The organism is Spiribacter salinus M19-40 (assembly GCF_000319575.2).
Taxonomy (GTDB): domain Bacteria; phylum Pseudomonadota; class Gammaproteobacteria; order Nitrococcales; family Nitrococcaceae; genus Spiribacter; species Spiribacter salinus.
This window is the reverse complement of the sequence record NC_021291.1, coordinates 171,026-226,451: the sequence shown is the minus strand read 5'-3', so window position 1 is coordinate 226,451 and position 55,426 is coordinate 171,026. Positions and strand designations below refer to the sequence as shown.

Here is a 55,426-nt window from a genome sequence, read left to right as displayed (position 1 = left end):
AGGGCGCTCACGCGATTCAACGTACACGAGGGCCTCAGGCGAGAGCCAATCCCCAAGCGCCAGGCGCTCCAGCACCGGCGCCAACAACGCCTGGTCGAAAGGCGGATCCAGAAACACCAGATCAAACGGCCGCGCCTGCCCTGCGAGATACTGCCGCGCGTCAGCCACGATGACCTCGGCCCGCTCGGTCGCGTCCAAATCACCCAGGCGCTCGCGTAAAGCCATGGCAGGCTGGCGAGCCCGCTCCACAAAGACCGCTTCAACGGCCCCACGGGACAGCGCTTCGATACCCAGTGCGCCCGTGCCAGCAAACAAATCCAGCACACGCGAGCCGGCGACCTGCCATTGCAGCCAGTTGAACAACGTCTCCCGGTTGCGGTCGGCGGTGGGGCGCAGCCCAGACGCCCCCTGAACCGCGAGACGCCGGCCACCCCAGACGCCGCCAATAATCCTGAGCTGCCCGGCCAAACGCTCAGTCCACGCCGTTGATGACGGCTTCCGGGCCAACCAGCACCGTGATCATGTGCTCAGGGTCGAGCTGGCTTTGCAAGGCCGCCTGCACGGTCTGCCGGTCCATGGCTTCAATGCGCTCCATGAACTGCTGGAGATAATCGTGGGGCAGATCATGAAACCCGATACTCGAGACATAACCCAGCAAATCGCGGTTGCTATCGAGCTGCAGAGGGAAGCTCCCCGTGATGTTGCGCCGCGAGGCCTCCATGCGCTCCTCGCTTGGCCCCTCATCCCGAAGCTCGGCGAAGCTGCCGCGCAAAACCTCCAGGGCCTCGCCAAGCGCTTCGTTGCGCACCTGCGTCGCCATTTGAAAACGGCCTCGCTGCGCCCCCGTGCTCAACCGCGAGGAGCTGCTATAAGACAACCCGCGGTCCTCGCGCATCCGCTCAGCCAGTATCGAGGTCAAACCGCTCCCACCGAGCATGTGGTTACCCATGTAAAGCGGGTAGTACGCTTCATCGCCGCGGCGAACGGACGGCTGACCCACCATGACGTGGGTCTGACCTGCCTCAAACGGCACCCGAACGGTCTGCGGGCCATCAGGCAGCTCGACTTCAGGCAATGGCGGTAACGCCTCACCGGCTGGCAATGCCTGGGATAACTGCTCAGCAATCGCCTCGGCACGCGCCCGCGTCAGATCCCCCACAACGGTCAGCACGGCGTTGTTCGCCGTGTAATGACGCGTGTGAAAGTCAACGATGGCCTGTCGATCCAGGACCTCAACCGACGCTGTGGTGCCACTGGGAGGCGAAGCATACGGGTGGTCCCCGTATATGGCGCGGGTAAACGCCCGCTCAGCCTGATCGGCCGCTGATGATTTTGCCTGCTGGAGGCCGAGCAACATTTGCCGGCGCACACGCTCGAGGGCGTCTGCCGGGAAACTGGCCCCCTGCATAACCGCTGCCAGCTCTTCAATCACCGGCTCCAGCCGCGCCGGGTCACTCAGACCCCGCAAACTGAACTCACCCGTGTCCCGTCCGCTGTTTGTGGACACCCGCGCCCCATAGCGTTCGAACGAGCGGGCTATTTCACCGGCATCCTGTGCCTCAGTTCCCTCGAGCAGCAGCTCGCTGGTCAGTCGTGCGAGACCCGGATGGTCGCCATCCCGCGCACTGCCGGCATCGAAGACCACCCGCAGATCGACAATCGGCAGCTCATGGCGCTCGACAAACAGCACCTTTGTGCCCGATTCGGTGTGCCACTGCTGTATGTCCGCTTCCATTGCGCCCCCTGCGCCGCTGATGAGTATCAGGCCTAACATGACGATCCAGCGCTTCATGATCAGGCTTCCTCGTCGTCGGGCAGCATGACGCCAACCGTCAGCTGCTCGGCACGCAGGAATCGTTGCGCGGCGGCCTGCACGTCTTCAGCCGTGAGTGACTGGATACGCGCCTCAAATTCACCCAGCTGTTGCCAGCCGGCGCCCGTCGTCTCGAGCATGCCCAGCTGCATCGCCTGATAGAACACCGAATCCAGTTCGAACAGATGGTCAGCAAGTAGCTGGCTGCGCGCCCGCTCAAGCTCTTCGGCTTGAACCGGCTCGTCCTTCAGGCGCTGGACCTGCTCACGCAGCGCCGCCTCGACCGCTTCGACATCGCCATCGCCGGGCACGCCGTACAACGTGAACTCCCCATCCAGACGCACCATCGGGTTGTAGCCCGCCCCGGCGGCCGCCGCAACGTCACTATCCCGCACGACCGACTGCGGTAAACGCGCCCCCTCACCGCCATCGAGCAGGTTGGCGAGCATCAGCAAAGCATACGGGTCATTCTCCGACTCCGCTGTCGCGAACGAGGGCACGTTATAGCCCAGCCGCAGCTGCGGGACCCGGGCCTGTGTATCCCGATAGACCAGCCGTCGCTCGCCAGGCGGGTCGAGCCGCTCAGCGTCGCTAACCGCCGGCACCGCACGTGCCGGAATCGATCCGAAATGCTCCCGGGCCAGGGCATGCACCGCCTCCGGATCAACGTCGCCCGCGACCACCAGTGTGGCGTTGGCCGGGTTATACCACTGCTCGTACCAGCCCTCGAGCTGGTCAACCTGCATTCCGCGAACATCATCGGCCCAGCCGATAATCGGATGGGCATAGCCGTTGGTGACATTGGCGACGGCGGCATAGCGCTCGCCAAAACGTCCCTCTGGGCGATCCTCGCTGCGCAACCGGCGCTCTTCCAGGACCACTTCGCGCTCGGTGGAAAGGGCGTCCTCAGTGATCTGGAGGTTGGCCATCCGATCGGCCTCCAGCTCGAGCGCGATGGGCAGTCGGTCAGCGGCCAGCACCTCGAAGTAGGCGGTAAAGTCCCGTCCCGTGAAGGCATTCTCGCGGCCACCCTCACGGGAAATGATCTCGGAGAACCGGCCTTCCGGGACCGCCTCAGTCCCCTTGAACATCATGTGCTCAAACAGATGGGAAATCCCGGTCTGACCCCGGCCCTCGTAGCTCGAGCCGACGCGGTACCAGACCTGCGAGACGACAACCGGCGCCCGATGATCCTCGCGCACCAGGACCTGCATGCCGTTATCGAGGGTAAACTCGCTCACCTCCGATTGTGTCTGGGCGGCCGCTGGCACAGCCATCAAAGCCGGGATCAAGGCGAAAAAAGCGTTTCGCGTGGTCATGCTCGGTTCTCTCCGATTGCGCGGTGATAGAATAACGATACTTTGTTCGGTGATAACCCAAGAGAGTTCCATGCTGCCATTTCGCCGTAAACGTGAAACCAGCGAAGCACCCCCTGCCGGCCTGCTGCAAAAGCTTCGCTCGGGGCTGAAACGCACCGGCAGCGGGCTTGGCACCCTCTTTCTGGGGCGCAAGCAGATTGATGACGCGCTCCTCGAAGAGCTGGAGACGATGCTGCTCATGGCCGACGTCGGGGTTGAGGCGACGACCCAGATCATTGAGGACCTCACAGCCCGGCTCAAGCGCAACGAACTCACGGATCTCGACGCCCTGCAAACGGCCTTGCGCGAGGACATGCTGGCCATCCTTCAGCCCGCTGAATCACCGCTCACCATCGTCGAGCAGGACGCGCCCGTGGTCATTCTGGTGGTGGGCGTCAACGGCGCCGGCAAAACCACCACCATCGGCAAGCTGGCGGCGCGGCTGCGCAGCGAGGGCCAACGGGTCATTCTGGCCGCTGGCGACACCTTCCGGGCGGCCGCTGTCGAGCAATTGCAAACCTGGGGCGAGCGCACCGAAACCCCCGTAATTAGCCAGCCAACCGGGGCAGACAGCGCGTCCGTTGTGTACGACGCCCACCAGGCAGCCACAGCGCGGGGCGCCGATGTGCTCATCGCCGACACGGCGGGGCGTCTGCACACCCAGGGCAACCTGATGGAGGAGCTGCGCAAAATCCACCGGGTGCTCGGCAAACAGGATGACACCTCACCGCACGAGGTCCTGCTGGTGCTCGATGCCGGTAACGGACAAAACGCACTCGCACAGGCCGAACAGTTTCAGCAGGCCGTGAACGTCACCGGCATCGCCCTCACCAAGCTCGACGGGACGGCCAAGGGCGGCGTGATCTTTGCGATGGCTCAGCGCTTCGGTATCCCCGTGCGCTTTATTGGCATCGGTGAGGGCGTGGAAGATTTGCGCCCGTTCGATGCCGAGGCCTTCGTGGACGCGCTGCTCAGCCAGGCGCAAACCGACGCCGATGAGACATGATCCGATTCGATGAGGTGAGCAAACGCTACCCGGGCGGCAACGAGGCACTGCGTGGCCTGGCCGTGCACATCGCCCAGGGGGAAATGGCATTTATTACCGGAGCCAGCGGCGCGGGCAAAAGCACCTTCCTGCGCATGATTCCCCTCCTTGAGCGACCGAGCCAGGGCAGCGTCGTCATCGATGGGGTTAACCTGGCGCGCCTTCCAAAACGGCGCGTGCCCTACCTGCGCCGCCGCATTGGCATCATCTTTCAGGACCATCGCCTGCTCCATGACCGCAGCGTATTCGACAACGTCGCGCTGCCGCTCGTGATCGCCGGACGAGCCCATCAGGATATTCGCCGCCGGGTTCGCGCGGCACTCGACAAAGTGGGTTTGCTGCACAAAGAGCGCGCAGAGCCAGTCACCTTGTCTGGCGGCGAGCAGCAGCGCGTGGGGATTGCCCGGGCCGTGGTGACCCGGCCGCCCGTGCTGCTAGCCGACGAACCCACCGGCAACCTCGACCCCACGCTCTCAGAGGAGATCATGCGGCTTTTTGAGCAGTTCAATCAAGTTGGCGTCACCACCGTTATCGCCAGCCATGATTTACCGCTCATCGAGCGTCTCGGCCACCGACGCATCCACCTGGTAGAGGGACGCGCGGCATGAAACTGCCCGCCGCACTTCGCAGCTGGGCCGAACAGCATGCCCGGGTCGCGATCGGATCACTCGGACAGATCCGGCGACGCCCGAGCGGCAGCCTGATGACGATGGCGGTCATTGGCGTCTCCCTGGCGCTACCCGCTGTATTCCTGCTGGCCATTAATAACCTGCAAAACGCCACGGCCGGCTGGGATGGCACGCCGCGGATATCGGTCTTCCTGGAGCAGGGCGCATCGGCTGAGGCCCAAACCCGACTGCGGGACCAGGCCGCGGGGCTTGAGGACGTGGCCGCCGTCGAACTGATTACTCCCGAGGCCGGGCTGCAGTCTTTCGAACAGCACTCGGACATGGGCGAAACGCTTGCACTGCTCGATGAAAACCCGCTCCCCGCGGCCCTGGAGATTCGCTTGGACGAGGGCACCCGTAGCGAAGATGCCGAACAACTCGTCACATCACTCGGCGGCCTTGAAGGCGTTACCGAAACCCGGCTTGATCGTGCCTGGCTTCAGCGCCTGGAGGCGATCATGGCACTCGCCGGGCGCGGGGTCGCTCTGATCGCACTGCTGTTGGCACTGACGGTCATCCTTGTGGTGGGCAATACCATTCGCCTGGACATTGGCAACCGGCGCTCGGAAATCGAAATCACCAAACTCATTGGGGGAACGGATGCGTTCGTTCGCCGACCCTTTTTGTATACCGGGCTTTGGTACGGCTTTGCCGGCGGGCTCATGGCGGCCCTGCTGCTCATTATCGCGGTACAAATCATTGGCGGACCCGCCGGACACCTTGCCGAGCTCTATGGCAGTGGCTTCCAGCCCGAGGGGCCAGGGCTGCTGGGAACACTGCGGCTAATCGTGATCGGCACCGCGCTCGGTCTGCTGGGGGCATGGATCGCCGTTGGCCGACATCTCTCGCAGATCGAGCCTGAAGGCTGAACTCCCGGGTGCCTTAACACTCTAAATGGGCGTGATAAACTTTTGCGGATGAATGAGCTGGAGCCGCCGATGCAATCCGACAATGCCCTCGTGAGTGCGGATTTCAACAAACTGCCGCTGCGTGCCGGCAGCGAGGAGCATTATATCCAGGCAGTGAATGCCATCCCCGCGCTGAGCGCAGAGGATGAGCACGAGCTGGCCGTGCGCTATCACCAGAGCAATGACCTTGAGGCAGCGCGCTGGCTGGTGTTGGCTCATCTGCGCTTTGTGGTGCACGTCGCGCGGGGTTACTCCGGATACGGGCTGCCGCTTGCCGATCTGATCCAGGAGGGCAATATCGGCTTGATGAAGGCGGTCAAGCGCTTCGACCCGGAAGTCGGCGTGCGCCTGGTGTCGTTCGCCGTTCACTGGATTCGCGCTGAAATCCATGAATACATTTTGCGCAACTGGCGCATCGTTAAAGTTGCCACGACAAAAGCGCAACGCAAGCTGTTCTTCAATCTCCGCGGCTCCAAAAAGCGGCTTGGCTGGCTCAACCGCCAGGAAGTCGAGGCGGTTGCGAGTGACCTTGGCGTCAAGCCCGAAACCGTCCTCGAGATGGAGTCACGGCTGTCTGGCCAGGACGTGGGCTTTGATCCCGGCCCGGAGGCCGACGACGAAGAGGCCACACCCCGAGCGCCCGCCGCCTATCTGGAAGACACGCGCCTTGACCCGGCTCAGACGCTGGAGAGCGAGGACTGGGAACAATGGCAAGAGAGCAGTCTGCATGCGGCGCTTGACGGCCTTGACCCCCGCAGCCGAGAGATTCTGACGCGGCGCTGGCTCACCGAGCCCAAGGCGACGCTGCATACTCTGGCAGACGAGTTCCAGATTTCCGCCGAGCGCATCCGTCAGCTAGAGAAAAATGCGCTGAAGCGCCTGCGCGAGAACCTGGCTGACTCCACGCTGGAAGCTACAACAGGCCTCGCTCCAGAAAACTAACCGGGCGCCCTTCACCAACCACGAAGTGGTCCATCACGGCGATATCCACCGTGCCCAGTGCCTCAGCCAGGCGCTCGGTCATCATCTCATCCGCCCGACTCGGCTCAGTGACGCCAGATGGATGATTGTGCGCCAGAATGACTGAGGCGGCATTCAGATCCAGAGCGCGACGCACAACCTCACGGGGATAGACACTCGCCGCATCCAGCGTGCCGCGAAACAGCTCTTCGAACGCAATCACGCGATGATGCTTATCAAGGAAGAGACAGGCGAACACCTCATGACGCAAATGACGAAGTCGCGCGGTGAGGTAGTGGCGTGTTGCCTCAGGGCCCGCCAGCGTGTCACCCGCCGACAAGCGCGCCTGAAGGTGGCGCCGGCTCATCTCCAGTACAGCCTGAAGCTGGACATATTTCGCCGGCCCCAACCCATGATGGGCCGAAAAGGCCTGTGCGCTGGCCTCGAGGATTGGGCGCAGCCCCCCGAAAGCCGCCAGCAGGTCGCGGGATAAATCGACTGCCGTGCGCCCACGTACGCCGGTCCGCAAAAAGATGGCCAGCAATTCGGCATCGGACAGCGCGGCACTGCCTTTTTCCAGCAACTTCTCCCGCGGTCGCTCGTTCACCGGCCAGTCGTTAATCCTCATATCCTGCCTCACGCTGTAGTTTTCACGGCCACCGCAACAGTGTAAGTTCCCGGCTTTGGGCCAACCTGCGAACCCGTTCGCCATGTCACTGTTTGCTAAGCGCATCGTCCTTGGAGTGAGCGGCGGCATTGCCGCCTACAAGGCACCTGATCTGGTGCGTCGCCTGCGCGATGCCAGCGCCGAAGTGCGCGTGGTGCTCACCCAGGGCGCCCAGGCCTTCATCACGCCGCTGACGTTCCAGGCGGTCTCGCACCAACCGGTTCACACCGACCTGCTCGACCCTGAGGCCGAGGCCGGTATGGGCCACCTCGAGCTGGCCCGCTGGGCAGACCAGATTGTGATCGCACCTGCCAGCGCGGACCTGCTTGCCAAACTGGCCCACGGCCACGCGAATGACCTGCTCACCACGTTATGCCTGGCGACCGAGGCACCGATCACCCTGTGCCCGGCCATGAATCACATCATGTGGCAGGCGCCAGCCACCGAGGCGAATATCCACACACTCGAGACGCGCGGTGTGCGCCTCCTCGGTCCCATCGAAGGGCCGCTTGCCGAGGGTGAGTCGGGCCCGGGCCGGTTAATGGAGCCGCTGGATATTGTGGCGGCGCTCAACGGCGCCGCCGGGGCAGTGCCATCAATCGCTGCGCTGAGTGACAAGCGGGTTCTTATCACGGCCGGGCCAACGCGCGAGCCAATCGATCCTGTCCGCTTTCTTGCCAATCGCAGCAGCGGCCGAATGGGTTTTGCCATCGCCGAGGCCGCAGCCCGAGCCGGCGCGCAGGTCACATTAGTGACGGGACCCAGCCAGCTCACCGCACCCCGCGGCGTCACCCGGGTGGATGTTGAAACCGCCGAGCAGATGCACCGCGAGGTGCTCGCCCGCGCGGCCCAAGCGGATCTTTTCATTGCCGCGGCAGCGGTGGCTGATTACCGGGTTGCCGCGCCCGCCGATCAAAAGGTCAAAAAGACCGAGACCGCCCAGCATCTTGAGCTGGTGCCCAACCCCGACATCCTGCGAGACGTGGCGGCATTAAGCGACGGGCCATTCACCGTTGGCTTTGCAGCCGAGACCCAAGCCATAGTGGATAACGCGCGACGCAAACTCACCGACAAGGGCCTGGATTTGATCGCGGCCAACGCGGTCGGCGAGCAGCAGGGCTTTGATGTCAGCGACAACACCCTTCAGGTTCTCTGGTCAGATGGACAAGCAACACTCGGGCCAGCGCCGAAAACCCAAATCGCCAGTGAGCTGATTGAACTGATCGGAGCCCGACTCGATGCAACAGGTTGAACTGCGCATTCTCGACCCACGCCTCGGCACGGAGTTTCCGATGCCGGACTACGCAACGGACGGCTCAGCGGGCGTCGATCTGCGGGCCTGTTTGAAAGCCCCGGAAATCCTGACCCCCGGGTCCACCACGCTGATCCCCTCGGGAATGGCTGTCCATATCGGCGACAGCGGCTATGCAGCCGTGGTCCTGCCTCGCTCGGGCCTCGGCCACAAACACGGCATTGTCCTGGGCAATCTGGTTGGTTTGATCGACTCGGACTACCAGGGAGAGATCTTCATCTCCTGCTGGAACCGCAGCGAGACGGCGTTTTCCATTGAACCCGGGGAGCGTATTGCCCAGCTGGTCTTTATGCCCGTGGCCCGGCCGGCCTTCGCCCGCGTCGAGGCTTTCGCTGAATCCGAGCGGGGCAGTGGCGGTTTTGGCCACACGGGAAAACACTAGCTTGGCAAGGAACGCGTGATGCGCCGGATCGATCCATCCATTCTTCGCACCTACGATATCCGCGGCCTGGTTGACCAGGAGCTCACCCCGGACACCGTGCGCGCCCTCGGCCAGGCCATTGGCAGTGTCGCTGCTGATGCCGACCAGGACACGGTGGTGGTCGGCTATGATGGCCGCGAATCCAGCCCCCGACTGGCGATGGCCCTGCGCGAAGGGCTCATGGCGGCTGGGCGTAACGTGATCGATATCGGCCAGGTGGCGACCCCCGTCATGTATTTCGCCACTCACTACTTGGGCACTGGCACGGGCATTGCCGTCACCGGCAGCCACAACCCGTCCGACTATAACGGCCTGAAGACCCTGATCGCGGGCCGCTCCCTCTGGGGCGAGGGCATCCAGGCGCTCGGAGAGCGCATCCACCATCATCAGCTGGTCCACGGGGAAGGCAGCGAGCGCCAGCAGGACGTCCTCGGCGCCTATCAATCGCGCATCACCGACGAAATCACGCTATCCCGCCGGCTGCGCGCGGTGGTGGACTGCGGTAACGGGGTGGCAGGCGCCGTCGCGCCCGGGGTGCTGACCGCCCTGGGCGCCGAGATTATTCCGCTTTACTGCGAGGTTGATGGACGCTTCCCCCATCATCACCCAGACCCGACGGTACCGGAGAACCTCGACGACCTGATTGCGGCCGTGGCCGAGCACCAGGCTGACATCGGGCTGGCCTTTGATGGCGATGGCGATCGGCTTGGCGTGGTAGATGACCAGGGACATGTCATCTGGGCCGACCGCCAGATGATGCTGTACGCCCGCGCCATCCTCGAAGAACGGCCAGACGCGCAGATCGTCTTTGATGTCAAATGCACCGGGCAGCTCGCGGAGTTTATCCGCGCAGCCGGTGGTGAGCCGATCATGTGGAAGACCGGTCATTCGCTGATCAAGGAAAAGCTCCGGGAGACGGGCGCGCCGCTCGCTGGCGAGATGAGCGGGCATCTTTTCTTTAATGACCGGTGGTATGGCTTCGATGATGCCATTTATGCCGCGGCTCGATTGCTCGAGATCCTCGCTGGTCAGACACAAACCGCCAGCGAGGTCTTCCAGGCTCTGCCTGAACCCGTCAGCACCCCGGAGATCCGTCTGGACCTGGCCGAAGGCGAACCCCATCGCCTGATCAATGCCCTGATGGCGGAGACAAGCGGTTTTGATGACGCGACCGTCACTACCCTTGATGGGCTGCGCGTGGACTTTAGTGACGGCTGGGGCCTGGTCCGTGCATCGAACACCCAACCGTGTCTGGTGATGCGTTTCGAAGGCCAGGACCAAGCGGCGCTTGAGCGCATTCAGGCCCGGTTCAACCGACTCATTCAGGCGGCTGGAGAGGTTTGTGGGGTCGTAATTTGACCCGGATCAAGGGTAGCTCGGGTTTCGCTACCCAGCGCTGAACCATCGCTCTAATCTCGATGACAACAACATCGTTTGAGGAGCCTGAGCCATGAAATCCGCCCGCCCAATCACTGCAGCCATCGCGCTCTCCCTTGGCAGCGGCGTTGCCCTTGCCGATGACGGCATGCTCGAGCGCGCCCAGATGCTGTTCGAGCCGATTCCGGAATCCGCCGCCGACCTCATCAGCGAGCGGAACCCGATCACCCCGGAAAAAGTGGAACTCGGCGAGATGCTGTTCTTCGACCCCCGGTTGTCGGCCAGTCAGACCATCAGCTGCAACACCTGCCACAACGTGGGCATGGGGGGCGATGACAACATCCCCAGCTCGGTGGGCCATGACTGGCAGCGCGGGCCGCGTAACTCGCCAACGATCTTCAACGCGGTCTTTAACGTCGCCCAGTTCTGGGATGGTCGCGCGGAAGACCTCACCGAGCAGGCAAAAGGCCCGATTCAGGCCGGCGTTGAGATGAACAACACGCCGTCCAACCTAGAGGCCACGCTGAACAGCATCGATGAGTACGTGCAGGCGTTCGAATCCGCCTTCCCGGACTCGGACAATGCCGTGAGCTTCGATAACACGGCGGCAGCGCTTGAGGTCTACCAGGCCACCCTTATCACGCCGGATGCCCCGTTTGATCAGTACCTGAAAGGGGATGAGACGGCGCTGACCGACCAGCAGATGGCCGGGCTGGATGCCTTCATGAACAAGGGCTGCGTCGCCTGTCATAACGGCGTCAACGTAGGTGGCCAGGGCTACTACCCGTTTGGCGTGGTCAATCGCCCTGGGGCTGACATCATGCCGGAGTCTGATCGGGGCCGGGCGCAGGTCACGGAAACGGCCCAGGATGAGTACGTCTTCCGGTCCCCGTCACTGCGCAACGTCGAATTGACCGCGCCTTACTTCCACTCCGGCAACGTCTGGAGCCTGAAAGAAGCGGTCGCCGTCATGAACGATGCCCAGCTCAACAGCCTGCTGACGGACGAGGACGTGGAAAACGTCACGGCATTCCTTCGCAGCCTCACGGGTAAGCAGCCCGAAGTGGTCTACCCGGAACTGCCGCTGCGCTCGGATTCCACGCCGCTGCCGGACATTCCGGACTACCCGCGCGGGAGCGGCGAGGGCTAACCCCGCCGCCACCAGGCTTGCGCCCTGCTCCCCGGGGCGCGACCATAAGACCGCACTCTCGGGTGCGGTCTTTTTATTTGAGAACAATGACAACGATGAGCACTGACGCTACACCACCTGACCAGGTCGCCCACGTCCTTACGGAGGCTCTGCCTTACATCCGCCGCTTCCATGGCCAGACCGTGGTGGTGAAGTACGGCGGCAATGCCATGGTGGATGACGAACTCAAGCGCGGTTTTGCGCGAGATGTGGTGCTCATGAAACTGGTGGGCATCAACCCGGTGATCGTCCACGGTGGTGGCCCGCAGATCGGCGAGCTACTCGAGCGGATTGGCAAGAAAAGCGAGTTCGTCCAGGGCATGCGCGTAACCGATGCCGAGACGATGGATGTCGTGGAAATGGTCCTCGGCGGCCTGGTGAATAAAGAAATCGTCAGCCTGATCAACACCCACGGCGGCCGGGCCGTGGGGCTGAGTGGCAAGGACGGCGGGCTCATACGCGCCCAGCGCCTGACCCTCACCCGTCCCGGGCCGGCCGAACAAGCCCCGGAGATCCTCGATATCGGCCATGTGGGGGAGGTGACTGGCATTGACCCCGCCCTGATGGCGCTGCTCGACGGGGCCGACTTCATCCCGGTCATCGCCCCGATAGGCGTGGACGAAGCCGGCGTGTCGTACAACATCAACGCCGATCTGGTGGCCGGTCATCTGGCCCGGACCCTGCAGGCCGAAAAGCTCATCCTGATGACCAACACCGCCGGCATCCTGGATGACGATGGCCAGCTGCTGACAGGCCTGGATGCCGAGCGCGTGCGTGACCTGATCGCGGATGGGACCATCCATGGCGGGATGCTCCCCAAAGTCGACTGCGCGCTCGACGCCGTCAGCCACGGCGTCGGCGCCACCACCATCATTGACGGCCGCGTCTCCCACGCCCTGCTGCTCGAGCTGTTCACCGACAGCGGTGTCGGGACCCTGATTCACGGCGCTGACGCCAGGGTCTCCTAAACGCCGTACTCGGCCCGGTAGTGCGCCATGGCCGCCAGCTGATCCTCACGGCCAGGGCGATCAGCCAGATAGCCCATGAGCGTGTCGAGGGTGAGAATGGCGGTCACCGGCACGCCATGCCGAGCCGCGACCTCCTCGGTGGCGGACTGCTCAGCCTGACCCCGCTCCTGACGGTCGAGAGCGACCAGCACCCCGGCAAGCGTCGCGCCTGCGGCCTCGATCAAGTCCACGCTTTCCGCCACGGACGTCCCGGCAGAGATCACGTCATCCACCACAAGCACGCGGCCCGACAAGGGGGCACCGACCACCGTCCCGCCCTCGCCGTGGTCCTTTTCTTCTTTGCGGTTAAAGGCCCAGGGGCAGTCCCGTTGATGCTCTCGGGCCAGTGCGGATGCGGTCGCTGCCACCAGCGGAATGCCCTTGTAGGCCGGGCCGAAGAGCATATCGAATGCCGGTGCAGCCTCTACGGCCCGGCGTGCGTACGCCGAGCCGAGGCGAGCGAGGGCCTCGCCTGTATTAAAAAGCCCGGTATTAAAGAAATAAGGGCTCTGACGGCCTGACTTCAGCTGAAAATCGCCGAATCGCAGCACATCGCGCTCCAGGGCGAAATCAATCAGGTCGCGCTGATAGTCCTGCATGGGCTTATCCCGTGTTGCGCATGCCGGCGGCAATGCCATTGATACAGATCATGAGCGCCTCGCGCAGATCCTCCTCATGACCGTGGCGCACACGATCCAGTAACTCAACCTGAATCAGGTTCAGTGGATCCACATAGGGATTGCGCACACCCACCGAGCGCTGGACGACCGGTGCCTCGTCCAGGGGGTTGTCATGACCACTCACCGTCAACACGGTTTGGCGCGTCTCGGCATGACGATCACGCAGACCGGCACCCAGCGGGCGCAGCGCCTCGGGGACCAGCCGGTTGTCGTACCAGGCTGCCACCGCCGGATCACTCTTGGCGAGCACCATTTCAATCATGTCGACGAACGCGCGAAAGAACGGCCAGTGCTGATACATCCGCTGGAGCTCGGCCTCGTGGCCATTTTCCAGCGCCACCCGTAGCGCCTCCCCAATCCCCAGCCAGGCCGGCAGCAACAGCCGGGTCTGCGTCCAGGCAAAAATCCAGGGGATCGCGCGCAAGCTCTCCACGCCCACAGTGGGTTTGCGCCGAGCGGGCCGACTCCCGATGGCCAGGTGACTGATCTCATGCTCTGGCGTGGCATGCCGGAAATAGTCAATGAATTCCGGCGTCTCCCGGACCAGTGTGCGGTAGACCTCGCAGGAGGTCTCAGCAAGCTGATCCATGAGCGCCCGCCAATTGGCTTCAGGCGGCTGGGGCGGCGCCAGCGTGGCCTCGGCAACCGCGGTGGTGTAGAGCTCAAGATTACGCTCAGCAATGCCGCGCAGGCCGAATTTCGCCTGAATCACCTCGCCCTGCTCAGTGACCCGCAAGCGCCCGTCTACCGACCCCGGTGGCTGGGAGAGAATAGCCGCATGCGTCGGGCCACCACCTCGACCAATAGAGCCACCGCGGCCGTGGAAGAGAATGAGCCGGATGCCCTGCTCACGCGCCGTGGCCACGAGCTGCTCCTGGGTCTGATACAGCGCCCAGGCCGCGGTCAGATGACTGGCGTCCTTCGCGGAGTCAGAATAGCCAATCATCACCTCCTGAAAGCCATCAATATGCTGGCGGTACCAAGGGATAGCCAGCAGCTGTTCCAGGCAGGTCTGAGCACCCTGCAGATCGGTAAGCGTCTCGAAAAGCGGGACTACCCGGAGCGGGGAGACCACACCGACTTCCTTTTGCAGCAGCTTCACCGCCAGGATGTCGGAGGGCTTCGAGGCCATGGAGATCACATAGGCACCCAACGAGTCAGCGCCCATTTCCGCGATCACACGCAGTGTTTCGAGGACCTCGGCGACCTCATCGCTCGGTTCAAAATCCCTGGGGATTAACGGCCGGCGGCTATCAATCTCCCGAATCAGGAACCGTTGGCGCTCCTCCTCACTCCAGGCCTCGTAGCTGCCGATGCCAAGCGCCTGGGTCAGCGCGTCGAGCACCTCGGTATGTCGAGTCGATTCCTGGCGAATATCCACCCGCATCAGCGTCAGCCCAAAAACGGACAAACGCCGTAGCAGATCTTTAAGGCGGCCTTCGGCCACGACGGCGGCCCCGCTCTCGTGCAACGAGCGATAACAAACCATCAACGGTTCACGAAGCTCATCAGCGCGCCAGTAGATCAGCCCCTCGGCCGGGCGGCGGCCAGCGAGCCGCGCCTCGATCCAGTGACGGGTGGCCAATAGCCGGTCACGTACGGCCTTGAGCGCAGTCCGATAGGGCTCCCAGGCGTCACCCACCCAATCGCGCAGCTCGTCGCTCGCGCACTGCAGCGAGAGCTCCTCGACCAGTTCACCCACCTCACGCTCATACAGCTCAACGGCCTTCCAGCGATTAAGCAGGCAGACCTCACGGGTTACCGCTGAGGTGACTCGCGGGTTCCCGTCGCGATCGCCGCCCATCCAGGAGCCAAAATGAATCGGCGCGGCATTCAGCGGCAATGACTTACCCGTCTGGCGCTGCAGCATCCGATCGAGTCGCCGCAAATAGTGCGGCACCACATCCCATAGCGTTTGCTCGATGACCGCCATGCCCCAGCGTGCCTCATCCTGGGGAGCTGGACGCCGGCGGCGGATTTCATCGGTCTCCCAGGCCGCCGTGATCTCCCGCTTGAGGGCCTGGTGCACCTCTTCGATCTCTTCTGGCGTTGGATCGACCCGGTCGCCCTCGTCGAGCAGTCCTGCAATGTGGTTGTACTTTTGCAGCATCGAGCGGCGCATCACCTCTGTCGGGTGCGCGGTCAGCACCAGCTCGATATCAAGGTGAGCGATGGTGTTGTACAAGTCGTCCGGCTCAGTGTCCGGCAGCATGCGCTTGAAGAATTCTTCGAGAGAACCCCGCAATGGCCCGGTGTCCGGATCACGCACCCAGGCCCGGCTGCGGCGCACCCGGTGGTGCTGCTCAGCAATATTGGCCAGGTTCAGAAATTGTGAGAACGCCCGCACCACCGGCACGATCATCTCATCGGGAAGCTCCCCCAGGCGCTTTTCCAGGGCTTCAGCGGCCGCGCCATCGCCCGCGCGCGCATCTTTCGCGAGCCCACGCACCTCCTCGATCGTCTCGTAGACGGTCTCGCCCGCCTGCTCATGGATGGTGCTACCCAGCAATCCACCGAGCTGCCGAATATCTTCGCGCAATGGGGCATCGCTGCGATTCTCGCTCATCCCCGTTCTCCCTTGGCCCGGGCTCCCCGAAACAGGGCATTCTGGCCAATGGGCGACAGGGGTTCAAGAAAGGCCAAACGACTTGCCGGCACGCAGCGCATCGACGACCATGCGGCGATGACTGAGCAACCCCCTGTTAAAAGCTGGCGTGACGCGCTCGCCGTCTACCGGCGGCCCAGCGTTGTGACCATGCTCTTTCTCGGTTTTTCGGCAGGCCTGCCCTTTATGCTCGTATTCGCCACGCTCAGCGCGTGGTTGCGGGAGATGGACGTCAGCCGCACTGCCATTGGCTTTTTCAGCTGGGTCGGCATCACCTACTCGATTAAGTTTGTCTGGTCGCCCGTGGTGGACCGGCTCCCGCTTCCAGGGCTTACGCGCTGGCTTGGCCGCCGGCGGGCCTGGATCTTGCTCGGGCAACTCGGTGTCGCCCTGGGACTGTTTGGGATGGCGCTGGTCGATCCGCGTGCCGCCCTGCTCCCCGTGGCGCTGCTTGCCTTGCTGGTGGCCTTTTCTTCCGCCACGCAGGATGTCGCTATTGATGCCTTTCGCATCGAATCGGATGTGGAGGCCTTCCAGGGCGCGCTCGCCGCGGCCTACCAGATGGGATACCGACTGGCGATCCTCGCCTCTTACACCGGCGCTTTGTACCTGGCCGAACTGGCCTCCTGGCGGACAGCTTACTTGGTCATGGCCGGCTTAATGGGCGTTGGCATGCTAACCGTCCTGTTGCGCCCCGAACCCGCGACGGGCATCGACCGCATCACCGCCGCGCGCGAGGAACGCGCTATTGCCTTTATTGAGCGCAACCCGCAACTGCCGCGGTGGCTTCAACAAACCGGCGCCTGGTTGATTGGTGCAGTGGTCTGCCCCCTGGTGGACTTCCTGGGGCGCTACGGCTGGTTTGCCATGGTGGTGCTGGGTGTAGTCGCAAGCTTCCGGATTTCCGATATCGCCATGGCCAGTATGGCCAACCCCCTGTACATCGATTTGGGTTACAGCAAAGCGGTAATTGCGAACATCAGTGGCGCCTACGGGCTGGCCATGACGATGCTCGGCGCCGTGCTGGGCGGTGCCCTGGCCGCACGCTACGGTTTGATGCGTCCACTGCTCGCGGGTGCCGTGTTAGCCGCCACAACGAACCTGTTATTTGCCTGGATGGCCGGACAGGGCGGCGCAACCTGGGCCCTCGTGCTTACGATCAGTGCCGACAACCTGTCCGGTGGTCTCGCCGGATCGGTCTTCATCGCCTGGCTCTCCAGCCTGACCAACACCGCCTACACGGCCACCCAGTATGCGCTGTTCAGCTCACTCATGACGCTGCCCGGCAAGTTCCTCAGTGGGTTTGGCGGCATCGTCGTCGATGCCCTTGGCTATCCGGTGTTCTTCACCCTTGCCGCGGCACTTGGCCTGCCCGCCGTTGTCCTGATTATGGTCATGATGAAACATAACCGTCATCCCCTACCGGTGGACGCTGCCACCAGTGCGGATAGACAATAGGGCGATACCGTTGAGGAGTTCGTTATGAGTGATGCCCGTCACTGTCGTTTATTGATCCTTGGCTCCGGACCGGCCGGCTACACCGCCGCGGTTTACGCCGCTCGCGCTAACCTTGAACCCGTTCTGGTCACTGGCCTCGAAATGGGCGGCCAGCTGACCACCACCACCGATGTGGATAACTGGCCCGGGGATGTGTCCGGCCTCCAGGGCCCAGAGCTCATGGAGCGGATGCGCCAGCATGCCGAGCGTTTTGGCACCGACATTGTCTTTGACCATATTCACACCGCTGAACTCACCGAGCGGCCGTTCCGGTTGGAAGGGGACAGTGGCGTTTACACCGCCGATTCGCTGATCATCTCCACCGGCGCTTCAGCGATGTATCTCGGGCTCGACTCTGAAACCCAGTTTGCCGGCAAGGGTGTTTCGGCCTGCGCCACCTGCGACGGATTCTTTTATCGCAATCAGGATGTAGCGGTCGTCGGCGGCGGCAACACGGCGCTTGAAGAGGCGCTTTATCTGTCAAATATCGCCCGCCACGTCACGGTAGTCCACCGGCGCGATGCCTTCCGGGGCGAGAAGATCCTGCAGGCGCAGGTGCTCCAGCGCGCCGAGAGCGGCAATATCAGCATTCGCTGGAATGCCACGCTGGACGAAGTCCTCGGTGATGAAACCGGCGTCACCGGCGCACGGCTGAAGAGCACCGTGGATGGCAGCACCGACGATATCGACCTGGCGGGGGTGTTCATCGCCATCGGTCACCGGCCCAATACGGAGCTGTTCAAGGGTCAGCTGGACATGGCGGGCGGCTACATCCGGGTCCATAGCGGCCTCGATGGCAATGCCACCGCGACCAGCGTGCCTGGCGTCTTCGCCGCGGGCGATGTCATGGATCATGTCTACCGCCAGGCCATCACCTCGGCTGGCACCGGCTGCATGGCCGCATTGGATGCCGAGAAATATCTCGATGCCCTGGCGGTTGAGTCCACACCAGTAGCCGAGCCTGCTGAAGCTTCCGGATAAAAGGTCAGAACGCATGAGCGAAACCGCACAGACACCCAGCCATCTCGCCCTCTACGAGCACGAGCTCTGCGGCTTCTGTCAGATGGTGCGCCGCTCAACGCAGGATCTTGGCGTGGAAGTCGAGTCGCGCAACATTCTGCGTGAGCCCGGCCGTCGGGAGGAGCTGATCGAAGGGGGCGGGAAGGGCATGGTGCCGTGCCTGCGGATCGAGTACCCGGACGGCCGCGTGGAGTGGCTCTACGAATCCAGCGACATCATCGATTATCTCAAGTCCATCGACGCATCGTAGTCGATGGTGAGCGGGGCGTGATCGGAGAACCGATCCGCTCGGTGAATGTGGGCATCCACGGCCCGCGCCGCAATGCCCGGCGTGGCCACCTGATAGTCAATGCGCCACCCCGTGTTGTTGACCCAGGCCTGGCCACGAAATGACCACCAGGTGTACTCATCCGGCGCGTCGTTCACCTCACGAAACACATCAACGAACCCCGCCTCGCCGAACAACCGATCCATCCACTCGCGCTCGTGGGGCAGGAAGCCCGAGTTCTTTTGATTAGAGCGCCAGTTCTTCAGATCCCGCCAGGTATGCGCAATATTCCAGTCGCCGCAGATGATGTATTCACGGCCGTCGTTGGCCATGGCCTTTAGCCGCTCGAGCAGAGGCTCCATAAAGGCATCCTTCACCCCCTGGCGGTGCTCGCCAGAGCTGCCCGACGGCATGTAGAAGGACACGACGCTCAGCTGGCCGAAGCGGGCCTCAAGCCAGCGGCCCTCGCGGTCGATCTCGGGCATGCCAAGGCCATACCCATAGTGATCCGGCGCCTGGCGACTGTAGACCGCCACGCCGCTATAGCCCTTTTTCTCGGCGTCAGCAAAGGCCGTGTGATAGCCCTCGGGAAAGTAGGGCCCGCCCTCAAGCTGCGCCTGCTGGGCCTTCGTCTCCTGGATGCATAAAACATCCGGTTGCTCGGCCTCCAGCCACTCGAAAAAGCCCTTGCGTTGGGCAGAGCGGATGCCGTTCAAGTTGGCGGTCATGATGCGGATTGTCATGGCGCGTAGGATATCGACAAAGTCTGCTACTCGTTAATCCACGAAACCTCAAACGCCGAGCACCCGCAGTGACTGATAGACCGGGCCGTGCTCAGTCTCGGCGAAATACGCCTCAATATGAAAAATCCGCGCCAGATGCTCGGCGGTGAGCACCTGCGCCGGTGTGCCATCCGCCACCACCCGCCGCTCACCCAGCAAGATCAGCCGTGAACAGTGTCGCGCGGCCAGGCCCAGATCGTGGATCGACAGCATCACCGATCGTCCCGCCGCAGCGAGCCCCGCGAAGGTCTCCATGGTGGTGATCTGATGAGCGGGATCGAGCCCGGCAATGGGCTCGTCCGCCATGACCAGCGGCGTGTCCTGCGCCAGGGCCCGGGCGATCAGGGCGCGTGTTCGCTCGCCGGCGGAGAGTTGCGTCGCCGGGCGCTGCTCGAAGCCCGCCAACCCCACCTGATCGATCGCCTCGGCCACCGCCGCCTGATCTGATGGATGGATGGGCGCCCGTGCGCCACGGTGGGGCAGGCGGCCGAGCATCACCAGGTCCTGGACCTGGATCGGCCAAGCCACGCCGCGCTCCTGGGGCATCCAGGCGACGGCCTGCGCGCGTTGCTGATCAGACAGCGCCCCCAGTGAGCTATAGCCCCCGGCATCGATCAGCCCGAGCGCCGCGCGCATCAGCGTCGTCTTGCCGGCACCATTGGGACCAATCAACCCGACCAGCTCGCCTTCGCCGATGGCAAACGACGCATCGGTGATCACCGAGCGATGCCCCAGATCGACAGATAAGTCCTTGAGTTCAAGCAGGCTCATGCGAGCTCTCGGCGTGTCTGATAAATCAGGTGCAAGAACAACGGCGCCCCGATCAGCGCCGTCACCACACCGAGCTTGAGATCCGCCTGCGGCAGGATGACGCGAACGAGGATATCGGCGAGGAGGACCATCGTTGCGCCACCCAACGCACTGGCCAATAGGAGCCGCCCCGGCATCGCGCCCACCAGGGGCCGCAGCAGATGCGGCACGACGAGCCCCACAAACCCGATCGTACCCGCAACGGCCGTGCTCGCCCCGACCACCAGCGCCGTGCCCAGAATGAGCTGCAGCCGCACACGGGCCAACCGCATCCCCAATGACTCCGCCGCGTCTTCGCCCAGCGTCATCGCATCCAGCGGCCGCCCGAGGGTAATCAGCATCAGCGCCCCCACCAACACAAACGGCAGCGCCAGCACGACGTGTTCCATGGAGCGATCGGCCAGCGAGCCCATCATCCAGAAGACGATCTCACTGGTGGCAAACGGGTTCGGAGAGAGGTTAAGCGCCAGCGACACCAACGCACTCGCCAACGCCGAGATGGCGATCCCCGCGAGAATGAGACTGAGCGATCCGCCCTTCGCGCCAGCCAGCAGCGTGATCAACACCACCCCAATGACCGCACCGGTGAGCGCTGCCAGGGGCAGGCCCAGCGGGAAGCTGGCCGCCAGCCCGGTTTGTATGGCGAGCACCGCACCCAGCGCGGCCGATCCGGAGACACCCAGCAACCCCGGCTCCGCCAGTGGGTTGCGCAGATACCCCTGCATCGCGGCGCCCGAGAGCCCCAGGCTGCCACCGACCAGCACAGCCAGAATGGCACGGGGCAGGCGGATTTCCTGCATGACCAGGCCCAGAGGCGTGTCCGGATTGCCAAAGAGGGCCTGCAAACTCGGCCCAACACCGATGGAAGCCGGTCCCACGGTCAGCGAGGCCAGGAAAAGCCCCACCACAAGCACCACCAGTCCGGCCATCAACCGTCTCATCGGGTTCCGATCAGCCGCCCGCGCAGCGAGCCGATGCGGTCAATCGCTGCCAGTACCCGCGGCGTCCCGCAGATCCAGTCACGGTTGGTGAGCCCGCGGTGCGTGCCGAATTGCGCGGCCTCATCCAGGGCCGGATGCTGAAGGATCGCCTCTGAGCGGCTATTCCCGCGATGTCGGCTGCCGGTAATGACAAGCTCTGGGCCAGCCAGCACGAGCTGCTCGAGGGGCAGGTGTGCACCCGCCTGAATCTCGAAGTCACTGGCAAGATTGGCAAAACCAGCCGCCTTGACGATGTCGCCAACTAACGTGTCCTCACCGCGGGTATATCCGTTCGGGAAATAAAGCGCGGCCGTTGGGGGATCAATAGGGGGTTCCGAGAGCATGGCCAGTTGGCCGTCAAACGCCTCCACGAGGGCTTCAGCCTGATCCGTACGCCCCAGCACCTCGCCCATGCGCCGGATATTGGCGCGCACGTCAGCGATTGATGTTGCCGGCTCAAATACCTCGACCGGAATATCGAGCCTCCGCAGCATCGAGACCATCTGCGTGGCGCTGAATCGACCGGCGATCACCAGATCCGGCTCGAGCAGATGGATCTCCTCGGCCCGACCGTGATTAACGGGATATTGCGCCGCCTCATCCGCCATCGCGGAACTCGACGAATCCTGCGATAGCGCGGAGACCGAAACCAGCTGATCCTCACCGGCCACCAGCATGGCGAGCTGATCCGTGCAGACATTCACGGAGACGACCCGCTGCGGCGCCTCGTCAGCCGTCTGCGCAAACGCGAGCGCCGGCCACAGAACCGCCGCCAGCGCCCACACCAGCCACCGCGCTACCACGAGGCACTCAACCCGACAAATCCGGCCCGACCACGGGTCGCGTAGCCCCACACCTCGCTATATTCCTCATCAAATGCATTGGTCATGCGCGCGGTGAGCTCCACGTTAGACGTGATCGGCTGCGTCGCTGCGAAATTCATGACCGTGAAGTCGGGGAGGCGCGCACCCGTCTTTCCATCCACCCAGAACTGATCATCGTAGAGGCCGCGGACATGGCGAAGATCGGCAGACAGTTGCGTTGACGATCCTTGTGGCTGCCACGTTGCGCCCAGCCCGAGCTCATTACGTGGCCGGCGGATCACCGTATCGCCATCTGAATCCTCGGCATCGAGGTAGGTGTAACTGCCCCGCAGTTTGAGGGACGCCGTGGGGGATGCCGATGCACTTAGCTCAATGCCGCGGCGATCACTGTCGCCCGCGCGGTTTTCGTAGTCATACGGCCCGGGGAATGGCGTATCTGAAAAAATCTCGTCGGTCAGGCGTTCTTGAAAATACGTGACGTCAATCACTCCATTGATTGCGGCCACCGGCATTTCTAGCCCAACGTCAAACCCCTGATTTTCCTCTGGCTGAAGGTCAGCATTCAGGGCTGTATCACCACCCCCCGTGAACTCAAAAAACGTCGGATTCACCACCGCTGCGCCAGCGGATGCATGAAGCCGCCAGCTGTTGTCCAGAAAATAGCTACTCGCAATATTCCAGCTCGTCGCATCGGAGAACACCTCGTTGTCATCGTAGCGAACCCCTGCCTGGACGCTGAGCGCCTCTGACAACCAGCCGTTGTACTCCAGGCCGATGCTATCGCTTTCCCGATCCTGAACCTCACCGGAGTCAGCGTCTTCCTTGCGCTCGACGAGTAAGCTGACGCGCTGTTCAGTACTGTCCACAGAACGCTGATCTGCCGCATATTGCAGCCGGTAGGACACGATCTTAGTCACACTGTCCGATACGGTGTCATTTTGATTTGTTGTCCGATCCACTCGTAAACGATGCGCTAACGTCTCATCCAAATTGCGGTATTCAAGGTGCGCGCTACCCGCCCTTTCCTTGGCCGCCGTTGATTTGCTCGCGTCATCCACGACATACCCAGCTTCCGTCTCGGCAGCAAAATCATTGTCATCGAAGCGGTAGTGCGCATCGGCAAAGCGAAAGCTAAACCCGGCGGTGACCTGATCAGAGATCTGGGTCTGCCCTTTCGTTGTCACTGACTGCCAGCGCGTGGTGTCCTTCTCACCCCCACTGCCACTGTAATCGAATCCGTCATCTTTGAGATTGGAAACACTGAGTGAGAACTCGCTGTGCTCGTCGCCGTAGGTGAGATAGGCATTTTCTCGATCACCGTCACCAAACTCGACCGATCCGCCATAGACAAGGCCCTCCCCTGCCTCAGTGGTGATGATATTGATCACGCCTGACGACGCGTCGGTACCAAATGGCACCGCCTGAGGCCCGCGCAGCACCTCGATGCGCTCGATGTACCCGGTATCCAGCCCGCGGAAGTAGTACTCGCTGTCGCCAGCAGCCGCGCGGACGCCGTTGATGAGCACCAGGGTGTGATTACCCTCACCTCCGCGGATGCGCACCTGCCGATTGCTCGGCGCATCGCCATTGATCGAAACCCCCGGCTGCGCCTCGAGCGCATCCTGGACCGTGGCGTAGCCACGATCCTCAATCTGCTCGCGGGTGATGATGGTGTTGGACCGTCCGAATTCATCGGCAGAGACCGGGGAGATGCCCCCCGAGACGATAATCGGATCGAGCTCAGTGGTGCTCTCGCTGGATTGGGCGTACAGGTTCGTGGAAACGCCGGCTGCGACTGCCAGCGCCGTCAGGGTGATTACCTTGTTCATTGTTCTAGAGGCCTTTCTCATGCAGCGGGGGTGTTCCCGCCGACAGACACACGGGGTCTGCGAAGGCCCTCATCAGACAGCCCACCGCAGACCGGCGACTGTCACCTCTGCGGTAGTGCCGCTTCCCTGGCGCGCCCCGCACCGGAAATGGGTGATCGCTTTGGCAGGTCTCCTGGCTTGCGGGTCAACGCTCGGCCCCACCTTCCCATCGCCGTCGCGACAGTGGCATATCGGGACTTCGCTCACCGCTTACAGTTGCGGGGGCAGCCGCAGCTCTACACTGCGTTCCCTTTTCATCCGATGCCGTGGCATCAGAACCAAAGTAATGAAAAGTCTGCATTGGATCGGACGCGGGTTCAAGGTGAAGTGACCCGTTCCAGAATCAGATCAAATACCGCGTGGCCCTTGCGCACACCCCGGCGCTCGAATCGGGTGCCAGGCCGGTCGCCGGCATCGGGGGCAAAGCCCCCGTGCGGGTTATGCAGGCGAGGCTCCGCCTCAGTGAGCTCAAGCATCCACTCGGCGTATTCCGCCCAGTCCGTCGCCATGTGCAGGAAACCGCCCGGCTGCAGTCGATCGGCCACGGTGGCCAGCCAGGGCGCCTGGACCATACGGCGCTTGTGGTGACGCTTTTTGGGCCAGGGGTCGGGAAAGAAGAGCTGCAACCCTGCCAATGAGGCGGTCGGGATGCCCTCCTTTAACAGCTCGCTCGCATCCGCGAGCAATACCTTTAGGTTGCCAATGCCCCCGGATTCGATTCGTCGCAGCAGCCGCCCAGTGCCCGCGCGGTACACCTCGACCCCCAGATAATGGCGCGCCGGATGCGCCGCGGCGATCTCGGCCAAAGCCTCACCGTCGCCGTAGCCGATGTCCAGAACCAACGGAGCCGACTGGGCAAAGAGCCCGTCGACATCCAGCGAACCGCCTGTCCATTCGACGCCAAACTGCGGGTAGAGCTCGTCGAGCGCCCGCTGCTGGCCGGCGGTCAGCCGGCCCTCGCGGCGAACAAAGCTGCGAATCGGGCGATCGGCTGCCGCACTCACGAGCCGGTTTGCCAGAAAGTGCCCTCCAGCGGAGAGCTCGCGGAAGCGAAGCGGCGCATGGGCATACGCCCAGCGAGGAACGCCTCACGCCCGGCCTCGATGCCCTTTCGCATAGCCTGCGCCATCAACACCGGTTTTTTCGCCGCGGCAATGGCTGTATTCATTAGCACGCCATCGCAACCCAGCTCCATGGCAACGGCAGCGTCCGAAGCAGTGCCAACGCCGGCATCCACAATGATCGGCACGGTGGCATTCTCGATGATAGTCATCAGGTTGTAGCGATTCTGCACGCCAAGACCCGACCCAATCGGCGAGGCCAGCGGCATGACCGCGACACACCCCATTTCTTCAAGGCGCTTCGCAGCGATGGGATCGTCGCTGGTATAGACCATGACCTCGAAGCCGTCATCGACCAGACGCTCGGCCGCCGCCAGCGTGGCCGGCACATCGGGGTAGAGTGTTTTTTCGTCGCCCAGCACCTCAAGCTTCACCAGGTTGTGCCCGTCCAGTAGCTCCCGGGCCAGGCGACAGACCCGCACCGCGTCGTCAGCGGTGTAGCAGCCGGCGGTATTGGGCAAAATCGTGAACTCGCTTGGCGGGATCACGTCCAGCAGATTCTCTTCATCCGCGCGCTGGCCGATGTTTGTGCGCCGAATGGCCACCGTAACGATCTCCGCGCCGCTGGCCCGAATCGCCTCACCGGTCTCAGCCATGTCTTGGTACTTGCCCGTCCCCACCAAGAGGCGTGAGTGAAACTCGCGACCGGCAATCGTCAGGGTGTCTTGCACGTTCATAAAGCCTCTGTTGGATCAGCCCCCGCCAATCGCGCGAATGACCTCGACCCGATCACCGGCCTGGAGGGGCGTGGTCGCGTATTCGCTTCGCGGGACCACCGCCTCGTTGACCTCAACCGCCAGGCGCTGATCGGCCATGCCCAACTCATCCAGCAGTGTTTTTACCGTGGCGGCTGCCGGTACCGGATGGACCTGGCCATTCACAACGAGGGTGTTGTTGCTCGCGTCTGTCGTCATACGCACAGTATATCGCAGACCAACGGGGCGGCGGGGTCATCGGGGCTTGCCCGTTGCGCACAAACCCGCATACTAAGGGTCGTCTGATGCGGCTGTAGCTCAATGGTAGAGCGTTGCCCTCCCAAGGCAATGATGCCGGTTCGATCCCGGTCAGCCGCTCCAACGATTCAGCTGTCGGGTTTCAGGATCACCTGATCGGACTCCGCACTGGCCAGCCGGTAAGGCACCGCACTGCAGGCAAAGCGCTGGATGATCCGCTGCGCCTCTTGTTTGGCCTCACGCGCTGGCCCGGTGATTACAATCTCGTTGCCCCGATATTCAACTCGACAGTTATGGCGCATGGTCGCTGCCATTCCCGGGCCCCCGATGACATTTTGGTGCACTGCGAAAGCGCGGATTGTGACGCTGAGATTACCGGGAGTAAACCCCCTGGTTCATCAGGACCTGAGGGCGGATCAAGGCATGCAGCCGGCGCCCAATTTCAAGGCGTAGCGCCGCGGAAGCCTGCGCGTGGACCTGCGCCCACAAGACCGCGCCGTTGCCCGCCTGGAGTTCAACGCGTGTCACACCGCTCCCCACGGGCACCAGCCCCCTGACCACCACCGGCAAGGTATTGACCAGACCGCAAGCCGTTGGTGGCTCATCCACCAGCACGACATCCCGGGCGGTGACGCGTAAACGCACCTCGGCGCCGCGGGGTAACGGCAAGGCCTCGACCCGCAAGCGACCCGCCTCAGTCGCCAAGGTGGTCAACCCCCAGTCATGATCCCGCGCTGCAACCCGGGCATCCCAAACCACCATCGGCGCAATATCCCCCAGCGCCGGCCAGTACGCCGGATCGGAAAAGAGCGTCCCGACCGGCCCCTGCGTCAACAATTGCCCGTCATCCATTAGCAGAACGCGATCTGCCAGCTCCATCACCTCGTAGCGCGCATGCGTGACGTACAGCACGGGAATATCAAAGCGCTCGGGGATCGCACGGATCAGGGGCATAATGCGACGCCGCCGAGCGTAGTCGAGCGCGGCGAGCGGTTCATCGAGCAACAGCAGACGAGGCCCAGCCAGCAGTGCGCGCCCCAGGGCCACGCGCTGCGCCTCACCCCCGGACAACCCCGCGGGCGCCCGATCAAGTAACGGCGCCAGAGCAAGCGCGTCCGTCACCTCCTCGTGCGATGGCCCCTCACCACGACGGCGGTGCAGACCATAATCCAGGTTTTCCGCCACGCTCAGATGCTGGAAAAGCCGCGTGTCCTGAAACACCAGGCCTGCCCCGCGACGATGAGCGGGCAGCATCAACCCCGGCTTCAGCCACGGCGTGTCCTCATAACGAACTTCACCCTGACACCCCGACTCAAGACCAGCAAGACAGCGCAGCAGCGTTGTCTTGCCGCAGCCGGAGTGGCCAAACAGCGCCGTGATGCCTGGATGGATCTCTCCAGTCGCCGCCAGGGTGAACCCCTGGCGCTTCAGGGTCAGCGAGAAATCGAGCAGCGGCGCCGTCATCCGATCAAACCTGGCCGGGCGCGGCGGTTGAGGGCGTAAACCAGCACCAGCACCACAAACGAGAAAATCAGCAACCCGGCCGAAAGCAGATGCGCAGCAGGGTAATTGAGCGTCTCGACATGCTCATAAATGGCGATGCCCACCACTCGCGTTTCCCCGGGAATACTGCCACCCACCATCAGCACCGCCCCGAATTCCCCCAGGGTATGCGCAAACCCCAGCACAATGGCCGTTAGAAATCCCCGCCCCGCGAGCGGACAGGCGATGGTGAGGAACGCATCCAGCGGCCGGGCACCGAGGGTCGCGGCCACCTCCATCGGCCCGGCCCCCACGGCCCGAAACGCATCCCGCAAGGGCTGAACAACGAAAGGCAGCGAATACAGCACTGAGGCAATCACCAACCCGGTGAAGCTGAACGTCAGCGTCTCACCAGTCACCTGCAGCCATGGCCCGCCAATGGGGCCGCGCGGCCCCAACAGAATAAGCAGATAAAAGCCCAGCACCGTGGGTGGCAACACCAGCGGCAACGCGACCAATGCATCAATCGGCACCCGCAGCCGATGCCGCGTGGTGGCAAGCCACCAGGCCAGCGGGGTCCCCAAGGCAAGCAGCACAACCACGGTCACGCTGGCCAGCTGGATACTGAGCCAGACCGGCGTGAGGTTCATGAGTCCGCCCGGGGCGATGTGTAACCGAAGCGCTTTAACACATCGGCCGCGTCCGAACTGCGCAGGAATGCCAGGAATGCCTGCCCGGCCTGGGGGTGACGGGCCTGCTCAAGCAAGACGGCGTCCTGGTCAATCGGGTCATGCAGGCGTGCCGGCACGCGCTGCCACTCGCCTTCAGGCTGCCCGCTCATGTGTGCGTATGACGCGGCCACCAGGGCATGAGAGGCATTACCGGTGGCGAGATACTGCAAAGCCTGGCCCACATTGGCACCTTCAATGATTTGCGGGCGCAGCGCCGACCACTGCCCGGTCGCCTCCAGCGCCTGCCGCGCAGCCAACCCGTAGGGCGCGAGCCGCGGGTTGGCAATGGCGAGGCGGTGAACGTCAGGCGCGGTCAGCCCACTCAGCCCTGACTCAGGCATAGCCTCGTCAGGCCCCGCCCACAGCACCAGCCCACCGCTGGCATAGGTAAAGCGCGACGCCGCCACCGCCAGGCCCTCGTCAATCAACCGGGCTGGCCGCGCTTGGTCGGCCGCCAGGAACACGTCAAATGGTGCACCATTGGCGATTTGCGCGTAATGATGACCTGTCGCCCCCGCACTGATGCGGGTTTCAATCTGCTCAGCGGCCTCAAAGCGCGCGGCCAGCACTTCAAGCGGCGCCAGAAAATTCGACGCCACCGCAATGCGCACTTCATCGGCCAGCCCGACTGTCGGCAACAGCCAGAAAACCAGCCCCAATGCCCAGCGCGGCATGAATCCCGCTCCCGCATACCCTTGTTGACCTGATGCTCCAATGCCTGACGGCAGGCGTCAAATCCGATCAGGCATCGCACTCGCAGCGCCGTGAGCAAACGATGCAGTCTGACCGCATTCATGTTTTCCTTGGGGCTTCGTTGCTGGAGGACAGACGCAATGCGGCGCTTGTTAATCGTACTGGGCCTTTTCTTCGGGCTGGTGATTGGCATCATTGTGCTTGGGCTAGCGCTGATCGACCCCAATGACTATCGCGACGACATCGCCGGTACGGTTGAACAGCAAACAGGCCGTGACTTTGAGTTAAGGGGCGACATTGGCTGGCGCCTGTTCCCGCGTTTGGCCCTGGATTTGGGGGCATTTCGGCTGGGCAGTGGTGATGGCTTTGATGACACCCCCCTGATCAAAGCGGACGGCCTGCAGTTAGGCATGGCCGTCCTGCCGTTGCTGCGCGGCGAGTTCGAACTGGATACCGCCAGGCTCCAGGCGCCTCAGGTCAACTTACTGCGCAATGCCGAAGGCACCGCCAACTGGCAGAACCTCACCGGGGCGGATACTAACGAGCAGACGAGTGATGGCAGCGGAAACGGGGCCGCAGGGGCACCCGGCTGGCTGGCTGGACTCAGCCTTGGTGGTATCGAGCTCACCGATGGCCAGCTGCGCTTTGACGATGCCGGGGCCGACCAGCACGTGGAGGCCGAGGCGATCTCGCTCTCCCTGGGGGCTTTGCGCCTCGGCGAGGCCACTTCGTTTGATGCCTTCGCGCAGGTCGATCACAACGGAAAGCAATGGGATACCGCGCTGGCGGGTGAGCTGACCGTGTCGGCTGACGGCCGCGTTGCGCTCCGCGGCACCGAGTTAACGGCCAATGATCTGGCGATCGAGGGCCTGGATGCCGACCTGGTGGCCAGCGAGTCCGGCTGGCGCCTTCACCCGCTAACCGCCGAGTTCAGCGAGGGGGCCTACCAGGGTGATGTGGAAATAGACACGGCAACCACCGCCCGCCCCGTGCGCTTTGATGAGTCACTCACCGGCGCGCAGATCGGGCCGGTGATCGCCGCCTTGTCCGGCATCCAGCGCCTGACCGGCGAGGCCAACCTGAGTGCCACCGGGCAGATGGCCCTTGGCGCTGATACATCGCCACTCACCACCCTTAATGCCGAGACCCAGTTCGCCATTCGAGACGGCGCGATTCGCGGGATCAACATCGCCCGGAGCATTCGCCGTGCCCTCGCGCGACTGGAAGGTGAATCGCCAGCGCCAGAAGCCGACACCCCTTCAACCGATTTCACCAGCCTCTCAGGCAGCGCCACCATCCGCGATGGCGTGGCGCGCACAGAGGATATTGCACTCGACTCGCCGCTATTGCGGGTGCGCGGCCGCGGCAGCAGCGACCTGGCCGCCCAGACGCTGGACCTGGCGCTGCGGGTGAGCATTGTCGACAGCCTGGAAGGCCAGGGCGGCGCGGAGCTTGATGCCCTCAAGGATGTCCCTATTCCATTGCGGATCACCGGCTCGTGGACTGCCCCCCGGATCTCCGTTGATCTGGCCAAGGCCGTTCAGGAAAGCCAGAGCGAACAGCTCCAGGAGCGGCTTAACGAAGAGGTGGACAAGCTACGAGATCGCGTGGAGGGCTTGTTCAACTGATGGCGACCGCCGGTCCGTCAGACTTTGCAGCAACGGTTCTTGGCTGGTTTGACCGCCATGGCCGCCATGACCTGCCCTGGCAGCATCCGGCCACGCCCTACCGGGTCTGGATTTCCGAGGTCATGCTGCAGCAAACGCAGGTCAGCACCGTGATCCCCTATTTCGAGCGGTTCATGGCGCGCTTTCCCTGCGTGGAGACATTGGCTGGCGCGTCACTCGACGAGGTGCTTGCCTACTGGGCCGGACTGGGCTACTACGCCCGCGCACGGAACCTGCATCGCTGCGCCCAGTTACTCATGGAGGCGCACCATGGCGTCTTCCCCGATGCCATCGAATCCGTCGAGGCCCTGCCCGGCATTGGACGCTCAACGGCCGGCGCGATTCTGTCGCTATCCCGTGGGGCGCGTCATCCCATCCTGGACGGCAACGTCAAACGGGTGCTCGCCCGTTATCACGCCATTCCGGGCTGGCCAGGGCGCGCAGCAGTCTTGAAAACCCTCTGGGCACACAGCGAGGCCGTCACGCCACACACGCGGCCAGCTGCATTCAACCAGGCGATGATGGATCTGGGCGCCACGATCTGCACCCGCCGGCCGATTTGTGCTCAATGCCCGTTACGAGCCGGCTGCCAGGCCTACGCACAAGGCGATCCACAAGCCTACCCCGAGCCCAAACCCAAACGCGCCAAACCCCACCGCGATACCCGCATGCTTATCATCAACGGTGAGGCCGGTACACTGCTCGTGCGCCGGCCCACTCGCGGCATCTGGGGTGGCCTGTGGTGCCTGCCCGAGTGTGATCTGAGCGCCGACCCCAGCGTTTGGGCGCGAGAGCATCTGGGCCTTGAGATCACGCCACAGGCCCCAGGCCCGACACTGCGCCATGAATTCACCCACTACAGCCTGACCATTCATCCACTGCCCGCCCAGCTGACAGCCGCTCCCGCGGTACAGGCCGCCGAGCACCTCTGGTATAACCCGACAACAGCGCATCAAAGCGGGGTACCTGCCCCGGTCCAACGACTGCTGAATCGACAGGAGCGCGAAGCATGAGCAGCGATACCGTCTACGACGTCAAAACCGGCCGCGAGGGCCCACGCCTCAAACGCCAGCCCTATCCAGGCGAACTGGGTGAGCGGATCTACGCGCACGTCAGTCAGGAGGGCTGGCAGATGTGGCTCGGCCATCAAACGATGCTAATTAACGAATACCGGTTGTCGCCCATGGACCCCAAGGCGCGGCAATTCCTTGAACAGGAAATGGAGAAATTCTTTTTTGGAGAGGGATCGGCACCACCCCCCGACTTTCAGCCGGAGGAGTGACGCCCGACGCGTGCGAGTCGCTCGGCAAGTTTTCGCGCCGCCGAGGGCGCTGCTTCAGTTGTGCTCTCCGGCTGGCTGCGGCCATCCTGAACGCGCGCCCATAGCTCATTGACCACACGCTTTAACGCGTCATCACAAGCGGGCAGGTCAAGGCAGTGATCGACCCCGGATTTCAACGCGGTCTTGCGTAGATCCGACAGACCCGGCGGCACCAGCGCAACAATGCCCGCATCAAGGGCTGCATCAAAGCCTTGGATAAACGCGAGCTTGCTCTGAGGATCACTGGATAGGTCAACGACCAACAGGTCGAGTTGTGAGAGATAAGGTGACCCGCGTAACTCACCGATGCTTGAGAGCACCCACAGAGATTCCGCCTGGCCCTGAAAAGCAACCCGAAACTCTCGCCGTGCGACGGCCCCACCAAGCACCGCAGCCATCCTGGGCAGCCTTGTGCCTGCGCCTTCCGTCATGAACCAAAACCCCAAATACGTCAACCGGCCCATGTTCGCGCCGGGTTGACACAGAAGTTATCCCCTCAAGACGGTATTTTCGCGTAGTGAGCGCGATGGCGGGCAGCAATGGCCATCAGGGCAGCACCACTGCAGCGCAGCTTCACAGCAATCATCTTGCGATGGGTGGCCACCGTTGTTGCAGAACGGCTCAGTCGCTTGGCGATACCCCGATTGGTCAGGCCCTCACCAAGCAAATTAAAGACCTCAAGCTCCCGAGGGGTCAGGCGCTCAATTAAGGCCGCTTCGTCCTCCACGTTCGGCACGTAGGCACGGACCAGCCGACGCACATGGTCATTAACCGCACCATACGCATCCGCCTTACTAATCACCGCGGCAATATTATCTTTGAGCTCTCCCGGCACCACAAAATCCTCAGCATGCGCTGACAGGATAATAGCGGTTGCGTCCGGGCGGTCAGAGACCAGCGCTCGCAGCACATCAAGCCCACTCCCATCCGGCAGTGCCAGATCCAGAATCAGCAACGCCGGCCGGTGCCTTGCGCAGACCGCCTTGCCGTCCTCGGCTGTGTATGCCCGCGCCATTAGCTCGAGGCCCGAGACATCAATCAGTGACCGCGCCAGCATCTCGGAGAACATCCGCTCGTCCTCAACAATGACCGCACCCAGACTCTCTGTTCCGTCCATCATCCCCGTTTTATCTCCCTGATAAGAAAATGCATCGTTGTGCCCTGCCCAAGGGCGGTCTCCACCACCAGTGCCGCGCCCGTTCGATCGACGACACCCTGCACCATGTAGAGCCCGTAACCATGACCATCGTGATGTTCTTTTGTAGTGAACATCGGTCGAAACAGTCGACCCAGTGCCTCAGGTTCTATTCCGGCGCCTTGATCGGTGATCGCAATATCAACAACCGACCCGCTTAACGGTGTACCAATCCTGACCGCCCCTTCGGGCAGCCGATCGCGGTGCTGGGTAGTCAACCGCAACACCCCACCTCGCGGCATGGCATCCCGCGCATTAGAGGCCAGATTGAAAAGCGCGGAAATCAGAAACCCCCGGTGCGTATAAGCGAGCAGCCCAGGCTCGGTTGCTAGCTCCAGGCGAATGTTGGTGGGTAGCGTTGACTCCAGCATCGACGCAACCTCGTCGACGACGGTCTCGATGCAGACATCCGCCAGCGGCGGCGGCTCCTTACCACCCAGCGCCATCAAACCCGATGTCGTAATCCGAGCCTGATTCAGCGCTGTCTCCATGCGCTTTAGCGCCTCAGCACCCACCTTCTGACGCCGTCTAACCTGGTCAATGATCTGTCCATAACCCAACTGAAGCACGCCGATGATGTTATTGGCGTCGTGTGCGACCCCGCGTGCGAAATGCTCGATCGTTCCCGCCCGCGCGTCATCCAGACGCGCTGCTTGCAAGCGCCGCTCGGCCCACCGCGAGGCGACCTCATCTGCCAGTTGCTTACGAGCCTCAAAGGCTTCTTTATCGGCCTGTTCCTTTTTCAGCATCATAAACGTCGGCCCCTGAACGAACGCGATAAAAATCGCCGCCATAAAGAACAGTCCGTTAGGAATACTGGAGCCGATGAACGGATAGGGCCCGAGGTAATCGGAAGCCGTGTGTGTCTGGAGGATGAAGAGAAATCGAGCGGCGAAGGCCACACCCAGCGCCGCATGGGAAAAACGCAACACATTCAAAAGCCGCGTCGTCTGAAACTGAACAGCCGAGAGGATAATCACCGCAAGTAGCTGACTCAGCGATACCACCCCGGCAATGATCAAGACCCGAGCATGAAGCGGCGCAAGAATCGGCGGGCTAGCCGCCACATTGAACAGCACCACACTGCCAAGAAACCACAACGCGACGACACGCAGCATCCGCGGACGCTGCGTGTAGACCGCCAAAGCGCAGAGCATGCAGGCCACGCCGCCAAGCATGATGGTATTGCCGACCTGGATGCTGACAACACTCGGGATCTGGCCACGCAACAACAGAAGCAGAACGCCACCGCCACCCATCAGAAACCCAGCTGACCAAAGACGAGTCGCCAGATCGCCGGCATTACCGGCGACCAGCACGACAGCGCCAAAGGCCATCGTGCCCAGCGACAGCATCAGAACCAGCGTTCCGGCATCAACAAAATCGGCCAATGGTCTACCTTCTGCGGGACTGAGGGTTACGGGACTACTGTACTTCAGCTAGTCCGCAAAGATCGCACACCTATGCGAAACCCCGAATACCCTAAGCTGGGTACAGCGCCGCCAAACGCCCGCGATGCCTTGACCCGAACCCCGGCATCGGGTTGAATACAGCGCTTGGCGGCCAGGTAGCTCAGTTGGTAGAGCAGGCGACTGAAAATCGCCGTGTCGGGAGTTCAAATCTCTCCCTGGCCACCATTTTCTAGTACTCCTCGCCGGCTCCCGATTATCCCCAACAGGCGGTATGGCGGTGTCACTTGGTCCATGGTGAAGTACTGTCGACGTACGGCAACGCTCAATGACCTCCATGAACGAGAGTGAACCCGGTGCACTGACTGTCGGTGATGGGGTGGTGGTGAAGCTGGCCAGCCAGCTCGTCGTCCCTGGTGACATCGAACTGGAAGGCGAGATCGTTGGCGATGTTCAGTGCAAGGACATCCACATCGGCCCCAACGGCAAGCTAACCGGCAGCCTGTCGGCGGCTCGGCTGGTGGTCGAAGGCGAGATTTCAAGCGAAGTCGCCGCAGAGTCAGTGATACTGAGAGAGTCCAGCCGCGCCGTTGGTATCATCGAGTACGGGTCAATCCAGATAGAGGCTGGCGCGCAAATCGAAGCGAAGCTCACCGAAGCTTCCTCTGCGCCTGTTCCCGATGCCATTTCGCACTAACAGACGTGCGAACGACTGGCTCAAACAGATTCGCGCCAATCTGTCGGATGAGCGCGCCAGCGAGATCATCGTACCCACCGATGAGGGCAGCGTTCACATTCGCGTGAGCGGTGAGGAAGTGGATCGCTTCCTTGCAAAGCAGAAAAAACACCTGAAATGGCAAGCCCGCTTTTACCAATCCATGGTCGTCGCGCTGGTCTGTGGACTCGGCGTCGTCATCCTCGATGTCTTTCATCGGGAAATTGAAGAAATTGTTGCGAGTGATCAATACGCCAGCATTGAGGCGGAACGCGACTCCATGGAGCGGGCGCTGGCGCTCTACACGGAGTTCACGCGCGATATTGTCGCCGAGCATCATGGCGAGCTGTCGACCCGACTTGGCGAGCTCGGCACCAACACCCCAACCGTTGTCCGGGCGGGCGCCGCGACCACCGGCACTGGTGGTCTCGCCTCTCGCACCGAAGGGGTCGGACAAGTCCTTGGGCAACACGTCGATTCCCGCACAGCGAAAAATCTGCATGAGATCGCCCGGGTCGAGGAGTTCTTTAACCGCTTACCGGGCGCAGACCCGCTCAAGGGCAGCCATCTGACCTCCGGCTTCGGAATGCGCGAGCACCCCCTGACCGGACACGTCGTCCCCCATCGCGGAATTGACCTGGTGTCCTGGGAGCAACCCACCGTGCTCGCTGCCGGCGCAGGGGAGGTAACCTTCGCTGGCGAGCAGGGCAAATCGGGGAAGATGGTCACCCTAAACCATGGCTCAGCGATCGAGTCGTTCTATCTGCATCTGGACAGCATTGCCGTTGAAAAAGGGCAATACGTTGAGGCGGGCGATGCGCTTGGCGTCATGGGCGACACCGGTGAAACGGATGGCGCGCACTTGCACTACGAGGTGCGAGTTGCCGGTAGGCACCTTGACCCGAAAGATGTGTTTGAGGTGATCAGCCGTGTCGACTAGCGCCCCGAACCGGCCGTCCTTGATGGGGCGAATTCGTGGCCTCGCGCGGCCACGCAGCGACAAAGCGGTGATTCCGGAAACAACCACTGCATCAGGGCAACTCCTTGCCCCGGAGCGGTCCTCCCTGGTCAGCACGGGTGCGGTTATCCAGGGTGATATTGCCTCACCCGGTACCGTTCACATCAACGGCACACTCAACGGCAACGTCCGCGCGCGCAAAATGGTGATTGGCCGAACGGGTTCACTCACCGGCAACTGCCGCGCCCAGGATGTCGCCATCGCGGGAGAAATGGCCGGCGAGTTGCTCTGTGGCGATCTGCGCATTTCCGAGACGGGGCGTATCGACGGCACAATCAATTGCGGGCGCATGAGTGCAGGCACGGGTGCGCGCATTGATGCGGTAACTCAGACAAACGGTCAGGACGACCTCCCGGAGATCTCCTTGATCCAGGGCACGGCCGCTAGCTGAACCTGTTGATCAGCGCCGCCCACTGCGGCTTGACCGATGGCACCAGCCACCGATCGATCGCGGGTGAGGCAGGGGGATTCACAAGCCACGTCGCTATACGCTCGATGAACGCCTCAATATCCCCCGGCGGGTATCGATACGTCGCGGCGAACTGCTCGGGGTAGACGAGCGCATCCGGCACCAGCGGGATCGCACCAGCACTCACCGCCTCCAGCATCCCAATGCCCTGAAACTCGTGAAGCGCTGTGCTCACGGCAATCCCGGACTGGGCGAGCAAGGCCTCATACGTCGCCCGATCAACGCGCCCGTTCGCCACAATCCGGGAGGGAAACTGCTCAGCCAGCTCTGTCAGAGGCGCCGGTGGTGTGGCTGGCCTGGCACCCAGCAGCGCCAAACGAAACATCACGCCCTGTTCGGCCAGCCGATGCATAGCGGCTGCAAAAAACGCCGGTGCCTTGTCATATTCCCAGCGATGGTTCCAGACAATGAGCCGAGGGTCCCGCGGCGAGGCCTCAGGCGATATGACAGGCTCTACCGGCACGGGCAGCACCTGTATCCGGGGCTCAAGGCGCGCACGAAGACCGCCGGGTACCGCATCGGGCATACGCTGCAGCAGCTCATCCACCCCAGTCAGGAAGCTTTGGGCATTCCAGCGTGAGTTAAAGACGATCTGATCGGCCGCCAGCGCGCCGTAAAGCTGCACCAGCTGGGGCTCCACTGACGGCGTCTGCTGCGGGCCAACCGGATAGGCGAACTGGTTTTCGTGAAAATAATAGATATTGGGGACGCGGGCGAGGGCAGGACATAGGCCGCGCAGCGTGGCCAGATCCACCATGGAGGTCGCGATGATGCCATCAATGTCTCGACTCGCCGCCTCAATTTCACCCAGCCAGGACAGCGGGTTGCCACGAATACGCCATTTGAAATGTCGACCCGGCAGCGTCAGCACCCGCCAATCGATGGCCGGAAAGGCACGCGGCAGCCACGCTGCCCAGTAGGCATGGCTGTCTGCCTGATAGGCGGAGAGCAACAACCAGCGTGATCGACGAGACGATGACATCGTCACTCCGCGCAGCGAATTCAGGGCAAAGTGTAAAGGATCGCGCCAGTCACACCGTCCGTGTCATGCTTCGCCGCGATGCAAAACCTGCTTCCACTGCTTGGCATTTTCGCGGTTTTCTCTCCAGCCCTGCTGCTGCCCGGGCCGGATTTTGTCGCGGTTGTGCGCAATACGGTGGCGCGCGGCCCACGGGCCGGCATCCTCACCGCACTGGGTGTCAGCCTTGGCATTACGGCCTACGCCGGCCTGAGTGCAGCGGGGCTCTCGATCCTGTTTGCCCGCCTGGAATGGCTTGAGGTGATCGTCCGGCTGGCTGGCGCCGGATTTTTATCTTTTCTGGGGATCGGCCTGCTCCGGACACCGGCGCCCGGGTTCGATCACAGCACCCCCGAGCAAACCACTGAGCGCCCCGGGGGCCGCGAGCGCAATCCCGTCTTGCTGGGATTAATCGTCAATCTCACCAACCCGAAGGCGATCATTTTCTTTGCCAGCATCTTCGGCACCGCGATTCGCCCCCAGACACCCCCGTGGGTGCTTACCGTGGCCGTGACGCTCGTGGGAGTATGCGGCCTGGTGTGGTTCTCCACGGTGAGCCTGCTGACCGCGTCCACGGGCATGCTGGTCAGCCTCCAGCGCCATCAACACTGGATTGAGCGCCTGGCCGGTCTCGCGTTTCTCGGGTTTGCACTGGTGATGGCCATTGACCTCGCCATCGCAGCTGAGGCCCGATTGCGCTAACCCGCCTCGGTGACGGTGAGTTCATCCAGCATCCGCGCCTGCCAGCTGAGCAGGGGCGGCACCAAATTGAAGGTGTTCAGATGAAACCCGGCCAAAGGCACCTCGCCCGTTACCTCGAATAACGGCAGCAGGTTTTTAACCAGTGCGTCTGGCACATACGCGCCCCCCAGCATCTGATCGGTCATCCCCTGGTTACGGCGCAGCACGCGCAGCGAGGTCCCGATGCCGATGCGCAGCGATATCGACAAGAGCTGCTTGGGGTCCATCACCCCAGGCAAACCGATATACACCGGCAAATGCGTCCCGCCTGCAGCGATCTCCCCCAGCCAGGTGCGAATGCGCGCCGGGTCAAAGCAGATCTGGGTGACCAGGTAGTCACCAAACTCGCGCTTTGCCGCCAGCGCAGTGGCCAGGGCGTCATCGCTAATAATGGCGTGGCCTTCCGGGTAGGCGGGCAGACCAATGATTGATGGCCGCTGGGGCGCGTTGGCCATTCGCTCCAGTAGCGGCGCCGCGCCATCAAAATCGCCGGCTGGCTTGGCAGCATCGCCACCCACCACAAACACCTCATTCATGCCCGCTTGCGCCAGCTGATCAAGCAAACGGTCAAGATGCGCCTGGTCGCGTACGAGGCGCGCGGCAATATGCGGGATGGGCCGGTGGCCCAGGCCGGCTAGCGCCTGCGCGGCGTCCAACGTGCGCTCAAGCCCGTGCTTGGGTGAGCAGGTGACGTTGATCACCGAGCCGACCGGCAAATGCCCCGCCGCATCCAGCATCCCGCGAATCGGAATGAGCTCGAAGCGCGGCGTGGCCAGCGCCTCATAGCCTGTCGTCGTCGCCATGGTGTGTCTCTCCGATCTGCGGACTGGCGTCGCTGTTGGTCATGAGGCTAACGGCGGATGAGCCATATCGGCGCCCTGCAGGCGACGGGCAGTTGCCCGAGTACGCCACCACCGAGACGCGTGTCGCCATCGCGCAATTGCACGTCGCCGAGGCAATAGCCTCATAGGGGGCCTGCACTACCGTGCAAATCATGCAGCACTATTCCGTATTCAGCCTTGCCCGACATGCCTTGAGCGGCCACCGGGACTGGAAACCGGCCTGGCGTGACGCCGAGCCGCGCCGCCGCTATCAGGTGATTATTGTCGGCGGCGGCGGGCACGGATTGGCCACTGCGTATTACCTGGCCAAGGTCCACGGCATTCGTGACATCGCCGTGCTCGAAAAGGGCTGGATCGGTGGCGGCAACACCGGGCGCAACACCACCATTGTGCGCTCCAACTATCTCTGGGATGCCTCCGCGGCGCTGTACGACAAATCGCTGCAACTATGGGAAGGCCTGTCCCAGGACATTAACTACAACGTCATGTTCAGCCAGCGCGGGGTGCTCAACCTCGGCCATACCCTGCAGGACATGCGCGATATCCGGCGCCGCGTGAATGCCAATCGGCTCAATGGTGTTGACGGCGAAGTCCTCGACACCGCCGGTGTAAAGCGCCTGGTCCCGTTCATCAATACCTCCCCCACCAGCCGGTATCCCGTCATGGGCGCATCGTGGCAGCCACGAGCAGGTATCGCCCGGCATGACGCTGTGGCCTGGGGTTTCGCGAGAGCGGCCGATGCCCTCGGGGTTGATATCATCGAGAACTGCGAGGTCACCGGCGTGCGCCAGGAAAACGGCGCCGTGACCGGTGTTGACACCAACCGCGGGCCGATCGATGCCGACCGCGTCGGTGTCGTGGTTGCCGGTCATGCCGGTGTGCTCGCCGATATGGCCGGCTTCCGGCTACCGATTGAGAGCCACCCCCTGCAGGCGCTGGTCTCCGAACCGCTCAAGCCCGTCCTCGACACGGTGGTGATGTCGAACGCCGTGCACGTGTACGTCAGCCAGTCGGACAAGGGCGAGCTGGTCATTGGCGCCGGTATCGACGGGTACACGGGCTATGGTCAGCGCGGAAGCTTCCAGACCATGGAGCATTTCCTCTCCGCACTGATTGAGCTCTACCCCATCTTCAGCCGCCTGCGCATGCTGCGGCACTGGGGCGGCATCGTCGACACCTCGCCAGATGCCAGCCCCATCATTAGCAAAACGCCGGTGGATGGGCTCTTTTTTAACGTCGGCTGGGGAACGGGTGGCTTTAAGGCGACGCCTGGCTCCGGTTGGGTCTTTGCGCACACGCTGGCGACCGGCGAACCCCATCCCATCAATGCACCGTTCTCGCTTGAGCGCTTCCACACGGGCGCACTGGTCGATGAGCACGGTGCCGCAGCGGTAGCGCACTGACATGTTATGGATTCATTGCCCCTGGTGCGGCCCCCGAGACGAGAGCGAGTTCAGCTTTGGTGGCGAGGCGGATATCGTCCGGCCGCCAGCGCCGGCGCAGACTGACGATGCCGCCTGGGGTGACTACCTGTTCTACCGCACCAACCCCAAGGGCTGGCATCGCGAGCAATGGCTGCATACCCATGGCTGCCGACGGTGGTTCAAGGCCGAGCGCCATACGGTGAGCTATGACATCCGCCAGACCTGGCCCATGGACGCCGAGCCCGAGGAAAACCGATGAGGAATCGACTGGACCAGGGCGGGCTCATCGATCGCGGTCAGCCCCTGACATTCCGGTTCAACGGCCGTCAGCTCACGGGCTATGCCGGCGATACGCTGGCCTCGGCGCTGCTTGCCAATGACGTGCACTTTGTCAGCCGCAGCATCAAGCTCCGCCGCCCGCGTGGCCTCATGGGGCAAGGGCCGGAGGAGCCCAATGCGCTACTCCAGCTCGGCCGGGGGGCAGCGATGCTGGCAGACCAGCGAGCCACTCAGGTCATGCTCACCGACGGGATGGAGGCACGCAGCATCAATGGCACCCCCAGCCTGCGCTTTGACCTGATCTCAGCGCTGGGCCTGGGCAGCAAGCTGATGCCCGTGGGCTTTTACTACAAAACGTTCATGGGGCCGAAGGGCTGGTGGGAGCGCTATGAACGCCTGATCCGTCCGATCGCCGGAATGGGGCTTGTCCCCGAAGGCCCGGACCCGGATCGCTATGAAAAGCGCGACCTGCACTGTGGCGTGCTCATTGCAGGCGGCGGCCCCGCTGGGCTGGCCGCCGCTGTGCGCCTGGGGCAGGCCGGTGTTGATGTGGTGCTCGCCCATCAGGACAGCCGCTTCGGTGGCAGTCTACTCGCCAGCCGGGCCATGCTGGATGGGCAGCCCGCCAGCGACTGGGTCGCTACCCAGGTTGCCACCCTCAGCGCCCTGCCAAACGTGCGTCTACTGCCCTCAACTACGGTGTTTGGCCATTATGACCAGCACTTTCTCGGTGCGGTTGAGCGGGTAACCGAGCAACAACCCGACGCGCCGATTCGCGAGCGCTTCTGGAAAATCCGCTGCCAGCAACTCATCCTGGCCGCCGGGGCCATTGAGCGGCCCATCGCCTTCCCGAATAACGACCGCCCGGGGATTATGACCGCATCCGCCGTGCGGACCTATCTGAACCGCTACGCCGTCTGCCCCGGACGCAACGCCGTTGTGTTCACCAACAATGACTCGGCCTACGCCACCGCGCTCGCCCTTGCGGATGCCGGTGCCAAGGTCACGGTGGCGGACAGCCGGCCCACACCGAGCGACGCCGCTGAAACGGCACGGGCAGCGGGGATTAGCGTGCGGCCGGGGCAGCTCGTGTGTGGAACGCAGGGCCGCCAACGGATCGCGAAGGTCACCTTGCGCCCGGCGCATGATGTCGCCGCCGGTCAGGATACCCTGCCTTGTGACCTGTTGGCCGTGTCGGGCGGCTGGAACCCGTCGGTTCATCTGCACTCCCATGCCCGCGGCCAACTGACCTGGCGAGAGGACCTGGCAAGCTTTGTCCCGGCCGATGATCTCAGCAACGTCACCAGCATCGGCGCGATGGCGGGGACTTTCGGAATCGGTGCAGCGGTGGCGGAGGGCTACGCGGCAGCCGATGACATACTCACCACGCGCCAGGGCGGGGCGACGCCCGCAGCGCCAGCGGATGGGCCAGACATCGAGGGCGAGGAGCCCGGCCCACTCAACCTGAAACCCCTGTGGCGCGTCCATGGCACGGGGCCCGCCTTTGTCGACATGCAAAACGACGTCAAGGCCAGTGATGTGGAACTGGCGCTGCGCGAGGGGTATCGCTCCATCGAGCACGTCAAGCGCTACAGTGTGCTTGGCTTTGGCACCGATCAGGGCAAGCTTGGCAATATCCTGGGCCTTGGAATCGTCGGCGAGCTCACCGGACTCCATCCAGCCGAGATCGGCACCACCACCTATCGACCCGCCTGGACGCCGGTCACCTTCGGGGCACTGGTCGGACAGGACACGGGCGAGCTGTTCGAGCCCATCCGGCGCACGCCCCTGCACAACTGGCACGTTCAGGCGGGTGCCGTTTTCGAGGATGTCGGGCAGTGGAAGCGGGCACGCTATTACCCGCGCCCGGGTGAAGACATGGACGCGGCCGTGGCGCGGGAGTGCCTGGCGACCCGAGACGGCGTTGGGGTACTGGACTATTCCACCCTCGGAAAGATCGACATCCAGGGGCCCGATGCGGTGACGCTGCTCGAGCGGGTCTACACCAACAACTGGCAGAAACTGGCCATCGGGCGCTGCCGTTACGGCTTAATGCTCGATGAGAACGGCATGGTGCTGGACGACGGCGTCACCGCCCGCCTCGGAGACACGCATTACCTGATGTACACCAGCACCGGCGGGGCGGCCCGAGTAATGGGCTGGCTCGAGCAATGGCTACAGACCGAATGGCCGGATCTGGATGTGCATCTGACCTCGGTCACCGATGCCTGGGCGACTCTCTCGCTGGCCGGGCCGAAGAGCCGGGCATTGCTGGACGCGCTGGGCACCGATATTGACCTGTCGGCTGAGGCCATGGCGTTCATGAGCGTTCGCACCGGCACGGTATGCGGCATTCCTGCGCGGGTTCAGCGCGTGAGCTTTACCGGTGAGCTCAGTTTTGAGGTGAGCGTCTCCGCGGACTATGCACCCGGGCTCTGGCAACAGGTCATGCGCGTGGGCAAGGCCTATGGCGCCACGCCATATGGCACCGAGGCCATGCACGTCCTGCGCGCGGAGAAGGGCTTTATCATCGTCGGGCAGGATACGGACGGCTCCATTAGCCCACTGGATCTGGGCATGGGTGGGCTGGTGAGCGAACGCAAGGACTGCCTGGGTCGTCGCTCGCTTGCGCGCAGCGAGCTCCAGCGCGCCGATCGGCCGAACTGGGTTGGCCTGAAGCCGCTTGACCCCACCGCGGTGGTACCCGAAGGCGCCCAACTGGTGGGGGAGCCAGGCACCCCGACCAGTACCGCCATGCAGGGCTGGGTAACGTCCAGCTACCAGGCACCGCGTCTTGGCCATGCGTTTGCCCTCGGGTTCGTCAACGCCGGCCGGGCCCGGACAGGAGAAGTGCTCCATGCCTGGGACGTCGACGCGGGCCGCATTCCGCTCGAGATTGTTAGCCCGATTCAGTACGACCCCGAAGGAGCGCGGCAGAATGTCTGATCTCAAGCCAGAGGGCGCGCTGGACGGACGCACGCTCAAGGAGAGTGGCATCCAGGTTACCGCCGGACCACGCACCCCCCGTTTCAATGTCCGCGGTCAAAGCAGGGCTGTGTCTGCTGTTCTCGAGCCCCTCCTGGGCGTGACGGCGCCCACGACCCCCAACACGGTGCATCGGGGCGAAAAAGGCCGAATCGACTGGTTAGGCCCAGACGAGTGGCTGGTTGCGCCCGCACCGGACAGTGGGCCATCGGCCGACGCCCTGCACGCCGCCGCAGGCGCTCAGGGCATCGCCTTGGTTGAAGTCAGCGACGGGCTCGTCACCATTCATCTAAGCGGGCCGCGGGCACCCGAACTCCTGCGTGCCGGCATGCCCTACGACCTCCGCGCGCTCGTCGAAGGCACCTGCGCTCAGACCCGTCTGGCACAAGCCAGCGTGATCATTGCTCGGGAGGCCGACGCGCGCTGGCAGCTACTGGTGCGTCGAAGCATGGCCGATTATGTGTGGCGCTGGCTGGACGCGGCGCTGCTGCGCTTAACACCAAACCCGGTCTAAAAGTCGGTACCGGCCGCCGGCGTTATCGCGGGCGGCCCAGCGCTGAGCCTGTCCCGGCGCGCACGACGCTCGGCACTGGGGGAGTGCCCATGGCGATCGTGGTAGCACTTGGTGAAATGAGGCGGCGAGACAAATCCACACGCCATGGCGATATCCGTAATCGGCATATCCGTCTGCAGCAGCAGCTGCCGGGCCCGAATCAGGCGCAGCTCAAGGTAATACCGGGTGGGCGTACACCCCAGGTAGCGCCGAAACAACCGCTCCAGCTGGCGGCGCGAGGTGGCGGCATGCGCGGCGAGCTCATCCAGCGACAGCGGCTCATGAATATTCGCCTCCATCAGCGTGACCACTTCGACCAGCTTGGGCTGGCTCGTGCCCAGACGCACGCGCAAGGGCACGCGCTGACGCTCACTGAACTCACGAATGCGCTCGTGGAGAAACTCCTCGGAGATGGCCTCGGCCAGCTCAATGCCTTGTTGGCGCGTGATGAGATTGAGCATCATATCGAGCGGTGCCACCCCACCCGACGAGGTGTAGCGATCCCGATCGAGCACGAACAACTCTGAGGCGAACACGGTGCCGGGAAACTGCAGCGTCTCGTAGATCCCGGAAATATGCTCCCAGTGCAGGGTGCAGCGATACCCTTCCATCACGCCGGCCTGAGCCAGCAAAAACCCGCCGGTACAAACCGCTCCCAGGGCGGTATGGCGACGCGCTAAACGCCGCAGCCAGCCCAGCAGCTCGCGGCTGGATTGCTGCTCGATATCCACACCGCCGCACACAATGACCAGGTCGACCGGTGGCTCGCTGCCAGCGGCGGCATCGACCGCGGTCCGCACTTGATTGCTGGCACTGACCGGCCGGCCATCCAGCGAGACCAGTAGGGTCTCGTAGAGGGTGCGATCACTGAGCTGATTCGCCATCCGCAGCGGCTCGATCGCCGAGGAGAACGCCAGCTGTGAGTAGCCGGGAACCATCAGAAAGGCAACGCGGTAAGGCCCCTGCTCCTCGGACATTGTGCTGCTCACACTCTTCGGTGGATAACTCATTCTGGATGCTCTGGCGCGCACGCGCTAGGCGCTTTTCCCATTGCGACATCGCGTGTCCCTCAGGCGGCATAAAAACAGCGCATACTCAATAACTTGTCGCTACGGCCCTTTTGCGCGGCGCTTTTTGAAAACCGACACCGGGATCGGCTTCCCATACTCCGGGCCACAACCGAAATAACAACAGCCCCGAGGAGTGTCCCGCCCATGGCTACGCCAACCGCCGAGACGATGCGTCCCGCACCGCTGCCGAGTGATCTCGAGATCGCCCGGCAGGCTGACCTCAAACCCATTAGCGAAGTAGCAGCCCGCATGGGCCTTGGGCCAGGTATTGTCGAACCGTATGGCCACCATGTCGGCAAAATTCCCCTGGAAGCCATTGAGTCGCTTGCCACGCGGCCGAAGGGGAAATACGTCGTGGTCTCGGCCATTACGCCAACGCCGCTCGGCGAAGGAAAAACCACCACCTCGGTGGGCCTCGCTCAGGGCTTTCATCATATTGGCCGGACGGCGACGGTCGCGCTGCGCCAACCCTCCATGGGGCCCACATTTGGTATCAAAGGCGGTGCGGCGGGTGGCGGCTGGAGTCAGGTTGTTCCCATGGAGCGCATCAACCTGCACATGACCGGTGATATCCACGCGGTTTCGGCCGCTCATAACCTGCTCGCCGCCATGGTGGATAACCACCTCTATCAGGGCAATGCCGCCAACCTGGATCCCTACCAGGTTGCCTGGCGCCGAGTGGTCGATATCAACGACCGGGGGCTACGCCAGATCATCACGGGTATTGGCGGTAAGGCCAACGGCCTGCCACGGGAGACCGGCTTTGACATTACCGCCGCCTCAGAGGTGATGGCCGTACTGGCGCTGGCCGACTCGCTGGACGACCTCCGCCGGCGCCTCGGCCGGGTTGTGGTGGGCTGGACACCCGGTGGCGAACCCGTCACGGCCGAGGATATCGGCTGCGCTGGCGCCATGGCCGTGATGCTCAAGGAGGCCATGAAGCCCAATCTCATGCAGACGCTCGAGAACACGCCCGTGCTCGTACATGCCGGGCCCTTCGGCAACATTGCCCATGGCAACAGCTCCATCGTGGCAGATCGCATCGGCATCCACGGCGGTGACTTCCTGGTCACCGAGGCGGGCTTTGGCGCAGACATGGGCGCCGAGCGCTTTTTCAACATCAAATGCCGCACCTCGGGCATGACGCCGGATGCTGCCGTGCTGGTGGCGACCGTGCGCGGGCTCAAGGTGCACTCCGGCCGGCATCGGGTGGTCGCCGGCAAACCTTTGCCGGAGAGCATGCTCACCGAGAATCCCGAGGACGTTGCCATCGGCGCGGCCAATCTGCGCAAACAGATCGAGAACATGCGCATGCACGGGGTACCGGTCGTCGTGGCAATCAACGCCTTCCCCACGGACTACGCAAGCGAGCACGCCGTGATCGCCGAAGTGGCCGAGTCCATGGGCGCACGTGTTGAAACCTGCACGCACGTCAAGGATGGCGGTGCAGGCGCGGCCGATCTGGCCCGTGCCGTGGAAGAGGCCGCCAACGAAGGCAGCCAGTTTGCGCCGCTCTACCCGGCGGACATGCCGCTATCCGATAAGATCGAATGCTTGGCAACGAAGGTCTATGGCGCGGATGGCATCGACTGCTCCGCCCAGGCCCGTCGTCAACTCGCCGCATTTACCGACAATGGCTATGGCCATTTGCCGGTATGCATCGCAAAGACCCATCTCTCGCTGTCCTCCGACCCGGCGCTTCACGGTGCGCCGACCGGCTGGCGGATGCCGGTTCGGGAGGCACGGCTCTCCGCTGGCGCGGGCTTTGTCTACGCCCTGGCCGGTGACATGCGCACCATGCCCGGGCTTGGATCGCATCCAGCAGCCGAGTCGATTGACCTCAACGAAATGGGTGAAATCGAAGGCCTCTTCTGATCTGTCGTGAGATCGTGGAAAATTGATTCTATAAGCGGATCAGGCAGGAGAGGGTGACATGCGGCTGCTGACGGAACTGGCGTCCATTCAGGCGCAGGAAGGTGCGCTGGACGATGAGACGCTCCGGGCCTTTGCCGAGCGACATCATGTCCCGCTCTACCAGCTTGAGGGCCTGCGGAGTTTCTACCCGGTCTTCCGCGAAGTCCCGGGTGCGCGCCATCGGGTGCAGATCTGCCGCGATGGCCCATGCCGGCTAAAGGGCGAAACTCGGGCCCAAGCGCTTGCCGCGGCACTGGACGAGCGTGCGGACGTCGACGTGGAGACCGTCTCGTGTATCGGTCAGTGCGACTGCGCGCCCGCGCTCGCCGTTGACGATCATCACCACGGGCCGCTGCCCGATGTGGAGACGCTGACCACCTGGCTCGAGGGGAGCGGTGCCCTGCCCAGCCGGCCCACGGGTCTGACCACGCCACTGCCAACCGATCCCTATGCCGACGCCGACGCACACTACGGGGCGAGCCGTCATTGGCTGACCCAGCCCCCGGAAACCGTGATTGACGCGATTGAGACCGCTGGCTTGCAGGGCCTGGGTGGGGCCGCCTTCCCGACGGCGCGAAAATGGCGCTTCACCCGGCAAGCTGAGGGCAACCCGCGTACCGTCATCTGCAACGCCGACGAAAGCGAGCCCGGCACGTTCAAAGACCGGCTGTTGCTCGAGCAGGCGCCGCATCTGGTGATCGAGGGCATGCTCATGGGCGCGGCCGTTATCGAGGCCGATCACGGCATCATTTATTTGCGCCATGAGTACGAGACGGGGCGGCGTGCGCTGGAAACGGCGCTTGAGGCCGCCCGCGCACGCGGTATTCTCGGCCCCGACGCCCGCGGACCCGGCCTGGCATTTGATATTGAGCTGTTTGTCTCCCCTGGGGGTTACATCCTTGGCGAGGAAACAGCACTGCTCGAAGCCCTTGAGGGCCGGCGCGGCGAGCCGCGCCACAAGCCGCCCTTTCCGGTCACAGCGGGCCTGCATGGCGGCCCGACACTGATCAACAACGTCGAGACCCTGGCGGCCGTCAGCAGTATCCTGGCCCATGGGCCGGACTGGTGGCTGGCCCAGGGTCGCGGCGACTATGCCGGGCTGAAATATGTCAGCGTCTCCGGCGATGTCGCCGAACCCCAGGTGCTCTGCCTGCCTTGGGGAACGACCGTTGCCGAGGCCATTAACCAGTGCGGTGGCATGGCAGAGGGGCGCTCGCTAATGGCCTTCTCGCCAGGCGGCGCCTCAACACCCTTCCTGCCGGCAGCGGCCGCCGAAACGCCCATGGCCTTCGAGACATTGCGGGAGGCCGGCAGCGGGCTGGGCACTGGCGCGCTGTTTATTGTGGGGACGGGCCGCAACCTGGCCGAGGTGGTGATTGCTCAGGCGCGCTTCTTTCGCAACGAGTCCTGTGGCAAATGCGTGCCGTGTCGAACAGGATCCACCAAGGGCGTGGCGATGGCGACGGAAGCGGCCCGCCAAAGTGGCGCAGACATCACCCCGGCGCTCCAGCAGTTACACCAGACACTGATGCGCACCTCCATTTGCGGCCTGGGACAGGTCGCCCTGCTGCCCATCCTGGACGCGCTCGAACGCTTCCCCGACGAGCCCTCACTGCAGGCCCTGCGAGGCGCTGAATCATGAGCGAAGTCACCCTGACCATCGACGGACAGCGGGTCACTGTCCCCGCTGGCACGACGATCTGGGATGCCGCGGCCCTGGCCGGTATCGATATCCCGGTCCTCTGCCATGACCCTCGGCTCGAACCGGTGGGGGTGTGTCGCGTTTGCGCGGTGGATGTCGGCGAGCGAACACTCCCGGCCGCTTGCGTTCGAAAAGCCGAAGACGGCATGGACGTCCGCACGCAAACCGACGAGATTCAGGCGCACCGGCGCGTACTCACAGAATTGCTGCTGGCCGACCAACCCCCTGTCAGCCGTCGCGAGGCAACGACTGGTGACGATGGACTGTATGCCCTCGCCCGCAAGGTCGAGGTCGGTGACATCCCGTGGCCAGACGATAGCGCCCGCGCTGCCCGTGGCCAGGACACAAGCTCACCGGTGATTGCCGTTGACCACCAGGCCTGCATTCTCTGCGACCGCTGTGTTCGCGCCTGTGACGAGGTGCAGCACAACGATGTCATCACCCGCACCGGCAAGGGCTACAGCACCCGCATCGCCTTCGACCTCGACGTCCCCATGGGCGAGAGCAGCTGCGTCTCGTGTGGGGAGTGCGTAGCCGCCTGTCCCACCGGGGCCCTGACCCATCAGTTCCCGGGCGCAACGACAACCGCCGGGGAGGAGCGCGCATGAAGACGTTCAACGAGGCCCATCCACCGGCCGCTCTCAACAAGGTGCGCGATGTACCCACGCTCTGCCCGTATTGTGGTGTGGGCTGTGCCCTGCACTACGGCGTGGACGAAGCGGGCGTCATTCAGTATGCCCGCGGTCGCAACGGCGCATCCAATGCCGGGCGGTTGTGTGTCAAAGGCCGATACGGATTTGATTACGCCGGCCACCCGCAACGCCTCACCCGGCCACTCATACGCCGCGACAGCGCCTATCCGCGTGGGCCCCTCTCGGGCTTTAGCCGGCAGAACAGTAGCGGCCCGCGCAAACCCGGCGGCATTGTCGACTATGACGAGGTGCTCCCCCATTTTCGTGAGGCGAGCTGGGAAGAGGCGCTGGACCGCGTCGCCGCCGGCCTCGGCGGCATTCGGGACACCCATGGCCCGGATGCCCTGGCGGGTTTCGGTTCAGCCAAGGGCTCTAATGAAGAGGCCTACCTATTTCAGAAATTCATTCGCGCCGTGCTGGGCACCAATAACGTCGATCACTGCACGCGCCTTTGCCATGCCTCGTCCGTCTATGCGCTGATCGAGGGGATTGGCTCTGGCGCGGTGACCAATGTCGTGCGCGATATCGAAAATGCCGAGGTTGCCGTTATTGCCGGCTGTAACCCCACCGCCAATCACCCTGTGGCCGCCACGTTCATGAAACAGGCCGCCAGCGCGGGCACCGATCTGTTGGCGGTCAACGTCCGCCGGCCCGGCATTGCCGATTACTGCCGCCAGTACTGCCAGATCAAACCTGGGGCTGATGTCGCGTTCTACAACGCCGTGATGCAGGTGATCATCGCTGAAGGCCTGCATGACCGGACGTTTATCGACGCACGCACCGGGGGCTTCGAAGCCCTGCAGGCGGCCGTTGCACATTACACGCCCGCCGTCGCCGAACCGCTCACGGGCATACCCGCCAGTGAGATCATCGCCTTCGCCCGGCGTCTGGGCCAGGCGCGATCGGCCATGTTCTTCTGGGGCATGGGGATCAGCCAGCATGTGTTTGGCACCGACAACGCCCGCTGCCTGATTGCACTGGCCCTGCTGACCGGCAATATCGGCCGCCCCGGCACGGGACTCCATCCGCTGCGCGGTCAGAACAACGTGCAGGGCGCTTCGGATGCCGGACTGATCCCGATGTACTACCCGGGCTACCAATCCGTGGCGGACCCGGAGGTTCAGCGTCGTTTCGAGGCCCTCTGGGGTGTCGATCTGCCCAACAAACCCGGGCTGACCACGGCCGAGATTACCCATGCCGCGCTGGATGGAGATATCCGGGGGCTCTATTGCATGGGCGAGAACCCGTTTCTTTCTGATCCGGACATGAATCGCGTGCGCGAAGCGCTGGCGAGCCTGGATTTTCTGGTGGTCCAGGACCTGTTCATCACCGAAACCGCCGAGTTTGCCGACGTGATCCTGCCGGCCTCCGCTTTTATGGAAAAGCGTGGCACGTTCACCAACACCGACCGACGGGTGCAAATCGGCCGGCCCGTGCGCGAGCCGCCTGGAGAGGCCCGCCAGGACTGGCATATCCTGCGTGATCTGGCACAGCGCCTCGGCCATGACTGGGGCTATGCCGATGAATCAGCGGTGTTTGACGAGTTTGTGGAAACCGCGCCGCCCTACGCCAATCTCACCTATGAGCGCCTCGGCGAGCAGGGCCGCTGGTATCCCTGCCCATCGGCGGACTCCGAGGGCGAGCGTGTCCTGTTCAGCGAGGTCTTCCCCATTGGACGTGCTCGGTTTGTGCCGGCCGAACTGGGGGTGGCGCCTGATTTGCCGGACGACGATTACCCACTTGTACTGAACACCGGCCGCCAGCTCGAACACTGGCACACCGGCGTGATGACGCGACGCTCGCGGGCGCTGGATGCCATTGCGCCGGAGGCGCGGGTCGAGGTGCACCCGGACGACGCCGCGCGCCTCGGCATCAGCGAAGGCCAATGGACACAGATCGCATCCCGTCGGGGCGATGTCCAAGTCCAGGCCCACCTGACTCGGGATGTCGCCACCGGCACGCTCTTTTTGCCCATGCACTTCCGTGAGGCCGCTGCGAATCTCCTGACCAGTCCCGAGCTGGACCCGTTCGGCAAGATCCCGGAGTTCAAGATCTGCGCGGTTCGGCTTGTGCCCTTATCGCCGCCATCAACGCAGACGCCGCCGGCCGGGGTGTCTCACGCCGCAAGCTGATTAGCCCGATATCGCGTGTCGGGCGCTCGCCACGCATGGGCCGAAAAACCAGGTCATCACCGGCTTCAAAGAGGGCCAGCTCCGGCAGCAGGGTCACCCCTAACCCCCCGCGCACCATGGCCAGCAACGAGACGATGTTCGGCACATGGAAGCGGGCGGAATCCAGGATGGCCCGAGCCGCCGGGTCACTGACCTGACGAAATGTCCCGTTGGTGATGAGGGTGTAGGGCGCAAGCGCCTCCCAGGAACAGGAAGCCCTCGCGTCGGCCAATGGATGATCCGCTGGGCACACCAATCCCATCCGATCCTCGGTGAGGTGCTCAAAGACCAGATCGACGTCCAAACCGGTATCCGTCGCAATCCCGAAATCCACGCGCCGACTCAGCACCCGCTGCTGGACATGGGTCGCTGTTCCGTCTTCGACCGACACCTCAATGTCGGGATAGGCATTGGCAAAGCCGGCCAGCACTGTCGGCAGCGTTCGCCCGGCATAGGAGGGAATGGAGGCCAGGGCGACCTGACCGGTGCGCCGGTGGGCGTGGTCCAGCAAATCCCGACTGACCCGTTCATGGTGGTCGACCAGCGCTTTGATACGCGGGTAATGATCCCGCCCGAAAGGCGTCAATGCCGCCTTGCGCCCGCGCTCGAACAGCGGCTGCCCCAGTTGCGCCTCAAGGTCGCGAATGGCCAATGAAACCGCTGGCTGGCTTCGAGCGCACAGCTCGGCGGCGGCCTGATAACTGTGGGTGTCCGCTACCAGAAGGAAATATCGGAGCTGCTGGATTTTCAGGGCCATCGCGGTTTCCTGATGATGAATCGATGGATCAGATTTTTTTATAAATTCATTTCTGAAATCAACTTGTCTTTTTTCTGTGCAGTGCCAGCATGACGCATTGGCAATGAGGAGGCGACATGGGCGATTCGGTGTATAGCAACTACATCGCCGGCGAATGGCAGGCCGGTGTACGCACGATCGATAATCGCAATCCATCGGATCTGAGCGACAGCCTCGGGCAATTCGCCCAGGCGGACGCCGCGCAGACGCGCGAGGCCATTGCCGCCGCCCGCGCCGCACAGCCTGAGTGGGCCGCTGTCGGGCTTGAGGCCCGCTATAACGCGCTGCTCGCCATTGGCACCGAGCTTATGGACCGTGCCGAGCCATTGGGCCGCGAACTCTCTCGTGAAGAGGGCAAACCCCTCGCCGAGGGCAAAGGCGAGGTCTATCGCGCCGGGCAATTCTTCCACTATTACGCGGCTGAAGTGCATCGTCAGATCGGTGATGTCACCGACTCGGTCCGCCCCGGAATCGAAGTGATGGCCCAGCGTGAGCCGGCGGGCGTTGTGGGTGTTATTTCCCCCTGGAACTTTCCGCTGGCGACGGCTGCGTGGAAGATCGCGCCAGCGCTTGCCTTTGGCAATGCCGTGATCTGGAAGCCCGCTAACCTCGTGCCCGCCAGCGCCTGGCATTTCGCTGAAATCGTCTCGCGTCAGAACCTGCCCGCCGGGACCTTTAACCTGGTCATGGGCGCCGGACGGGAGGTGGGCGATACCCTCGTCAGCGCGCCGGAACTGGATGCCATCACCTTTACGGGCTCGGTTGAAACCGGTCGTCAGGTGGGCCTGCGCGCCATGGAAAATCTCACCCGCGTGCAAATGGAAATGGGCTCCAAAAATCCCCTGGTGGTCCTGGATGACGCCGATCTCGAGACCGCGGTGCAATGCGCATTTGCTGGCGGCTTCTCCGGCACGGGCCAGAAATGCACGGCCTCATCCCGACTCATCGTGACCGATGCCATCCATGATCGCTTCGTCGAGGCGCTCTGCAAGCGTTTGGCATCGGCGCGCGTCGGCCATGCCCTTGAGCCTGGCACGGAGATCGGGCCCGTCGTTGACGAGCGCCAGCTCAACCAGGATCTCGACTGGATTCAAAAGGCAAAGGATGAGGGGGCCACCCTGGCCGTGGGGGGTGAGCGCGTCAGCGCACCCACCGAGGGCTATTTCCTGCAGCCCACGCTGTTCACCGACACGCACAACGCCATGACGATCAACCAGGAAGAGATGTTCGGACCGATGGCATGCGTGATTCGCGTAAAAGACGCCGAAGAGGCGCTCCACGTCGCCAATGACACCCGTTTCGGGCTGACCGCCGGGGTGATCACCGAATCCCTCAGCGCGGCCAACACCTTCCGCCGCCAGGCCCGCTTTGGCTGCACGATGGTCAACCTGCCCACGGCGGGCACCGATTACCACGTGCCCTTCGGCGGTCGCGGCGAGTCAAGCTTTGGCCCGCGGGAACAGGGGCAGTACGCCCGCGAGTTCTACACGCGGGTCAAGACCAGCTATGTACGCCTCGGCGAGGGCTGAATCGTGACCGATCGCCTGCGCATCGATGGTTTGCAGTACGGCCGCTGGAGCCGCGCGATCTTTGAGGAGATGCGGGCGGCCCGGCTGGATGCCGTCCACGTTACTGCCGCTTACTGGGAGAATGCCCGCGAGCTCATGGCCAACATCGGGGCGTGGCACCGGCGCTTTGAAGCGCATGCCGACCTCATCATGCCGGTCCGAACCGCCGCGGATATTGATCATGCCAAGGCCTCCGGGCGGACCGGGATCATCCTTGGCCTGCAGAACTGCTCGCCCATCGAGGATGCGGTCGATCTCATATCGGTCTTCAAGCAGCTCGATGTTCACATCATGCAGATCTCATACAACAACCAGTCGCTGATGAGCTGCGGCTATCTGGAGAACGACGACGCCGGGCTGAGTCGTTTTGGCCGCGAGGCCATACGCGAGATGAATCGCGTGGGCATGGTCGTCGATACCTCCCACACGGCGGAGCGCTCGACGCTCGAGGCCATCGAGTACTCCGCACGCCCCACCGTGGTCTCCCACGCCAACCCGCAAAGCGCACGAGCCACGCTGCGTAACAAATCCGAGCGGGTAATGCGGGCAGTTGCCGAGAGCAACGGCCTCATGGGGTTTAGCTGTTATCCATTTCACCTGCCAGAAGGCTCGGATACCCCGCTCGAGCAATTCACCGAGATGGTGGCACGGGCCGTGGACGTGATGGGGGTCGAGCATCTGGCAATCGGCACGGATCTTTGTCAGGACCAGCCCGTCGAGGTCCTGACGTGGATGCGCAACGGAAACTGGGCGCGGGTCATGGACTATGGCGAGGGGTCGGCCGATCAGCCCGACTGGCCTCGGCCGCTGTCCTGGCTTGGGGGCGCACGGGACTTTC

At 63.3% G+C, this 55,426-nt stretch carries 54 protein-coding genes, 2 tRNA genes and 1 riboswitch (2 of these 57 cut by a window edge); of the genes, 31 read left to right on the top strand and 25 right to left on the bottom strand.

Annotation, left to right across the window (positions count from 1 at the left end):
- The 3 genes in view from rsmD to SPISAL_RS01085 are tightly spaced (at most 4 nt apart) and all read right to left on the bottom strand, a layout consistent with a single transcriptional unit that may run on beyond the window.
- On the bottom strand, positions 1-468 hold the 5' portion of the coding sequence (gene rsmD / locus SPISAL_RS01095; protein WP_016352626.1) for a 16S rRNA (guanine(966)-N(2))-methyltransferase RsmD. The gene continues 87 nt to the left of window position 1, outside the view; 468 of the gene's 555 nt are visible here — the first part of the coding sequence; it begins with the start codon at positions 466-468; its stop codon lies beyond the left edge, outside the window.
- Between the two features lie 4 nt (positions 469-472).
- Entirely contained in the window at positions 473-1,792 is a 1,320-nt protein-coding gene (locus tag SPISAL_RS01090; RefSeq protein ID WP_016352625.1) for a M16 family metallopeptidase, read from the bottom strand.
- 2 nt (positions 1,793-1,794) lie between these two features.
- Positions 1,795-3,132 carry a M16 family metallopeptidase gene (locus SPISAL_RS01085; RefSeq protein WP_016352624.1) on the bottom strand — a complete coding sequence of 446 codons (1,338 nt, stop codon included), beginning with the start codon at positions 3,130-3,132 and terminating at the stop codon, positions 1,795-1,797.
- 70 nt (positions 3,133-3,202) lie between these two features.
- Here SPISAL_RS01085 and ftsY point away from each other — a divergent pair, with 70 nt between their 5' ends.
- The 4 genes from ftsY to rpoH all read left to right on the top strand — a co-directional run bounded on the left by ftsY (position 3,203) and on the right by rpoH (position 6,734).
- The gene (ftsY, locus tag SPISAL_RS01080) at positions 3,203-4,177 is read left to right on the top strand and encodes a signal recognition particle-docking protein FtsY (protein WP_016352623.1); all 975 of its coding nucleotides are present in this window, start codon (positions 3,203-3,205) and stop codon (positions 4,175-4,177) included.
- Positions 4,174-4,824 (top strand): cell division ATP-binding protein FtsE, encoded by a 651-nt coding sequence (ftsE, locus tag SPISAL_RS01075; RefSeq protein WP_016352622.1) that lies wholly within the window; start codon positions 4,174-4,176, stop codon positions 4,822-4,824. The genes ftsY and ftsE overlap by 4 nt, the downstream gene beginning before the upstream one ends.
- A complete protein-coding gene (gene ftsX, locus SPISAL_RS01070) occupies positions 4,821-5,753 on the top strand; it encodes a permease-like cell division protein FtsX (protein ID WP_016352621.1) in 933 nt (310 codons plus the stop codon). The genes ftsE and ftsX overlap by 4 nt, the downstream gene beginning before the upstream one ends.
- A gap of 69 nt (positions 5,754-5,822) precedes the next feature.
- Entirely contained in the window at positions 5,823-6,734 is a 912-nt protein-coding gene (gene rpoH, locus SPISAL_RS01065) for an RNA polymerase sigma factor RpoH (RefSeq protein WP_144060419.1), read from the top strand.
- Here rpoH and radC read toward each other — a convergent pair.
- The gene (gene radC, locus SPISAL_RS01060; RefSeq protein ID WP_016352619.1) at positions 6,706-7,380 is read right to left on the bottom strand and encodes a RadC family protein; all 675 of its coding nucleotides are present in this window, start codon (positions 7,378-7,380) and stop codon (positions 6,706-6,708) included. The genes rpoH and radC overlap by 29 nt on opposite strands.
- Before the next feature lie 82 nt (positions 7,381-7,462).
- On the opposite strand from radC, the gene coaBC reads away from it, so the two are divergent.
- From coaBC to argB, 5 genes are all read left to right on the top strand, one after another.
- Positions 7,463-8,671: a bifunctional phosphopantothenoylcysteine decarboxylase/phosphopantothenate--cysteine ligase CoaBC gene (gene coaBC, locus SPISAL_RS01055; RefSeq protein ID WP_016352618.1), complete on the top strand. Its 1,209-nt coding sequence runs from the start codon at positions 7,463-7,465 to the stop codon at positions 8,669-8,671.
- Positions 8,658-9,113: a dUTP diphosphatase gene (gene dut / locus SPISAL_RS01050; RefSeq protein ID WP_016352617.1), complete on the top strand. Its 456-nt coding sequence runs from the start codon at positions 8,658-8,660 to the stop codon at positions 9,111-9,113. Before coaBC ends, dut begins: the two co-directional genes overlap by 14 nt.
- Positions 9,114-9,131: 18 nt before the next feature.
- The gene (locus SPISAL_RS01045; RefSeq protein WP_016352616.1) at positions 9,132-10,511 is read left to right on the top strand and encodes a phosphomannomutase/phosphoglucomutase; all 1,380 of its coding nucleotides are present in this window, start codon (positions 9,132-9,134) and stop codon (positions 10,509-10,511) included.
- Between the two features lie 91 nt (positions 10,512-10,602).
- Positions 10,603-11,679, top strand: a complete 1,077-nt coding sequence (locus SPISAL_RS01040; RefSeq protein ID WP_016352615.1) for a cytochrome-c peroxidase — start codon at positions 10,603-10,605, stop codon at positions 11,677-11,679.
- A gap of 95 nt (positions 11,680-11,774) precedes the next feature.
- On the top strand, positions 11,775-12,686 hold the full coding sequence (gene argB, locus SPISAL_RS01035) for an acetylglutamate kinase (protein ID WP_016352614.1): 912 nt from the start codon (positions 11,775-11,777) through the stop codon (positions 12,684-12,686).
- On the opposite strand, the gene pyrE is transcribed toward argB, so the two are convergent.
- A complete protein-coding gene (gene pyrE, locus SPISAL_RS01030; RefSeq protein WP_016352613.1) occupies positions 12,683-13,324 on the bottom strand; it encodes an orotate phosphoribosyltransferase in 642 nt (213 codons plus the stop codon). The two genes, argB and pyrE, sit on opposite strands and share 4 nt — an antisense overlap.
- A gap of 4 nt (positions 13,325-13,328) precedes the next feature.
- Complete coding sequence (ppc, locus tag SPISAL_RS01025) at positions 13,329-15,971, bottom strand: phosphoenolpyruvate carboxylase (RefSeq protein ID WP_016352612.1); 2,643 nt, start codon at positions 15,969-15,971, stop codon at positions 13,329-13,331.
- Positions 15,972-16,088: 117 nt separating this feature from the next.
- Between ppc and SPISAL_RS01020 the strand changes: the two genes are divergently transcribed.
- The 3 genes from SPISAL_RS01020 to SPISAL_RS01010 are packed head-to-tail and all read left to right on the top strand — an operon-like array spanning position 16,089 to position 18,777.
- Positions 16,089-17,468: an AmpG family muropeptide MFS transporter gene (locus SPISAL_RS01020; RefSeq protein ID WP_041389379.1), complete on the top strand. Its 1,380-nt coding sequence runs from the start codon at positions 16,089-16,091 to the stop codon at positions 17,466-17,468.
- A gap of 24 nt (positions 17,469-17,492) precedes the next feature.
- Positions 17,493-18,488, top strand: coding sequence for a thioredoxin-disulfide reductase (gene trxB / locus SPISAL_RS01015; RefSeq protein ID WP_016352610.1), 996 nt, complete (start codon positions 17,493-17,495; stop codon positions 18,486-18,488).
- Positions 18,489-18,501: 13 nt separating this feature from the next.
- Entirely contained in the window at positions 18,502-18,777 is a 276-nt protein-coding gene (locus SPISAL_RS01010; RefSeq protein WP_016352609.1) for a glutaredoxin family protein, read from the top strand.
- On the opposite strand, the gene SPISAL_RS01005 is transcribed toward SPISAL_RS01010, so the two are convergent.
- The 8 genes from SPISAL_RS01005 to thiS form a co-directional block, all read right to left on the bottom strand.
- Positions 18,750-19,538: an exodeoxyribonuclease III gene (locus tag SPISAL_RS01005; protein ID WP_016352608.1), complete on the bottom strand. Its 789-nt coding sequence runs from the start codon at positions 19,536-19,538 to the stop codon at positions 18,750-18,752. The genes SPISAL_RS01010 and SPISAL_RS01005 overlap by 28 nt on opposite strands.
- A gap of 48 nt (positions 19,539-19,586) precedes the next feature.
- Positions 19,587-20,348, bottom strand: a complete 762-nt coding sequence (locus SPISAL_RS01000) for an ABC transporter ATP-binding protein (RefSeq protein WP_016352607.1) — start codon at positions 20,346-20,348, stop codon at positions 19,587-19,589.
- Complete coding sequence (locus SPISAL_RS00995; RefSeq protein WP_016352606.1) at positions 20,345-21,316, bottom strand: FecCD family ABC transporter permease; 972 nt, start codon at positions 21,314-21,316, stop codon at positions 20,345-20,347. The genes SPISAL_RS01000 and SPISAL_RS00995 overlap by 4 nt, the downstream gene beginning before the upstream one ends.
- Before the next feature lie 8 nt (positions 21,317-21,324).
- The gene (locus SPISAL_RS00990) at positions 21,325-22,170 is read right to left on the bottom strand and encodes an ABC transporter substrate-binding protein (protein WP_016352605.1); all 846 of its coding nucleotides are present in this window, start codon (positions 22,168-22,170) and stop codon (positions 21,325-21,327) included.
- A complete protein-coding gene (locus SPISAL_RS00985; RefSeq protein WP_016352604.1) occupies positions 22,164-24,020 on the bottom strand; it encodes a TonB-dependent receptor plug domain-containing protein in 1,857 nt (618 codons plus the stop codon). Before SPISAL_RS00985 ends, SPISAL_RS00990 begins: the two co-directional genes overlap by 7 nt.
- Positions 24,021-24,165: 145 nt before the next feature.
- A riboswitch (cobalamin riboswitch) is annotated at positions 24,166-24,357 on the bottom strand.
- Between the two features lie 19 nt (positions 24,358-24,376).
- Positions 24,377-25,078: a tRNA (guanosine(46)-N7)-methyltransferase TrmB gene (gene trmB / locus SPISAL_RS00980; protein WP_222821395.1), complete on the bottom strand. Its 702-nt coding sequence runs from the start codon at positions 25,076-25,078 to the stop codon at positions 24,377-24,379.
- Positions 25,060-25,857, bottom strand: a complete 798-nt coding sequence (locus SPISAL_RS00975) for a thiazole synthase (RefSeq protein ID WP_041389118.1) — start codon at positions 25,855-25,857, stop codon at positions 25,060-25,062. Before SPISAL_RS00975 ends, trmB begins: the two co-directional genes overlap by 19 nt.
- A 15-nt stretch (positions 25,858-25,872) precedes the next feature.
- Positions 25,873-26,094 carry a sulfur carrier protein ThiS gene (thiS, locus tag SPISAL_RS00970; RefSeq protein ID WP_016352601.1) on the bottom strand — a complete coding sequence of 74 codons (222 nt, stop codon included), beginning with the start codon at positions 26,092-26,094 and terminating at the stop codon, positions 25,873-25,875.
- 88 nt (positions 26,095-26,182) lie between these two features.
- Between thiS and SPISAL_RS00965 the strand changes: the two genes are divergently transcribed.
- A tRNA-Gly gene (locus tag SPISAL_RS00965) sits at positions 26,183-26,256 on the top strand.
- 5 nt (positions 26,257-26,261) lie between these two features.
- Here SPISAL_RS00965 and SPISAL_RS00960 read toward each other — a convergent pair.
- From SPISAL_RS00960 to modA, 4 genes are read right to left on the bottom strand one after another with little or no spacing between them, the layout of a single operon-like run.
- Complete coding sequence (locus SPISAL_RS00960; protein WP_016352600.1) at positions 26,262-26,447, bottom strand: hypothetical protein; 186 nt, start codon at positions 26,445-26,447, stop codon at positions 26,262-26,264.
- A 58-nt stretch (positions 26,448-26,505) separates the two neighbouring features.
- Positions 26,506-27,597: a molybdenum ABC transporter ATP-binding protein gene (modC, locus tag SPISAL_RS00955; protein ID WP_016352599.1), complete on the bottom strand. Its 1,092-nt coding sequence runs from the start codon at positions 27,595-27,597 to the stop codon at positions 26,506-26,508.
- Entirely contained in the window at positions 27,594-28,265 is a 672-nt protein-coding gene (gene modB, locus SPISAL_RS00950; protein WP_016352598.1) for a molybdate ABC transporter permease subunit, read from the bottom strand. The genes modC and modB overlap by 4 nt, the downstream gene beginning before the upstream one ends.
- On the bottom strand, positions 28,262-29,020 hold the full coding sequence (gene modA, locus SPISAL_RS00945) for a molybdate ABC transporter substrate-binding protein (protein WP_016352597.1): 759 nt from the start codon (positions 29,018-29,020) through the stop codon (positions 28,262-28,264). The genes modB and modA overlap by 4 nt, the downstream gene beginning before the upstream one ends.
- A 120-nt stretch (positions 29,021-29,140) precedes the next feature.
- Here modA and SPISAL_RS00940 point away from each other — a divergent pair, with 120 nt between their 5' ends.
- From SPISAL_RS00940 to SPISAL_RS00930, 3 genes are read left to right on the top strand one after another with little or no spacing between them, the layout of a single operon-like run.
- On the top strand, positions 29,141-30,667 hold the full coding sequence (locus tag SPISAL_RS00940) for an AsmA family protein (protein WP_081633192.1): 1,527 nt from the start codon (positions 29,141-29,143) through the stop codon (positions 30,665-30,667).
- Complete coding sequence (mutY, locus tag SPISAL_RS00935; protein WP_016352595.1) at positions 30,667-31,719, top strand: A/G-specific adenine glycosylase; 1,053 nt, start codon at positions 30,667-30,669, stop codon at positions 31,717-31,719. The genes SPISAL_RS00940 and mutY overlap by 1 nt, the downstream gene beginning before the upstream one ends.
- Complete coding sequence (locus SPISAL_RS00930; protein ID WP_016352594.1) at positions 31,716-31,988, top strand: oxidative damage protection protein; 273 nt, start codon at positions 31,716-31,718, stop codon at positions 31,986-31,988. The genes mutY and SPISAL_RS00930 overlap by 4 nt, the downstream gene beginning before the upstream one ends.
- Here the strand turns inward: SPISAL_RS00930 and SPISAL_RS00925 are convergent.
- From SPISAL_RS00925 to SPISAL_RS00915, 3 genes are all read right to left on the bottom strand, one after another.
- Positions 31,973-32,425 carry a hypothetical protein gene (locus SPISAL_RS00925; RefSeq protein ID WP_016352593.1) on the bottom strand — a complete coding sequence of 151 codons (453 nt, stop codon included), beginning with the start codon at positions 32,423-32,425 and terminating at the stop codon, positions 31,973-31,975. The two genes, SPISAL_RS00930 and SPISAL_RS00925, sit on opposite strands and share 16 nt — an antisense overlap.
- A gap of 98 nt (positions 32,426-32,523) precedes the next feature.
- A complete protein-coding gene (locus SPISAL_RS00920) occupies positions 32,524-33,147 on the bottom strand; it encodes a response regulator transcription factor (protein WP_016352592.1) in 624 nt (207 codons plus the stop codon).
- A complete protein-coding gene (locus SPISAL_RS00915; protein WP_016352591.1) occupies positions 33,144-34,613 on the bottom strand; it encodes an ATP-binding protein in 1,470 nt (489 codons plus the stop codon). The genes SPISAL_RS00920 and SPISAL_RS00915 overlap by 4 nt, the downstream gene beginning before the upstream one ends.
- Positions 34,614-34,783: 170 nt before the next feature.
- Between SPISAL_RS00915 and SPISAL_RS00910 the strand changes: the two genes are divergently transcribed.
- From SPISAL_RS00910 to SPISAL_RS00895, 4 genes are all read left to right on the top strand, one after another.
- Positions 34,784-34,859, top strand: a tRNA-Phe gene (locus SPISAL_RS00910).
- 100 nt (positions 34,860-34,959) lie between these two features.
- Positions 34,960-35,328, top strand: a complete 369-nt coding sequence (locus SPISAL_RS00905) for a bactofilin family protein (RefSeq protein ID WP_016352590.1) — start codon at positions 34,960-34,962, stop codon at positions 35,326-35,328.
- Positions 35,312-36,286: a M23 family metallopeptidase gene (locus SPISAL_RS08620; RefSeq protein WP_016352589.1), complete on the top strand. Its 975-nt coding sequence runs from the start codon at positions 35,312-35,314 to the stop codon at positions 36,284-36,286. The genes SPISAL_RS00905 and SPISAL_RS08620 overlap by 17 nt, the downstream gene beginning before the upstream one ends.
- Positions 36,276-36,755: a bactofilin family protein gene (locus tag SPISAL_RS00895; protein WP_144060349.1), complete on the top strand. Its 480-nt coding sequence runs from the start codon at positions 36,276-36,278 to the stop codon at positions 36,753-36,755. The genes SPISAL_RS08620 and SPISAL_RS00895 overlap by 11 nt, the downstream gene beginning before the upstream one ends.
- Here the strand turns inward: SPISAL_RS00895 and SPISAL_RS00890 are convergent.
- Positions 36,748-37,815: a tRNA-queuosine alpha-mannosyltransferase domain-containing protein gene (locus SPISAL_RS00890; RefSeq protein ID WP_016352587.1), complete on the bottom strand. Its 1,068-nt coding sequence runs from the start codon at positions 37,813-37,815 to the stop codon at positions 36,748-36,750. The genes SPISAL_RS00895 and SPISAL_RS00890 overlap by 8 nt on opposite strands.
- A gap of 78 nt (positions 37,816-37,893) precedes the next feature.
- Between SPISAL_RS00890 and SPISAL_RS00885 the strand changes: the two genes are divergently transcribed.
- Positions 37,894-38,553 (top strand): LysE family translocator, encoded by a 660-nt coding sequence (locus tag SPISAL_RS00885; RefSeq protein ID WP_016352586.1) that lies wholly within the window; start codon positions 37,894-37,896, stop codon positions 38,551-38,553.
- Here SPISAL_RS00885 and SPISAL_RS00880 read toward each other — a convergent pair.
- Positions 38,550-39,395: a methylenetetrahydrofolate reductase gene (locus tag SPISAL_RS00880; protein WP_016352585.1), complete on the bottom strand. Its 846-nt coding sequence runs from the start codon at positions 39,393-39,395 to the stop codon at positions 38,550-38,552. The genes SPISAL_RS00885 and SPISAL_RS00880 overlap by 4 nt on opposite strands.
- Positions 39,396-39,586: 191 nt before the next feature.
- Between SPISAL_RS00880 and SPISAL_RS00875 the strand changes: the two genes are divergently transcribed.
- Genes SPISAL_RS00875 through SPISAL_RS00860 form a run of 4 tightly spaced genes read left to right on the top strand, consistent with a single transcriptional unit; the run spans position 39,587 to position 44,636 of the window.
- Positions 39,587-40,837 carry a sarcosine oxidase subunit beta family protein gene (locus SPISAL_RS00875; protein ID WP_016352584.1) on the top strand — a complete coding sequence of 417 codons (1,251 nt, stop codon included), beginning with the start codon at positions 39,587-39,589 and terminating at the stop codon, positions 40,835-40,837.
- A gap of 1 nt (position 40,838) precedes the next feature.
- A complete protein-coding gene (locus SPISAL_RS00870; protein WP_016352583.1) occupies positions 40,839-41,117 on the top strand; it encodes a sarcosine oxidase subunit delta in 279 nt (92 codons plus the stop codon).
- Positions 41,114-44,083, top strand: coding sequence for a sarcosine oxidase subunit alpha family protein (locus SPISAL_RS00865; protein ID WP_016352582.1), 2,970 nt, complete (start codon positions 41,114-41,116; stop codon positions 44,081-44,083). The genes SPISAL_RS00870 and SPISAL_RS00865 overlap by 4 nt, the downstream gene beginning before the upstream one ends.
- Entirely contained in the window at positions 44,076-44,636 is a 561-nt protein-coding gene (locus SPISAL_RS00860) for a sarcosine oxidase subunit gamma (protein ID WP_016352581.1), read from the top strand. The genes SPISAL_RS00865 and SPISAL_RS00860 overlap by 8 nt, the downstream gene beginning before the upstream one ends.
- Here the strand turns inward: SPISAL_RS00860 and SPISAL_RS00855 are convergent.
- Positions 44,633-45,652, bottom strand: a complete 1,020-nt coding sequence (locus tag SPISAL_RS00855; RefSeq protein ID WP_016352580.1) for a GlxA family transcriptional regulator — start codon at positions 45,650-45,652, stop codon at positions 44,633-44,635. The two genes, SPISAL_RS00860 and SPISAL_RS00855, sit on opposite strands and share 4 nt — an antisense overlap.
- A 237-nt stretch (positions 45,653-45,889) precedes the next feature.
- Between SPISAL_RS00855 and SPISAL_RS00850 the strand changes: the two genes are divergently transcribed.
- The 4 genes from SPISAL_RS00850 to fdhF are packed head-to-tail and all read left to right on the top strand — an operon-like array spanning position 45,890 to position 52,185.
- The gene (locus tag SPISAL_RS00850) at positions 45,890-47,620 is read left to right on the top strand and encodes a formate--tetrahydrofolate ligase (protein WP_016352579.1); all 1,731 of its coding nucleotides are present in this window, start codon (positions 45,890-45,892) and stop codon (positions 47,618-47,620) included.
- 58 nt (positions 47,621-47,678) lie between these two features.
- Positions 47,679-49,301, top strand: a complete 1,623-nt coding sequence (locus SPISAL_RS00845; RefSeq protein ID WP_016352578.1) for an NADH-ubiquinone oxidoreductase-F iron-sulfur binding region domain-containing protein — start codon at positions 47,679-47,681, stop codon at positions 49,299-49,301.
- Positions 49,298-49,969, top strand: a complete 672-nt coding sequence (locus SPISAL_RS08965) for a 2Fe-2S iron-sulfur cluster-binding protein (protein WP_016352577.1) — start codon at positions 49,298-49,300, stop codon at positions 49,967-49,969. The genes SPISAL_RS00845 and SPISAL_RS08965 overlap by 4 nt, the downstream gene beginning before the upstream one ends.
- On the top strand, positions 49,966-52,185 hold the full coding sequence (gene fdhF / locus SPISAL_RS00840) for a formate dehydrogenase subunit alpha (protein ID WP_016352576.1): 2,220 nt from the start codon (positions 49,966-49,968) through the stop codon (positions 52,183-52,185). Before SPISAL_RS08965 ends, fdhF begins: the two co-directional genes overlap by 4 nt.
- On the opposite strand, the gene SPISAL_RS08875 is transcribed toward fdhF, so the two are convergent.
- The gene (locus SPISAL_RS08875) at positions 52,100-52,981 is read right to left on the bottom strand and encodes a LysR family transcriptional regulator (RefSeq protein WP_041389116.1); all 882 of its coding nucleotides are present in this window, start codon (positions 52,979-52,981) and stop codon (positions 52,100-52,102) included. The genes fdhF and SPISAL_RS08875 overlap by 86 nt on opposite strands.
- A 116-nt stretch (positions 52,982-53,097) precedes the next feature.
- Between SPISAL_RS08875 and SPISAL_RS00830 the strand changes: the two genes are divergently transcribed.
- The gene (locus SPISAL_RS00830) at positions 53,098-54,549 is read left to right on the top strand and encodes an aldehyde dehydrogenase family protein (RefSeq protein WP_016352573.1); all 1,452 of its coding nucleotides are present in this window, start codon (positions 53,098-53,100) and stop codon (positions 54,547-54,549) included.
- Between the two features lie 3 nt (positions 54,550-54,552).
- Positions 54,553-55,426, top strand: partial view of a membrane dipeptidase gene (locus tag SPISAL_RS00825; RefSeq protein ID WP_016352572.1) — the 5' portion only. It continues 128 nt past the right edge of the window; 874 of the gene's 1,002 nt are visible here — the first part of the coding sequence; the start codon lies at positions 54,553-54,555; the stop codon falls past the right edge of the window.

Excerpts from the sequence above, each read along its gene's own strand:
- SPISAL_RS01090 (WP_016352625.1), bottom strand. The coding sequence starts at position 1,792 with ATGAAGCGCTGGATCGTCATGTTAGGCCTGATACTCATCAGCGGCGCA.
- SPISAL_RS01085 (WP_016352624.1), bottom strand. The coding sequence starts at position 3,132 with ATGACCACGCGAAACGCTTTTTTCGCCTTGATCCCGGCTTTGATGGCT.
- ftsY (WP_016352623.1), top strand. The coding sequence starts at position 3,203 with ATGCTGCCATTTCGCCGTAAACGTGAAACCAGCGAAGCACCCCCTGCC.
- ftsE (WP_016352622.1), top strand. The coding sequence starts at position 4,174 with ATGATCCGATTCGATGAGGTGAGCAAACGCTACCCGGGCGGCAACGAG.
- ftsX (WP_016352621.1), top strand. The coding sequence starts at position 4,821 with ATGAAACTGCCCGCCGCACTTCGCAGCTGGGCCGAACAGCATGCCCGG.
- rpoH (WP_144060419.1), top strand. The coding sequence starts at position 5,823 with ATGCAATCCGACAATGCCCTCGTGAGTGCGGATTTCAACAAACTGCCG.
- radC (WP_016352619.1), bottom strand. The coding sequence starts at position 7,380 with ATGAGGATTAACGACTGGCCGGTGAACGAGCGACCGCGGGAGAAGTTG.
- coaBC (WP_016352618.1), top strand. The coding sequence starts at position 7,463 with ATGTCACTGTTTGCTAAGCGCATCGTCCTTGGAGTGAGCGGCGGCATT.
- dut (WP_016352617.1), top strand. The coding sequence starts at position 8,658 with ATGCAACAGGTTGAACTGCGCATTCTCGACCCACGCCTCGGCACGGAG.
- SPISAL_RS01045 (WP_016352616.1), top strand. The coding sequence starts at position 9,132 with ATGCGCCGGATCGATCCATCCATTCTTCGCACCTACGATATCCGCGGC.
- SPISAL_RS01040 (WP_016352615.1), top strand. The coding sequence starts at position 10,603 with ATGAAATCCGCCCGCCCAATCACTGCAGCCATCGCGCTCTCCCTTGGC.
- argB (WP_016352614.1), top strand. The coding sequence starts at position 11,775 with ATGAGCACTGACGCTACACCACCTGACCAGGTCGCCCACGTCCTTACG.
- pyrE (WP_016352613.1), bottom strand. The coding sequence starts at position 13,324 with ATGCAGGACTATCAGCGCGACCTGATTGATTTCGCCCTGGAGCGCGAT.
- ppc (WP_016352612.1), bottom strand. The coding sequence starts at position 15,971 with ATGAGCGAGAATCGCAGCGATGCCCCATTGCGCGAAGATATTCGGCAG.
- SPISAL_RS01020 (WP_041389379.1), top strand. The coding sequence starts at position 16,089 with ATGACTGAGCAACCCCCTGTTAAAAGCTGGCGTGACGCGCTCGCCGTC.
- trxB (WP_016352610.1), top strand. The coding sequence starts at position 17,493 with ATGAGTGATGCCCGTCACTGTCGTTTATTGATCCTTGGCTCCGGACCG.
- SPISAL_RS01010 (WP_016352609.1), top strand. The coding sequence starts at position 18,502 with ATGAGCGAAACCGCACAGACACCCAGCCATCTCGCCCTCTACGAGCAC.
- SPISAL_RS01005 (WP_016352608.1), bottom strand. The coding sequence starts at position 19,538 with ATGACAATCCGCATCATGACCGCCAACTTGAACGGCATCCGCTCTGCC.
- SPISAL_RS01000 (WP_016352607.1), bottom strand. The coding sequence starts at position 20,348 with ATGAGCCTGCTTGAACTCAAGGACTTATCTGTCGATCTGGGGCATCGC.
- SPISAL_RS00995 (WP_016352606.1), bottom strand. The coding sequence starts at position 21,316 with ATGGCCGGACTGGTGGTGCTTGTGGTGGGGCTTTTCCTGGCCTCGCTG.
- SPISAL_RS00985 (WP_016352604.1), bottom strand. The coding sequence starts at position 24,020 with ATGAACAAGGTAATCACCCTGACGGCGCTGGCAGTCGCAGCCGGCGTT.
- SPISAL_RS00975 (WP_041389118.1), bottom strand. The coding sequence starts at position 25,857 with ATGAACGTGCAAGACACCCTGACGATTGCCGGTCGCGAGTTTCACTCA.
- thiS (WP_016352601.1), bottom strand. The coding sequence starts at position 26,094 with ATGACGACAGACGCGAGCAACAACACCCTCGTTGTGAATGGCCAGGTC.
- SPISAL_RS00960 (WP_016352600.1), bottom strand. The coding sequence starts at position 26,447 with ATGGCAGCGACCATGCGCCATAACTGTCGAGTTGAATATCGGGGCAAC.
- modC (WP_016352599.1), bottom strand. The coding sequence starts at position 27,597 with ATGACGGCGCCGCTGCTCGATTTCTCGCTGACCCTGAAGCGCCAGGGG.
- modB (WP_016352598.1), bottom strand. The coding sequence starts at position 28,265 with ATGAACCTCACGCCGGTCTGGCTCAGTATCCAGCTGGCCAGCGTGACC.
- modA (WP_016352597.1), bottom strand. The coding sequence starts at position 29,020 with ATGCCGCGCTGGGCATTGGGGCTGGTTTTCTGGCTGTTGCCGACAGTC.
- SPISAL_RS00940 (WP_081633192.1), top strand. The coding sequence starts at position 29,141 with ATGTTTTCCTTGGGGCTTCGTTGCTGGAGGACAGACGCAATGCGGCGC.
- mutY (WP_016352595.1), top strand. The coding sequence starts at position 30,667 with ATGGCGACCGCCGGTCCGTCAGACTTTGCAGCAACGGTTCTTGGCTGG.
- SPISAL_RS00930 (WP_016352594.1), top strand. The coding sequence starts at position 31,716 with ATGAGCAGCGATACCGTCTACGACGTCAAAACCGGCCGCGAGGGCCCA.
- SPISAL_RS00925 (WP_016352593.1), bottom strand. The coding sequence starts at position 32,425 with ATGGCTGCGGTGCTTGGTGGGGCCGTCGCACGGCGAGAGTTTCGGGTT.
- SPISAL_RS00920 (WP_016352592.1), bottom strand. The coding sequence starts at position 33,147 with ATGATGGACGGAACAGAGAGTCTGGGTGCGGTCATTGTTGAGGACGAG.
- SPISAL_RS00905 (WP_016352590.1), top strand. The coding sequence starts at position 34,960 with ATGACCTCCATGAACGAGAGTGAACCCGGTGCACTGACTGTCGGTGAT.
- SPISAL_RS08620 (WP_016352589.1), top strand. The coding sequence starts at position 35,312 with ATGCCATTTCGCACTAACAGACGTGCGAACGACTGGCTCAAACAGATT.
- SPISAL_RS00890 (WP_016352587.1), bottom strand. The coding sequence starts at position 37,815 with ATGTCATCGTCTCGTCGATCACGCTGGTTGTTGCTCTCCGCCTATCAG.
- SPISAL_RS00885 (WP_016352586.1), top strand. The coding sequence starts at position 37,894 with ATGCAAAACCTGCTTCCACTGCTTGGCATTTTCGCGGTTTTCTCTCCA.
- SPISAL_RS00880 (WP_016352585.1), bottom strand. The coding sequence starts at position 39,395 with ATGGCGACGACGACAGGCTATGAGGCGCTGGCCACGCCGCGCTTCGAG.
- SPISAL_RS00875 (WP_016352584.1), top strand. The coding sequence starts at position 39,587 with ATGCAGCACTATTCCGTATTCAGCCTTGCCCGACATGCCTTGAGCGGC.
- SPISAL_RS00870 (WP_016352583.1), top strand. The coding sequence starts at position 40,839 with ATGTTATGGATTCATTGCCCCTGGTGCGGCCCCCGAGACGAGAGCGAG.
- SPISAL_RS00865 (WP_016352582.1), top strand. The coding sequence starts at position 41,114 with ATGAGGAATCGACTGGACCAGGGCGGGCTCATCGATCGCGGTCAGCCC.
- SPISAL_RS00860 (WP_016352581.1), top strand. The coding sequence starts at position 44,076 with ATGTCTGATCTCAAGCCAGAGGGCGCGCTGGACGGACGCACGCTCAAG.
- SPISAL_RS00855 (WP_016352580.1), bottom strand. The coding sequence starts at position 45,652 with ATGTCCGAGGAGCAGGGGCCTTACCGCGTTGCCTTTCTGATGGTTCCC.
- SPISAL_RS00850 (WP_016352579.1), top strand. The coding sequence starts at position 45,890 with ATGGCTACGCCAACCGCCGAGACGATGCGTCCCGCACCGCTGCCGAGT.
- SPISAL_RS00845 (WP_016352578.1), top strand. The coding sequence starts at position 47,679 with ATGCGGCTGCTGACGGAACTGGCGTCCATTCAGGCGCAGGAAGGTGCG.
- SPISAL_RS08965 (WP_016352577.1), top strand. The coding sequence starts at position 49,298 with ATGAGCGAAGTCACCCTGACCATCGACGGACAGCGGGTCACTGTCCCC.
- fdhF (WP_016352576.1), top strand. The coding sequence starts at position 49,966 with ATGAAGACGTTCAACGAGGCCCATCCACCGGCCGCTCTCAACAAGGTG.
- SPISAL_RS08875 (WP_041389116.1), bottom strand. The coding sequence starts at position 52,981 with ATGGCCCTGAAAATCCAGCAGCTCCGATATTTCCTTCTGGTAGCGGAC.
- SPISAL_RS00830 (WP_016352573.1), top strand. The coding sequence starts at position 53,098 with ATGGGCGATTCGGTGTATAGCAACTACATCGCCGGCGAATGGCAGGCC.